The sequence below is a fragment of the Pseudomonas zeae genome, from assembly GCF_014268485.2.
GTDB lineage: Bacteria > Pseudomonadota > Gammaproteobacteria > Pseudomonadales > Pseudomonadaceae > Aquipseudomonas > Aquipseudomonas neuropathica.
In genome coordinates, this window is the sequence record NZ_CP077090.1 from 4,167,833 (window position 1) to 4,225,503 (window position 57,671).

The 57,671-nt window shown below is 59.5% G+C and carries 51 protein-coding genes (2 of these 51 running past the window's edge); 30 read left to right on the top strand and 21 right to left on the bottom strand.

Annotated features, from left to right (window positions below):
- Both HU754_RS18240 and HU754_RS18245 read left to right on the top strand, forming a co-directional pair.
- On the top strand, positions 1 to 334 hold the 3' end of the coding sequence (locus HU754_RS18240) for a GMC family oxidoreductase (protein WP_186623498.1). The gene continues 1,319 nt to the left of window position 1, outside the view; 334 of the gene's 1,653 nt are visible here — the last part of the coding sequence; the start codon falls outside the window, past its left edge; its stop codon occupies positions 332 to 334.
- 139 nt (positions 335 to 473) lie between these two features.
- Positions 474 to 2,096: an MFS transporter gene (locus tag HU754_RS18245; RefSeq protein WP_016982967.1), complete on the top strand. Its 1,623-nt coding sequence runs from the start codon at positions 474 to 476 to the stop codon at positions 2,094 to 2,096.
- A gap of 54 nt (positions 2,097 to 2,150) precedes the next feature.
- Here HU754_RS18245 and HU754_RS18250 read toward each other — a convergent pair whose 3' ends face one another.
- Complete coding sequence (locus HU754_RS18250; protein WP_116255400.1) at positions 2,151 to 2,519, bottom strand: DUF427 domain-containing protein; 369 nt, start codon at positions 2,517 to 2,519, stop codon at positions 2,151 to 2,153.
- Positions 2,520 to 2,823: 304 nt separating this feature from the next.
- Positions 2,824 to 4,230 carry a serralysin family metalloprotease gene (locus tag HU754_RS18255; RefSeq protein WP_186623497.1) on the bottom strand — a complete coding sequence of 469 codons (1,407 nt, stop codon included), beginning with the start codon at positions 4,228 to 4,230 and terminating at the stop codon, positions 2,824 to 2,826.
- 277 nt (positions 4,231 to 4,507) lie between these two features.
- On the opposite strand from HU754_RS18255, the gene HU754_RS18260 reads away from it, so the two are divergent.
- The 3 genes from HU754_RS18260 (at position 4,508) to HU754_RS18270 (ending at position 7,843) form a co-directional block, all read left to right on the top strand.
- Positions 4,508 to 6,451 carry a DNA topoisomerase III gene (locus tag HU754_RS18260; RefSeq protein ID WP_186623496.1) on the top strand — a complete coding sequence of 648 codons (1,944 nt, stop codon included), beginning with the start codon at positions 4,508 to 4,510 and terminating at the stop codon, positions 6,449 to 6,451.
- Positions 6,452 to 6,499: 48 nt separating this feature from the next.
- A complete protein-coding gene (locus tag HU754_RS18265) occupies positions 6,500 to 7,003 on the top strand; it encodes a GNAT family N-acetyltransferase (RefSeq protein WP_186623494.1) in 504 nt (167 codons plus the stop codon).
- A gap of 510 nt (positions 7,004 to 7,513) precedes the next feature.
- Positions 7,514 to 7,843 (top strand): hypothetical protein, encoded by a 330-nt coding sequence (locus HU754_RS18270; RefSeq protein WP_093437124.1) that lies wholly within the window; start codon positions 7,514 to 7,516, stop codon positions 7,841 to 7,843.
- Between the two features lie 257 nt (positions 7,844 to 8,100).
- Here HU754_RS18270 and cynR read toward each other — a convergent pair whose 3' ends face one another.
- Complete coding sequence (gene cynR / locus HU754_RS18275) at positions 8,101 to 8,988, bottom strand: transcriptional regulator CynR (protein WP_186623493.1); 888 nt, start codon at positions 8,986 to 8,988, stop codon at positions 8,101 to 8,103.
- A 120-nt stretch (positions 8,989 to 9,108) separates the two neighbouring features.
- Between cynR and cynS the strand changes: the two genes are divergently transcribed.
- The 3 genes from cynS (at position 9,109) to HU754_RS18290 (ending at position 10,566) form a co-directional block, all read left to right on the top strand.
- On the top strand, positions 9,109 to 9,576 hold the full coding sequence (cynS, locus tag HU754_RS18280; protein ID WP_093437115.1) for a cyanase: 468 nt from the start codon (positions 9,109 to 9,111) through the stop codon (positions 9,574 to 9,576).
- Between the two features lie 81 nt (positions 9,577 to 9,657).
- The gene (locus tag HU754_RS18285; protein ID WP_116255396.1) at positions 9,658 to 9,894 is read left to right on the top strand and encodes a DUF2790 domain-containing protein; all 237 of its coding nucleotides are present in this window, start codon (positions 9,658 to 9,660) and stop codon (positions 9,892 to 9,894) included.
- Between the two features lie 12 nt (positions 9,895 to 9,906).
- The gene (locus HU754_RS18290) at positions 9,907 to 10,566 is read left to right on the top strand and encodes a carbonic anhydrase (RefSeq protein WP_186623491.1); all 660 of its coding nucleotides are present in this window, start codon (positions 9,907 to 9,909) and stop codon (positions 10,564 to 10,566) included.
- Positions 10,567 to 10,617: 51 nt separating this feature from the next.
- On the opposite strand, the gene HU754_RS18295 is transcribed toward HU754_RS18290, so the two are convergent.
- Together HU754_RS18295 and glsB are read right to left on the bottom strand one after the other, a co-directional pair.
- Complete coding sequence (locus HU754_RS18295) at positions 10,618 to 12,120, bottom strand: aldehyde dehydrogenase family protein (protein WP_186623489.1); 1,503 nt, start codon at positions 12,118 to 12,120, stop codon at positions 10,618 to 10,620.
- 208 nt (positions 12,121 to 12,328) lie between these two features.
- On the bottom strand, positions 12,329 to 13,237 hold the full coding sequence (gene glsB, locus HU754_RS18300) for a glutaminase B (RefSeq protein ID WP_186623487.1): 909 nt from the start codon (positions 13,235 to 13,237) through the stop codon (positions 12,329 to 12,331).
- 138 nt (positions 13,238 to 13,375) lie between these two features.
- Between glsB and HU754_RS18305 the strand changes: the two genes are divergently transcribed.
- Positions 13,376 to 13,855 carry a GFA family protein gene (locus HU754_RS18305; protein ID WP_186623485.1) on the top strand — a complete coding sequence of 160 codons (480 nt, stop codon included), beginning with the start codon at positions 13,376 to 13,378 and terminating at the stop codon, positions 13,853 to 13,855.
- Between the two features lie 190 nt (positions 13,856 to 14,045).
- Here the strand turns inward: HU754_RS18305 and HU754_RS18310 are convergent, their stop codons facing one another.
- The 3 genes from HU754_RS18310 to HU754_RS18320 form a co-directional block, all read right to left on the bottom strand.
- Entirely contained in the window at positions 14,046 to 15,332 is a 1,287-nt protein-coding gene (locus HU754_RS18310) for an ATP-binding protein (RefSeq protein WP_093437094.1), read from the bottom strand.
- Positions 15,333 to 16,040, bottom strand: a complete 708-nt coding sequence (locus tag HU754_RS18315) for a winged helix-turn-helix domain-containing protein (RefSeq protein ID WP_093437091.1) — start codon at positions 16,038 to 16,040, stop codon at positions 15,333 to 15,335. It lies immediately after the preceding gene.
- Positions 16,041 to 16,172: 132 nt separating this feature from the next.
- Positions 16,173 to 16,784, bottom strand: a complete 612-nt coding sequence (locus HU754_RS18320; RefSeq protein WP_186623483.1) for a MiaE family protein — start codon at positions 16,782 to 16,784, stop codon at positions 16,173 to 16,175.
- 159 nt (positions 16,785 to 16,943) lie between these two features.
- Between HU754_RS18320 and HU754_RS18325 the strand changes: the two genes are divergently transcribed.
- The gene (locus HU754_RS18325) at positions 16,944 to 17,807 is read left to right on the top strand and encodes a universal stress protein (RefSeq protein WP_093437084.1); all 864 of its coding nucleotides are present in this window, start codon (positions 16,944 to 16,946) and stop codon (positions 17,805 to 17,807) included.
- 160 nt (positions 17,808 to 17,967) lie between these two features.
- On the opposite strand, the gene HU754_RS18330 is transcribed toward HU754_RS18325, so the two are convergent.
- Positions 17,968 to 18,438, bottom strand: coding sequence for a DUF1289 domain-containing protein (locus HU754_RS18330; protein ID WP_064117650.1), 471 nt, complete (start codon positions 18,436 to 18,438; stop codon positions 17,968 to 17,970).
- 468 nt (positions 18,439 to 18,906) lie between these two features.
- Here HU754_RS18330 and acnB point away from each other — a divergent pair, with 468 nt between their 5' ends.
- Positions 18,907 to 21,516, top strand: a complete 2,610-nt coding sequence (gene acnB, locus HU754_RS18335; RefSeq protein ID WP_095047459.1) for a bifunctional aconitate hydratase 2/2-methylisocitrate dehydratase — start codon at positions 18,907 to 18,909, stop codon at positions 21,514 to 21,516.
- A 205-nt stretch (positions 21,517 to 21,721) separates the two neighbouring features.
- Here acnB and HU754_RS18340 read toward each other — a convergent pair whose 3' ends face one another.
- Together HU754_RS18340 and HU754_RS18345 are read right to left on the bottom strand one after the other, a co-directional pair.
- The gene (locus HU754_RS18340) at positions 21,722 to 23,368 is read right to left on the bottom strand and encodes a SulP family inorganic anion transporter (RefSeq protein ID WP_186623481.1); all 1,647 of its coding nucleotides are present in this window, start codon (positions 23,366 to 23,368) and stop codon (positions 21,722 to 21,724) included.
- Between the two features lie 80 nt (positions 23,369 to 23,448).
- Entirely contained in the window at positions 23,449 to 24,729 is a 1,281-nt protein-coding gene (locus HU754_RS18345; RefSeq protein ID WP_186623634.1) for an HAAAP family serine/threonine permease, read from the bottom strand.
- A gap of 965 nt (positions 24,730 to 25,694) precedes the next feature.
- Between HU754_RS18345 and HU754_RS18350 the strand changes: the two genes are divergently transcribed.
- The 6 genes from HU754_RS18350 to HU754_RS18375 all read left to right on the top strand — a co-directional run bounded on the left by HU754_RS18350 (position 25,695) and on the right by HU754_RS18375 (position 30,687).
- Positions 25,695 to 26,078 (top strand): tautomerase family protein, encoded by a 384-nt coding sequence (locus tag HU754_RS18350; RefSeq protein ID WP_095047464.1) that lies wholly within the window; start codon positions 25,695 to 25,697, stop codon positions 26,076 to 26,078.
- A gap of 467 nt (positions 26,079 to 26,545) precedes the next feature.
- The gene (locus tag HU754_RS18355) at positions 26,546 to 27,025 is read left to right on the top strand and encodes a DUF4822 domain-containing protein (RefSeq protein WP_099758669.1); all 480 of its coding nucleotides are present in this window, start codon (positions 26,546 to 26,548) and stop codon (positions 27,023 to 27,025) included.
- A 15-nt stretch (positions 27,026 to 27,040) separates the two neighbouring features.
- Entirely contained in the window at positions 27,041 to 27,469 is a 429-nt protein-coding gene (locus tag HU754_RS18360; protein WP_093437066.1) for a hypothetical protein, read from the top strand.
- Positions 27,470 to 27,640: 171 nt separating this feature from the next.
- Positions 27,641 to 28,609, top strand: coding sequence for a 2-hydroxyacid dehydrogenase (locus HU754_RS18365; RefSeq protein ID WP_093437063.1), 969 nt, complete (start codon positions 27,641 to 27,643; stop codon positions 28,607 to 28,609).
- Between the two features lie 220 nt (positions 28,610 to 28,829).
- A complete protein-coding gene (locus tag HU754_RS18370; RefSeq protein WP_093437060.1) occupies positions 28,830 to 29,897 on the top strand; it encodes a phosphotransferase family protein in 1,068 nt (355 codons plus the stop codon).
- A 22-nt stretch (positions 29,898 to 29,919) separates the two neighbouring features.
- A complete protein-coding gene (locus HU754_RS18375; RefSeq protein WP_034152479.1) occupies positions 29,920 to 30,687 on the top strand; it encodes an SDR family oxidoreductase in 768 nt (255 codons plus the stop codon).
- Between the two features lie 126 nt (positions 30,688 to 30,813).
- On the opposite strand, the gene HU754_RS18380 is transcribed toward HU754_RS18375, so the two are convergent.
- The 6 genes from HU754_RS18380 to HU754_RS18405 form a co-directional block, all read right to left on the bottom strand.
- Positions 30,814 to 31,467, bottom strand: coding sequence for a trimeric intracellular cation channel family protein (locus HU754_RS18380; RefSeq protein ID WP_189661484.1), 654 nt, complete (start codon positions 31,465 to 31,467; stop codon positions 30,814 to 30,816).
- 1,261 nt (positions 31,468 to 32,728) lie between these two features.
- A complete protein-coding gene (locus HU754_RS18385) occupies positions 32,729 to 32,986 on the bottom strand; it encodes a DUF1652 domain-containing protein (RefSeq protein WP_186624872.1) in 258 nt (85 codons plus the stop codon).
- Between the two features lie 136 nt (positions 32,987 to 33,122).
- Complete coding sequence (locus HU754_RS18390; protein WP_186624871.1) at positions 33,123 to 34,619, bottom strand: helix-turn-helix transcriptional regulator; 1,497 nt, start codon at positions 34,617 to 34,619, stop codon at positions 33,123 to 33,125.
- A gap of 130 nt (positions 34,620 to 34,749) precedes the next feature.
- Positions 34,750 to 35,640, bottom strand: coding sequence for a LysR substrate-binding domain-containing protein (locus tag HU754_RS18395; protein ID WP_186624870.1), 891 nt, complete (start codon positions 35,638 to 35,640; stop codon positions 34,750 to 34,752).
- Between the two features lie 6 nt (positions 35,641 to 35,646).
- Positions 35,647 to 37,860, bottom strand: coding sequence for a xanthine dehydrogenase family protein molybdopterin-binding subunit (locus HU754_RS18400; RefSeq protein WP_186624869.1), 2,214 nt, complete (start codon positions 37,858 to 37,860; stop codon positions 35,647 to 35,649).
- Positions 37,860 to 38,324, bottom strand: a complete 465-nt coding sequence (locus HU754_RS18405; RefSeq protein ID WP_093438867.1) for a (2Fe-2S)-binding protein — start codon at positions 38,322 to 38,324, stop codon at positions 37,860 to 37,862. Before HU754_RS18405 ends, HU754_RS18400 begins: the two co-directional genes overlap by 1 nt.
- 118 nt (positions 38,325 to 38,442) lie before the next feature.
- Between HU754_RS18405 and HU754_RS18410 the strand changes: the two genes are divergently transcribed.
- The 9 genes from HU754_RS18410 to HU754_RS18450 all read left to right on the top strand — a co-directional run bounded on the left by HU754_RS18410 (position 38,443) and on the right by HU754_RS18450 (position 48,461).
- Positions 38,443 to 39,348, top strand: a complete 906-nt coding sequence (locus tag HU754_RS18410; RefSeq protein ID WP_186624868.1) for a LysR substrate-binding domain-containing protein — start codon at positions 38,443 to 38,445, stop codon at positions 39,346 to 39,348.
- A gap of 474 nt (positions 39,349 to 39,822) precedes the next feature.
- Complete coding sequence (locus tag HU754_RS18415) at positions 39,823 to 40,752, top strand: amidohydrolase family protein (protein ID WP_186624867.1); 930 nt, start codon at positions 39,823 to 39,825, stop codon at positions 40,750 to 40,752.
- A gap of 4 nt (positions 40,753 to 40,756) precedes the next feature.
- Positions 40,757 to 41,662: an amidohydrolase family protein gene (locus HU754_RS18420; RefSeq protein ID WP_003224037.1), complete on the top strand. Its 906-nt coding sequence runs from the start codon at positions 40,757 to 40,759 to the stop codon at positions 41,660 to 41,662.
- 246 nt (positions 41,663 to 41,908) lie between these two features.
- On the top strand, positions 41,909 to 43,294 hold the full coding sequence (locus tag HU754_RS18425) for a UbiD family decarboxylase (protein ID WP_186624866.1): 1,386 nt from the start codon (positions 41,909 to 41,911) through the stop codon (positions 43,292 to 43,294).
- Positions 43,291 to 43,908, top strand: coding sequence for a UbiX family flavin prenyltransferase (locus HU754_RS18430; RefSeq protein WP_186624865.1), 618 nt, complete (start codon positions 43,291 to 43,293; stop codon positions 43,906 to 43,908). Before HU754_RS18425 ends, HU754_RS18430 begins: the two co-directional genes overlap by 4 nt.
- Positions 43,909 to 44,007: 99 nt before the next feature.
- The gene (locus HU754_RS18435) at positions 44,008 to 45,051 is read left to right on the top strand and encodes a CobW family GTP-binding protein (protein ID WP_186624864.1); all 1,044 of its coding nucleotides are present in this window, start codon (positions 44,008 to 44,010) and stop codon (positions 45,049 to 45,051) included.
- 234 nt (positions 45,052 to 45,285) lie between these two features.
- Complete coding sequence (locus HU754_RS18440) at positions 45,286 to 46,653, top strand: nucleobase:cation symporter-2 family protein (RefSeq protein ID WP_093438891.1); 1,368 nt, start codon at positions 45,286 to 45,288, stop codon at positions 46,651 to 46,653.
- Between the two features lie 13 nt (positions 46,654 to 46,666).
- The gene (locus tag HU754_RS18445) at positions 46,667 to 48,055 is read left to right on the top strand and encodes an amidohydrolase family protein (protein WP_186624863.1); all 1,389 of its coding nucleotides are present in this window, start codon (positions 46,667 to 46,669) and stop codon (positions 48,053 to 48,055) included.
- 214 nt (positions 48,056 to 48,269) lie between these two features.
- Positions 48,270 to 48,461: a hypothetical protein gene (locus HU754_RS18450; protein ID WP_186624862.1), complete on the top strand. Its 192-nt coding sequence runs from the start codon at positions 48,270 to 48,272 to the stop codon at positions 48,459 to 48,461.
- 118 nt (positions 48,462 to 48,579) lie between these two features.
- Here the strand turns inward: HU754_RS18450 and HU754_RS18455 are convergent, their stop codons facing one another.
- The gene (locus tag HU754_RS18455) at positions 48,580 to 49,215 is read right to left on the bottom strand and encodes a Vgb family protein (RefSeq protein ID WP_186624861.1); all 636 of its coding nucleotides are present in this window, start codon (positions 49,213 to 49,215) and stop codon (positions 48,580 to 48,582) included.
- 31 nt (positions 49,216 to 49,246) lie between these two features.
- Positions 49,247 to 50,458, bottom strand: coding sequence for a helix-turn-helix domain-containing protein (locus HU754_RS18460; RefSeq protein ID WP_186624860.1), 1,212 nt, complete (start codon positions 50,456 to 50,458; stop codon positions 49,247 to 49,249).
- 130 nt (positions 50,459 to 50,588) lie between these two features.
- Here HU754_RS18460 and HU754_RS18465 point away from each other — a divergent pair, with 130 nt between their 5' ends.
- The 3 genes from HU754_RS18465 to HU754_RS18475 are packed head-to-tail and all read left to right on the top strand — an operon-like array spanning position 50,589 to position 55,261.
- A complete protein-coding gene (locus tag HU754_RS18465; protein ID WP_225919924.1) occupies positions 50,589 to 52,832 on the top strand; it encodes a type VI secretion system Vgr family protein in 2,244 nt (747 codons plus the stop codon).
- Between the two features lie 3 nt (positions 52,833 to 52,835).
- Positions 52,836 to 54,122, top strand: coding sequence for a VRR-NUC domain-containing protein (locus tag HU754_RS18470; protein WP_099758654.1), 1,287 nt, complete (start codon positions 52,836 to 52,838; stop codon positions 54,120 to 54,122).
- A gap of 14 nt (positions 54,123 to 54,136) precedes the next feature.
- Positions 54,137 to 55,261, top strand: a complete 1,125-nt coding sequence (locus HU754_RS18475; protein ID WP_186624859.1) for a type VI immunity family protein — start codon at positions 54,137 to 54,139, stop codon at positions 55,259 to 55,261.
- Between the two features lie 6 nt (positions 55,262 to 55,267).
- Here the strand turns inward: HU754_RS18475 and HU754_RS18480 are convergent, their stop codons facing one another.
- Positions 55,268 to 55,714, bottom strand: coding sequence for an NUDIX hydrolase (locus tag HU754_RS18480; protein ID WP_099758652.1), 447 nt, complete (start codon positions 55,712 to 55,714; stop codon positions 55,268 to 55,270).
- A gap of 438 nt (positions 55,715 to 56,152) precedes the next feature.
- Between HU754_RS18480 and HU754_RS18490 the strand changes: the two genes are divergently transcribed.
- On the top strand, positions 56,153 to 56,584 hold the full coding sequence (locus HU754_RS18490; RefSeq protein ID WP_186624858.1) for a nuclear transport factor 2 family protein: 432 nt from the start codon (positions 56,153 to 56,155) through the stop codon (positions 56,582 to 56,584).
- Between the two features lie 164 nt (positions 56,585 to 56,748).
- On the opposite strand, the gene mqo is transcribed toward HU754_RS18490, so the two are convergent.
- Positions 56,749 to 57,671: the 3' portion of a malate dehydrogenase (quinone) gene (gene mqo, locus HU754_RS18495; protein ID WP_116255377.1), read on the bottom strand. 724 nt of this gene lie beyond the right edge of the window; 923 of the gene's 1,647 nt are visible here — the last part of the coding sequence; its start codon lies beyond the right edge, outside the window — the gene reads right to left on this strand; the stop codon is at positions 56,749 to 56,751.

Below are 57,671 nucleotides of genomic sequence, written 5' to 3' on the forward strand. Positions count from 1 at the left end.
CGCATTCAAACCGGTGGAATATCTGCCCGGCGCCAGCCTGCAAAGTGACGAAGAATTGCAGCAAGCGGCGGCGAAGATCGGCACGACGATTTTCCATCCGGTTGGCACCTGCCGCATGGGCAATGACGGCGATGCGGTGGTCGACGCGCAGCTGCGCGTGCACGGTGTGCCCGGTTTGCGCATCGCTGATGCCTCGATCATGCCGCGCATCACCTCGGGCAATACGTGTTCGCCTACGCTGATGATTGCGGAAAAGGCTGCTCAACTGATCCTCAACCCTAATGCTGTGAACACAACCCCTGTAGGAGTGAGCCTGCTCGCGATGACGGAATAACATTCGACATCTGTGTTGGCTGATACACCGCCATCGCGAGCAGGCTCACTCCTACAAGGAACCGCGTTTGATTCAAGGCATCACCCGGACACGCAACACCAGTGGAACAACAAAAACAATCACTGTGAGGGATACCGATATGTCAGAACACGTTCAGCCGCTGGACGCCGTGCGCAGCGCGGAGACCAGCCCGGATACACGCAAAGTCATCTTCGCTTCCTCACTGGGGACGGTGTTCGAGTGGTATGACTTTTTCCTCTACGGCGCCCTCGCGGCGGTGATCAGCAAACAGTTTTTCGCCGGGGTCAACGACACCACGGCGTTCATCTTTGCGCTGATGGCCTTCGCCGCCGGCTTTATCGTGCGGCCGTTCGGGGCGCTGGTGTTCGGTCGGTTGGGGGACATGATCGGGCGCAAATACACCTTTCTGGCGACGATCATTCTGATGGGCGTGGCGACCTTCTGCGTCGGCCTGCTGCCGACCTACGCCAGCATCGGCATCGCCGCGCCGATCATTCTGGTGCTACTGCGCATGCTCCAGGGTCTAGCGCTCGGCGGTGAATACGGTGGCGCAGCAACTTACGTTGCCGAACACGCGCCAATCGGCAAGCGCGGTTTCCACACCAGCTGGATTCAGTCCACCGCCACTCTCGGCCTGTTGCTGTCGCTGCTGGTGGTGCTCGGTTGCCGCTACTTCACCGGCGATCAGTTTGAAGTCTGGGGCTGGCGGATTCCCTTCCTGCTGTCGATCGTGCTGCTGGGCATTTCCACCTGGATCCGCCTGAGTCTGCATGAGTCCCCGGCCTATCTGAAAATGAAAGAGGAAGGCAAAACCTCGAAAGCGCCGATCCGCGAATCCTTCGGCAAATGGGAAAACCTCAAGGTCGTGTTGATCGCCCTGTTCAGCATCAACGCCGGGCAAGCGGTGACCTTCTACGCGGCGCAGTTCTACGTACTGTTCTTCCTCACCCAGTTCCTGAAAATGGACCCGGCGGTGGCCAACACCTTGCTGATCATCAGCGTGGTCATCGGCGCGCCGTTCTTCATCTTTTTCGGCTGGCTGTCGGACAAGGTCGGCCGTAAACCGGTGCTGATGCTCGGCTTGCTGCTGGCCACAGCGCTGTATTTCCCGATCTTCAAATCCCTCGCGCACTACGCCAACCCGGCGATCGATCAGGCCAGCCGTCAGGCACCGATCACCGTGCTGGCGGATCCGGCGACCTGCACCTTCCAGTTCGATCCGGTGGGCAAAGCCAAATTCGACAGCCCGTGCGACAAGGTCAAAACCTTCCTGGTCAAGCAAGGCCTGCCCTACTCCAGCGCCGCTGCGCCTGCTGGCAGCGCCGTACAAGTGAGCGTCGGCGACGTCAAACTCGATGGCTTCGACGAGGCCGCACTGCGCGGCGCGATCACCTTGGCCGGCTACCCGCAACAGGCCGATTTGCAGCAGATCAACAAGCCGATGATCGTCGCCCTGATCGTGGCGCTGATCATCATCTCGGCCATGTGCTACGGCCCGCTCGCGGCGCTGATGGTCGAACTGTTCCCGACGCGTATTCGCTACACCTCGATGTCGCTGCCGTACCACATTGGCAACGGCTGGTTTGGTGGATTTCTGCCAACGGTGTCGTTTGCGCTGGTGGTGTACACCGGGGACATTTTTTATGGGCTGTGGTATCCGGTGTTGATTACCGGGGTGAGCCTGGTGGTGGGGATGATCTGTTTGCGTGAGACGAAGAATATCGATCTCGACAAGAACTGAAACTCAACCAGGCAACTCAATCGGCGAGGGCTTTGACCCTCGCCGTTTTTTTGCTCAGGCATCAGCCTTGATCACCTCAAACTTCACCTGATCCGGATAAAACGCCACGTAGTCCTTGATCGGCCCGACCGAGATTTTCGGCTTCTCATAAGTCCACACCGCGTTCGCCCCTTCATGCCCCGGCACTTGCAGACTGAAGTAATTGGCGTCGCCCTTGTAAGGGCAATAACTGGTGTGGTCGGTGCGGGCGAAGTACTTTTCGTCGATGTCTTCGCGGGGGATGTAGTAGACCGGCGGGTAGTTGGCTTCGTTGAGGATCAGTACGTGGGACGAGGCGGCGACCTGAATGCCGTGGAATTTAACTATCAGGCAGCCGGGAAGTTGTTCGAGGGCAATGACGGGACTAGGGCCGGAGCTTTTCATGGGGTTCTCCTGAATACGGCGAAGAGACCGGTTCAGGTATAGCTCATTGGTTCTGGTTGGGGTGGGTTTGCAGCCGAACGGCCCCTCAACATCAAAAGCCCCTCACCCTAGCCCTCTCCCGGAGGGAGAGGGGACCGATTGGGGGATATTGACGAGATTCACCGACATGAACGATTGGATTTGAATCCATAATCGACTCGGTTTTTCAGGTCGATGTATTTCGCCAGACAACTCGGTCAGTCCCCTCTACCTCTGGGCGGTCCGACGTTTCGGGAGGGTTAGGGTGAGGGCCGCTCTTCAGGCATCAAGCAACGATATCAGCCGCCACCGCCTGCCCAACCACACCCACAGCAAAGTCCACCGCCCCCTGCCCCGTCAGGTCAACCATCAGGCTGGTCTGATTGGTCTGCGCGAAGTAAGTCAGAATCGCATCGCCCGCATGCCCAGTGAAACCGCTGACAAAGTTCAACGACGCCGCACCCGTGGCGAAACCGGCGATCCCCGACAAGTCGATCTTGTCCAGGCCGCTGGTGAAATCCATGATCCAGTCGGGTGCGGTCATGGTCGAATCGCTGGCAGCACCAAACACGAAAGTATCCTCACCTGCACCGCCCCACAAGGTGTCTGCACCGCCACCACCGTAGAGGATGTCGTTGCCGGCACCGCCGACCAGTTCGTTGCCAACGGCGTTGCCGATCAGCAGGTCATTGCCTGAACCGCCGATGGCATTCTCCACGGTCACACCGTAAGCAACGGAAACGTTGCCGACCAAGCCACCCACATCGGAGAACGAACCTTCATTGAGGTTGATCTTCTGGTTCTGACTGAAGCCGGAGAAGTCCAGCGTATCGTTGCCGCCGCCGTCCCACACCGAGAACACCACTTTGGAGGACGCCGAAGTAGCGCTGTAAAAATCGCGCTCGGCATTGGAATTGAAACCGTACGTGGTGTCATCGGCACGGGTAGCGTAGTTGGCTCCATACAATTTTTGCACCGCGACAATATCGTCGAGCAACGGCGCCGAGGCGTACGCGCCGCTGCCGTCTTTGCTGAAATTCTGATCGGTGTTGGCTTCGCTCCAGTAGCTCATCAGGCTGTAGCCGCGAGTGTCTTCGGCGTATTTCGCGTCGTTGTAGGTCGGGTTGCCGTTGCCGGCGTTGTAGGCGCCAGGGTGCGACAGGCCGAGGGTGTGACCGATCTCGTGGGTCAGGGTCTGGCGCCCGTAGTTGTTAGTGTCCGGGGTCTTGTTGACCTGATATTGATCGTTGATCAGGTACCACGACTGGCCGTCATAGCCACCGCCGCTGGGCAGGTAAGCGAATGCCGCACCACCGGTGCTGACGTCGTAGTTGCCGAACGTCATGTGGCCATCGCCGCCCTTGCCTTCAGTGAAGGTGACATTGGCGACATCAGCCCAGGATTGCATGGCCAGCACAGCCTGCGCTTTTTGCTGGGCGCTGAACTCGCTGAAGTTGCCCAGCTTGACGTTGTAATTCGCCGGTTTGTCGGTCAGAAAGCTGTAGCTGAGGTCGATCTTGCCATCAGCATTCTTGTCGCCCCACGACAGGCCTTTGCGCAGGATTTCATCAGCGGCCTGATCGGCAGTGAATGAGGGTTTGCCGTTGACCAGCCCGACGCCACGGTCATACAAGTGGCTGAAAGCATCGATCTGGTCGAAAGCGCTGGTGGTTTTGGATTTGGCTTGAGCCATGGTGGACTTCCTTGTTTCTGAGTAGTCAGTGTCGACAGACCACGGCGATCTTCTGGCGAGATCGTCCTGTCACTCGCGTGTTTGCATCGGCGAAAAACCTGACACAGGCGCAAACCGGGCGCTAATCAATTTCTCGATAGCCCGGGCTGCGTCCCTGTATTACCCGTCATGTGCTGCAATGCTTTTTATCTGTATATCCATACAGATAAAAGTTGCCGCTGACGCCAAGTCCGGCCATTCTGTGCACCTGTGCGGACCTTGATCGACGTGGGTGGTTATGCGGTTGTACCTCTGTGAAAAACCTTCTCAGGCCAAAGACATTGCGGCCGTGCTCGGCGCCAGGCGTCGGGGCGACGGCTGCTGGCTGGGAACAGACGTCACGGTAACCTGGTGCATCGGCCACTTGCTCGAAACCGCCCCGCCGGATGCCTATGACGCCCGCTACAAGCGCTGGGTCCTGGCCGATCTGCCGATCATTCCGGACAAGTGGAAAATGACCGTCAAGCCGCGCACCGCCAGCCAGTACAAAGCGGTCAAACGCCTGCTCGGCGAGGCCAGCGAGCTGATCATCGCCACCGACGCCGACCGTGAGGGCGAGATGATCGCCCGCGAACTGGTCGAGCACTGTCGCTATCGCGGGCCGATCCGGCGTTTGTGGCTGTCGGCGCTGGACGAAGCTTCGATCCGCAAAGCCTTGGCGGCACTGAAGCCGGGGGCCGAAACCTTCAGCCTGTATCACTCGGCGCTGGGCCGCTCGCGGGCGGATTGGCTGATTGGCATGAACATGAGTCGACTGTTTACGCTGCTCGGTCGGCAATCGGGTTATCAAGGCGTGTTGCCGGTAGGCCGGGTGCAGACGCCGACCTTGCGCCTGGTGGTGGATCGCGACCGCAGCATCGCCGATTTCGTGCCAGTGCCGTTCTGGGCGATTGATGTCGGTCTGCTGCATAACGGCATACCGTTTACTGCGCAGTGGCGTGCGCCGTCGGATGCCTGTGACGATCAGGATCGCTGCCTGAATCAGGCGTTGGCCCAGCAAGCGGCTGCGGCGATCAGCAGCGCTGCCAGTGCCCGGGTGGTCAAGCTGAAAACCGAGCGCATGCGCGAGGTGGCGCCCCTGCCCTTCGATCTCGGCACCTTGCAGGAAGTCTGCTCGAAGAAACTCGGCCTCGGCGCGCAGGAAACCCTCGACATCGCCCAGGCTCTCTACGAAACCTACAAAGTCGTCACGTATCCACGCAGTGATTGCGGTTATTTGCCGCTGAGCCAGCACAGCGAGGCGCCGGGGATTCTCGCCGCGTTGCGGCAGGCCGATCCGGGTCTTGAGGCGCTCAACGGGTTTCTGGAGCCGCAACGCAAATCCCGCGCGTGGAACGACGCCAAGGTCAGCGCGCACCACGGCATCATTCCCACCGCTGCAGCGAAGAACCTTGAACGCCTGACCGGCAAACACCGCGCGGTCTACACGCTGATCCGCGCGCGCTATCTGGCGCAGTTCCTGCCCAATCACGAATACGATCGCACCCAGGCCGATTTCGATTGCGCTGGTGAAGCATTGCGTGCGGTCGGCAAGCAGATCATCGAACCGGGCTGGAAACGCGCACTGCCCGAGGCGCTGGCAGCGGCCAAGGGCCGCGAAGCACCGGTACCGCAAACCTTGCCGGCACTGACGCAAGGCGTTGAGTGCGCGGTGGCTGACGTCAAGTTCAAGGATCTGTGGACGCAACCGCCCAAACCCTACACCGAAGGCGATCTGATCAAGGCGATGAAAAACGTTGCCAAACTGGTGGAAGATCCGCTGCTCAAACAGAAGCTCAAGGACACCACCGGGATCGGCACTGAAGCGACCCGCGCCTCGATCATTCAGGGCTTGCTTGACCGTGGTTATCTGGTGAAAAACGGCAAAGCCCTCGCCGCTACCCCGGCGGCGTTCAGCCTGATCGACGCGGTGCCCCGCGCAATTGCCGACCCCGGCACCACAGCCATCTGGGAGCAGGCGCTGGACATGGTGCAAAGTGGCGAAATGAGTCTGGAAGAGTTCGTCACCAAACAGGCGGCGTGGATGAGCAAACAGGTGACGCGCTGTTCCAGTCTCAGCCTGACCATCAGCGGCCCGCCACCAGCCGGCAAAGCGGCGGCCCCGTGGAAGAAAAAACGCAAATCGACCCGTAGCAAAACCACGGGTACGACAAAACGCACAGCGAAACCGTCAGGCAAATAAAACCCGCTAGTGTTTCTGCAAGGCTCAGCACTTTCAGGAACCCGGCGCATGGCCAATATCGAACTGCACCCCGCCCAGCGCGATGAGCTGGACATCATCGAAAACCTCATGCAGTTCTACATGTACGACTTCAGCGAGTGGCTGCCACTGAAGCTCGCCGAGCACGGCTTTTTCTCGATCCAGCCGAAAAACGGCTATTGGCGTCACCCGGCCACCCAACCGTTCCTGATTCGCGTCAATGGCGAACTCGCCGGCTTCGTGACCGTCGATAACGAAATCCACATCGCCGGGGCCGAACACAACATCGGCTATTTCTTCATCGCCCGACGCTTTCGTGGCCAAGGCGTCGCGCAGTTTGTCGTCTCTGCCCTCTTGAGCCGCATCCCCGGTCAATGGCAGATTTTCCATATCGACGCCAACCTGCCGGCACAGCGCTTCTGGGCCAGGCTGATTCCTTTATTGAGCGACGGCCACTTCACCCTGCAGCAGCGTGAAGTGGACGGCTATCCGTGCACCTTCTACGTGCTGCGAACGCCTTTTTCCGTTGCCTGAACGGATTCTTTCTCATTCCAAAACAGCTTTGTCCGACAATATGTAGTGAGCAAAAATAATCACTACAAAACCGTTGACGGCATCGTTTTGCTTTTGCATGATGAAGACGTTCCCCGATCGGGAACACCAGTAACACGCTTGAGCAAACTCGTCTGACCGCCGAGTTGTTTTTTCCGGATACACGCTGCCCACAAGGCAGATTGAAGAAGCTGACCTGGCCTGAACGTCCAGTACAAGGACGAGAAGCGCTGGCGAAAATTCTCAAGACGCTTGTGGTCGACACGGTAAATGTCGTCAAGGAGCCTCCCGGTTTTCGCTGCTTCTCCTCGTTGTGACGCTATTGCGTAGCAGTTATTCAACACGACTACATGCAACAGATGCACGACCCCGTACTTCACACGGGCGAGCGCTGACGTCCTGGTTTCGGTGCCAGGGATCAACTAACCGATGGGCTACCTGTATTAGCGAATCAACTTTGAAAGATCACCAGACTGGTCAAGGGGCAATATCATGAATCTGAACAATCAACCTACTATCGAAGAACTGGCTCGTATGTTCGCTGCGCAGAAAGACAGCCATGACAGCCATATTCTCTGGATCAGCAAGTCAGGTCAGGTGCATATCGACTGCCTGGCGACCCATGCTGACGAAGACGAGTTCGACCGCAACCATCAGAACCTGCTGGCCCGCCTGAAGATGTACCGCCGTGGCCACGGTTATGTTGGCAAGAAAGCCGCGGCCGACAAGGACTTCATCGGAAATGTTCTGCAAACGCTGAAACAGGCGTGGGATTCGATGCAGAATAAGAATGAAGTTCGGGTGATTGATCGGTTCTGCTGAGCTAGTCATTAAGTAATTGAAAGGCCTGCTTCCTTAAAGGAAGCAGGCCTTTTTTTGTTCGCTTGCATTGATTTGGCGTGACTGGAATTGTGGCCCCTCACCCCAGCCCTCTCCCGAGGGAGAGGGAGCCGATCGAGTTGTATAAAATCATCCGTCAACCGGACACACCGAGTTGATTATGGATTCAGCAAAACACTTTCAGGTCGGCGTATTACTCCAACATCTCTCGGTCAGTCCCCTCTCCCCTTGGGAGAGGGTTAGGGTGAGGGCATCCCCCAGCCCAACACCATTTCAGCAAACGCCACCGCCGCCGCACTGTGATAATTATTGCGCCGCCGCAACAACGCCGCTCCACGCTGAGGCGCCTCGCTCTCCACGCGCAACCGGCGCAACGCCCGATCCTCGGTCGCAATCGCCTGCGGCAACATCGTCGCCAGCGGCGAATGACGCACCACTTCCAGCAACGTACTCACCGAATTCACCTCGATCCGCACCTGCGGCGTAATCCCATGCTGACGAAAATACTCATCCACCGATAACCGCGTGATGAAGTCCGGCGCCAGCAAGGCAAAATCCAGTGAAGCGATATCCTCCGGTGTCAGCACCGCCACACTGTCATACAGCGGATGCTCCCGCCCGACCATGATCCCCAGCGTTTCGGTAAACGCCGGAATGCATTCGATATCAGCATTGCGCACCGGCGTAAACGCAATCGCAATATCCAGCGAGTCATCTGCCAGCCCCGCCTCGATGTCGTCCATCGACAGCTCGAAAATCTGCAAATGAATCCCCGGATAGCGCGCGGCAAAATCGCGCACCAATGGCCCGACCAGGTAAGCCATGAACGTCGGTGTCATCGCCAGACGCAACGTCCCGCGAGACAAATCCTTCACGTCATGCAACGCGCGCTTGCCCGCCTCCAGCTCCACCAACACACGTCGCGCGCATTCGATGTAAGCCTCGCCAGCATCGGTGGGTTTGACCGTCCGCGAGGTGCGATCAAACAGATTGACCCCCAGTGTCTCTTCCAGTTGGCGAATCTGCTGCGACAGGGTCGGCTGTGAAACATGCAACGCCTCGGCGGCACGGGTAAAGCCGCCGTGATCGGCAACGGCCAGCAGGTAACGCAAATGTCGCAGCAGCATGGGAACACCATCTATAGGCAGGACTTATGCCAAGCATTGTATATCGGTCTTGGACGCTATGGATGAATCGGCAGAAGATCAATCCCACACAGCAAGCCAACCCCTGAAAGGAGTGACACCATGCAACAGTCCCACGCCTACAACGACACCAGCCTGGCCCTGACCACCCGCATTCTCGACGCCAAGGCACGCAAAGATCTGTCGTGGCAGGATCTCGCCGATGACACCGGCCTGAGCCTGGCGTACGTCACCGCTGCCCTGCTCGGTCAGCACCCGCTGCCGGAAAACGCCGCCCAAGTGGTCGGTGACAAGCTGGAACTGAGCGCTGAAGACGTCGCGGCGATGCAGATCATCCCGCTGCGTGGCAGCCTCAGCGGTGTGCCGACCGACCCGACCATCTACCGCTTCCACGAGATGATCCAGATCTACGGCACCACCCTCAAAGCCCTGGTTCACGAGCAGTTCGGCGACGGCATCATCAGCGCGATCAACTTCAAGCTCGACATCAAGAAAGTCGAAGACCCGGAAGGCGGCTCCCGCGCGGTGGTCACCCTCGACGGCAAGTTCCTGCCCCTGCGTCCGTTCTGATCCGCACCGGCCCGCACCCTGCGTGCGGGCCAACCCACCCCCAAATGGTTACCCGTCACCACTGCATCTGGAGGCTGCCCCATGCAAAAAATTCTACTGATCCTGGCCCTGCTCGGCGGCTTTTCCGTCCAGGCATCTGCCGCTGACGAAGCCGTCGCCTATCGCTACGGCATGCAACTGGATATCGCCCAAGTGCTGAGCATTACTCCGGTCGCCGATGTGTGTGGCGTGGTGCCGGTGGAGATGACGTATCTGGACAGCCACGGCGGCAAACACATTCTTCAATACAGCGAATTCGGCAGCGGTTGCTCGAACTGAGAGGACAACACCATGAAAAACCTGATTGATGGCTTCCTGAAATTCCAGAACGAAGCGTTTCCGCAACGCACCGAACTGTTCAAACACCTGGCGACCACGCAACAGCCCGGCACGTTGTTCATCACCTGTTCCGACAGCCGTGTCGTGCCGGAACTGCTGACCCAACAAGAGCCCGGCGAGCTGTTCGTGATCCGTAATGCCGGCAATATTGTGCCGTCCTACAGCCCGCATCCGGGCGGGGTTTCGGCGACGGTGGAATACGCGGTGGCGGTGCTCGGCGTTACCGACATTGTGATCTGCGGCCATTCGGACTGCGGTGCGATGACGGCGATCGCCCAGTGCAAATGCATGGATCACCTGCCCGCCGTCAGCGGCTGGCTGCAGCATGCCGAGTCGGCGAAAGTGGTTAACGAATCACGACCGCATGCCAATGACGCGGCGAAATTGAGTTCGATGGTGCGCGAAAACGTGATCGCGCAACTGGCGAATATCCAGACCCACCCAAGTGTGCGTCTGGCCCAGGAAAAAGGCCTGCTGAATCTGCATGGCTGGGTGTATGACATCGAGACCGGCTCGATCGATGCGCTGTCCGCCGACCGCCGCACGTTTGTGCCGCTGGCCGAGCAACCAGCGACTTGCGCGATCCATGCACAACCCACCCACGCCGCCTGAGCAACTGATCGCTCCCACGCTGGAGCGTGGGAACGATCATTGTCCGCCAGATCAACGTTTTACCGTGAGATCGATCTGGGTCATGCGGCTACGCACGGTGAACACGCCATCCCCGGAAAGAATCGCACTGCGCGCAAACAAGCGCCCACTCTCCCAGTTCGAAAGCCCCAACTCTGGTTTGTTGAGCGCGTACTGCCCATCGACCCAACGGGTAATGCCGTTGCCCACGAACGGCGCATTCACCGCGTTGTAAAAACGCTCCTGAACCTGCGCATCCTCACTGATCAACGACACAGTGAACTGCGGGCTGTAGCGGTTGAACAGCGCAATCGCCTGATCCAGATCGTCAACGATCATCAGGCTGACTTCCGGGGTTTCTTCCCACTCCCACTCGCGGCCCAATGCGGATTCCGCCAAGGGCTCAGCCAGTGCTTCAGTCTGATAACCCTCTGCGCGATAGACCTCGACCGTCGCGTTCTGCCACTCGCTCGGCAAGCAACTTTCGCTGCCTTCGACGATGTGCAATTTGCAGCTCTGGCCACGCGCGGTGCCGGCCTGTTGCAATGCCTCAAGAAACAACGGCACCAGTTCCGACGCGCGATCACGCTGGATCAGGCAGACGTTCAACGTATTGCAGACTTTGCGATCCAGCGAGTTGCGCACCACGGCGGCGAAACGTGTGGCATCGGCATCACGATCAGCGATCAACCACGCGCCCCCCGTGCCGTGCAGGCTGACAGCGGTGCCAGCCTGCTGGGCGATACTGCCCAACTGACTGACCGCACGACCCGAACCGCGCGCCACCGCCAGCGACAAACGCCGGTCAGCGAACATCGCCCAACCGGCGGCATGATTGACGCTTTCCACCAACGACACCGCGCCGGCCGGCAGACCGGCATCGGCCAGCGCCGGGTTCAACGCATGAGTGACAATGGCCTGCGCGGTGCCCAACGCATCGCTGCCAATGCGCAAAACGGCGGTGTTGCCAGTGCGCAAGACACCCGCCGCGTCGGCGAACACGTTCGGCCGGCCTTCAAAGACAAACGCGACGATGCCCAACGGCGAAACCACTTGCTCGACCTTCCATCCGTCGTGTTCAACGCTGCTGATGACTTTGCCGCGCGTGGCTGCGGCATCCCGCCAGGCGCGCAGACCGGCGATCATGTCGCCACGCATGCGCTCATCGGCGAGCAATCGGGTGGTGGAACGACCGCGCGCCTTGGCCCGTTCGATGTCCGCGCGGTTGGCGGTTTCGATGTGAGCCCAGCACGCAGGGGTTTCCAGACGTTGCGCAAACAGGTCGAAAAACTGGCTGATGGCCTCATCGGACACCGCCGACAACGCCGTGAATGCCGCTGCCGCGCGCTCGATCGCTACCGACGCCGCTTGCTGATCCGCCACGGGAATCAACAGCAACTCGCCACTGACCTGCTCCACCAGCAGATGGTCTCCGGGCTGAAAGCGCGCGGCCAGTTCGGGGCTGACCACGGTGACGCGGTTACCAGCGAAAGGGATCGGCGTGCCAGCGACTAGACGTTCGAGCGCAAGAGACATGAAGCGGATTCACCATGCAGGGAGCGGCCGGAAAATGTATAGGAACACCCTACCCCCAGGCAACACAAAACCCTTGTGGACAACAACATCCTGTGGGAGCGAGCCTGCTCGCGAAAGCGGTGGATCTGATACATCAATGTTGGCTGACCCTGACGCCTTCGCGAGCAAGCTCGCTCCCACAGGGTTTTGTGGTGTTTGTGTGATCGGATCAGAAGACTGACCAGCCAATCCGCGCGCTAAGCATCTCCAGCGCCGCCATGCCCGCCAGCGAGTTCCCCGCGGCATTCAACTCCGGCGACCACACGCACACCGTGAACTGCCCCGGCACCACCGCGACAATCCCGCCGCCGACACCGCTCTTGCCCGGCAAGCCAACGCGATAAGCGAAGTTGCCCGCTTCGTCATACAGCCCGCTGGTGGCCATGATCGAGTTGACCTGCTGGGTTTGCCGACGCGTGAGGATCTGTTCGCCGCTGTGTTTGCAGAAACCGTCGTTGGCCAGAAAGCAGAACGCCCGCGCCAGATCAATGCAGTTCATCCGCAACGCGCAGTGGCTGAAATAGCTGCGCAGCACCGCTTCGACGTCGTTGTGAAAGTTGCCGAACGACTGCATCAGATACGCCATCGCCGCATTGCGCGCACGGTGTTGATATTCGGAGTCGGCGACTTTGCCGTCGATCATGATCTGCGGATTGCCTGACAGTCGGCGGACGAAATCGCGCATCGACAGGGTTGGTGCGGCGAAGCGTGACTGGTTGATGTCGCAGATCACCAGCGCACCGGCATTGATGAACGGATTGCGCGGCCGGCCGCGCTCGAATTCCAGCTGCACCAGCGAGTTGAACGGCTGCCCGGACGGCTCGTGTCCGAGGCGTTCCCAGATCGCTTCGCCGGAATGATCGATCGCCTGCACCAGGCTGAACACCTTGGAAATGCTCTGCACCGAGAACGGCGTATCGGCGTCACCGGCGCAATACATCTCGCCGTCGTTGCCGTACACGGCGATGCCCAGCTGATTGGCCGGCACGGTGCCGAGGGCAGGAATGTAATCAGCCACCTTGCCCTGCCCGATCAACGGGCGGACAGCGTCAAGAATCTCGTTCAACAGCGCTTGCATGCCGGGTTCCGAAGTCTCGCCCCATGGGATTGCGGGGACACTGGGGCTAGACGCTGCGCCCGCCCGTCGAATCACACCGGCCGCCATCGTGGTGAATGTTCTAGGCTCAACCGCACATCCAAAAACGGGAGAGCAACCATGCAACTCGAAGGCTCCTGCCATTGTGGCGAGGTCACGTTCAGTCTCACCAGCGCCCATCCCTACCCTTATCAACGCTGCTATTGCTCGATCTGTCGCAAGACTCAGGGCGGCGGCGGTTATGCGATCAACCTTGGCGGCGACGCGACCAGCCTCAAGGTGCGCGGGCGCAAACACATCAGCATTTACCACGCGAAGATGAAAGACGAAGGCGACAAACGCGCCCATCGCAGCACGGCCGAGCGGCATTTCTGTTCATTGTGCGGCAGCGGCCTATGGCTGTTCAGCCCGGAGTGGCCGGAGCTGATCCACCCGTTTGCCTCGGCCATCGACACGCCGTTGCCGGTGCCGCCGGAGCACACGCATTTGATGCTCGGCTCGAAAGCACCGTGGGTAGAAGTCGACGTTAAAGCGAATGACAAACAGTTTGACGTCTACCCCGAAGAATCCATTGCCCAATGGCATGAACGCCTCGGTTGACCCGCTGAACGCGTAACTCCAGGCTCCCCCCTGGAGTGAGCCTGCTCGCGATAGCGGTGGGGCAGTAGCAAAAATGCCGATTGGACTGACCCCTTCGCGAGCAAGCTCGCTCCCACAATGATCTCTGGCGTTCACAAATCCAATGTGGGAGCGAGCCTGCTCGCGAAGGGGCCGGCACAGGACAGCGCATTCAATCCAGATGCGCCCAGGTCATCCGGAACGACGCCCCACCCCAAGGCGAATCACCCACCTCAACCTGTCCGCCATGGGACTGCGAGACCCGCCGCACCAGCGCCAGGCCCAAACCAAATCCGCCGGTACGGCGATCGCGGCTGGCATCCAGCCGCGAAAACGGTTCAAAGATTTTCTCGCGCCCATCCACCGGCACGCCCGGCCCGTCGTCGTTGACCCGCACCTGGTAATAATCGCCCGTGCGTTCCAGCGTCACTTCCACCCGCTGTTCGGCATAACGAATCGCGTTGCGCAGCAGATTGATCACCGCCCGCGCCATGAATCGCGGTTCGATGCGCACGGTGTCGATCCGGCAATCCGCGATCAGCAACTGCACCCCCGCCGCCTCGGCCTCCAGCGCCACACTGCCAACCACACTGTCGAGCCAATTAGCGGCCTGGATGTTTTCGCGCTTGATCACCGTCGCGCCGCGCTCAAGGCTGGCGTAGGTCAGCAGCTCGGACACCATTTCCTCCAGTTCACCAAGGTCGGCGTACATGTCGGCGATCAGCTCGCGGTTCTGACTGGCGTCCGGCTGTTGCTTGAGCTGGTCGAGTTCAAACGACAGCCGTGCGATCGGCGTGCGCAGTTCGTGAGACACGGCATTGGTCAGCTCACGCTGATTGGCGATCAGCCCTTCGATGCGCGCCGCCATCAGATTGAAGTGTTCGGCCAGATCGCGAATGTTCGAGCGTTTCGACAATTGAATGCGCACCGACAGGTCGTTATCGCCGAAACGCTCGGCGGCCAGGCGCAGTTTCTCCAGATCGCGCCAGTGCGGGCGCACCCAGAAAAACAGGACGATGCCGATCAACACGGCAATCATCAGGTAGGCGGCGGCAATATAAAACGGCATCAGGCTCGGCTCGGCCGGCAAGCGGATGCTGAGCAACTGCGGCCCCTCGTCAATCGCAGAAATGTACTGGGTGTACTTGTCGCGGATCACCAACAGCCCTTTGGCCAGCTCGGCTTTTTCCTCGTCGCTCAGGGCCAGTTCAGAGGCGTCGACCAGCGTCAGCCCCAAACCGTAATGCGGGCGGATCGTTTCCAGCTGTTGTTCCCGGGCCGGGCCGTCGAGGTCGCGCAACTGCTGGCCCAACGCCCAGGCCTGGCCGCGCACGGCCTCACGGTTGTAGTCCTGCATCTGATAATCGAGCAAGGCATCAAAAGTGCGCTCGACCGTCTGCAAGGCCAGCACCAGACCCAACGTCATGACCAGAAACAGCCCGAGAAATAACCGCAGCATCTACAGCTCCCACGCGAACGGATTGAACAGATAACCCTTGCCCCACACAGTCTTGATACACATCGGCTCGCGGGGATTGTCTTTGAGCTTGTTGCGCAATTTGCTGATGTACACATCGACGCTGCGATTGAGCCCGTCGAATGCAATCCCGCGCATGCGATTGAGAATGTCATCCCGCGACAGCACTTTGCCGGCCGCGCTGGCCAGCAACCACAGCAGCTCGAATTCCATGGTGGTCATTTCAATGACCTCACCCGCCAGCCGCACTTCACGGCAACTGCGGTCGACGCTCAACTGACCGAACTCCATAAAACTCACCACGTTGCTGTCCGGCACCTGCCGTCGTTGCAGCGCTCGCAGCCGGGCCAGCAATACCGGTGGCTTGATCGGTTTGATCACGTAGTCATCGGCACCGGACTCCAGACCGAGGATATGGTCGAGGTCATCTTCCTTGGCCGTCAGAATCACGATCGGCGTGTCCGACACACTGCGAATCTCCCGGCACACGTGCAGACCGCTCTGCCCCGGTAACATCAGGTCGAGCACCACGACTTTCGGTTTGAATTCGAGAAAGGCAGCCACGGCCAGATCACCGCGATGCACCGTGCGCACCTCGTAGCCGTGTTGTTCGAGAAAGTGGGCGATCAGCGCGGCGAGGCGCTCATCGTCTTCCACCAGCAGGAGTTTGCCAAAACCCAGGTTATCCATAACGACCGTGTGCCGCCCTTGTGTGAAGTGGTCGGCATTATGGCGGCAATCGCGCTGAAGGCGTTTGCTTCAGGCAGCAAAAACCGGCCACAGGGGCCGGTTTTCGGTGATGTTTCATACTCTTAAGAGTTTTTAACAATCTTGTGCAGGCACACCGCTGTGGAAGCGGAATTCTTCGTCCGGCGACTCGATCAGTTCCTGCTCGGCGGCGCGGACCTTGTCGATGACCTGAGCAATATCCTTCGCATCGCCGGACTGATAGGCCAGTTTCAGATAACCCTGAAAATGCCGCGCCTCGCTTTTCAGCAGGCCAAAGTAGAACTTGCCGAGTTCTTCGTCCAGATGCGGCACCAGTGCTTCGAAACGCTCGCAACTGCGTGCTTCGATAAACGCGCCGACCACCAGCGTATCCACCAGTTTCACCGGCTCATGGCTGCGCACCACCTTGCGCAAGCCCGAGGCATAGCGGCCGGCATGAAGCTGGCGCAGTTCGATCTTGCGCCGTTTCATGATGCGCATGACCTGCTCGTGGTGCACCAGTTCTTCCCGGGCCAGACGCGACATCATATTGATCAGGTCGACGTGGGAGTGGTACTTGGCAATCAGGCTCAGGGCGGTGCTGGCAGCCTTGAACTCACAGTTCTTGTGGTCGATCAGCAGGGTTTCCTGATCGGCCAGGGCGGCCTGAACCCAGGCGTCGGGGGTGCGGCAGCCAAGGAATTCGTGGATTTCGGGAAGGATCATGGGGCTCACGGTAAAAGGTGTTCGAGCGAAGGGCGCCGATTATACCGGCCTGTCCGCAGACCACCAGCGGCTGGCGTTGATATGCATCAAGTCGCGCACGATCGGACAGCAACTATAGTTGTGCAACGCCGTGCCTTTTCTTTGCTGGAGACTCCGCTCATGCAAGCCATTCGCAGCATTCTGGTGGTCATTGAACCCGAACATTCGGAAAGCCTGGCGCTCAAGCGCGCCAAATTGATCGCCGGCGTGACCCAGGCCCATCTGCACTTGCTGGTGTGCGACAAGAAGCACGACCACGCCGGCATGCTTGGCGTACTCAAAGCCGCGCTGATCGCCGACGGCTACAGCGTGACCACCGAACAGGCGTGGAACGAGAGCCTGCATGAAACCATCATCGAGGTGCAGCAGGCCGAGGGCTGCGGTTTGGTGATCAAGCAGCATTTCCCCGACAGCTCACTGAAAAAGGCCCTGCTGACCCCGGCAGACTGGAAGCTCCTGCGCCACTGCCCTACCCCGGTGCTGCTGGTGAAAACCGCCGGTTCGTGGAAGGACAAGGTGATTCTGGCAGCCGTGGACGTGGGCAATGCCGATGGTGAACATCGGCATTTGCACACGACGATCATTGATCATGGCTACGACATCGCCAGCCTGGCCAAGGCGCATCTGCATGTGATCGCTGCGCATCCATCACCGATGCTGTCGGCTGCAGACCCGACGCTGCAACTGAGCGAAACCATCGAGGCGCGTTACCGCGAGCAATGTCGAGCGTTTCAGGCGGAATTCGATGTCGATGATGAGCATTTGCACATCGAGGAAGGCCCAGCGGACGTGTTGATTCCGTTCATGGCGCACAAGCTGCAAGCGGCGGTGACCGTGATTGGCACGGTGGCGCGGACCGGGTTGTCAGGTGCTCTGATTGGCAATACGGCTGAAGTGGTTTTGGATGAACTGGAGAGTGATGTGCTGGTGCTCAAGCCGCAGGAGGTTGAGGATCACCTGGTGGAGTTGGCGGTGAAGCACTAAACAGCTCAAATTGAAATGCGATCCCTGTAGGAGTGAGCCTGCTCGCGATGGCGGTGTGTCATACGACAACAGTGTTGACTGATAGACCGCTATCGCGAGCAGGCTCACTCCTACAGGAAAACGCATTCCAAGTGTGGGAGCGAGCCTGCTCGCGAAGCTTTCAGGCGCCAAAGGCGTCTTTCAAAAAGCCCGGGGCGATATAGCGCTGATAATGCGCTTCCGACAGCAGGAAGAATTCCCGATCAATGGCATCGCGCAATTCCGGCAGGTTCCAGTCGCGAAACTCCGGCAGCAACACCATCCCGTACGCTTCCAGATTAATGATCACCCGCGCCCCACGGGCAATCAGCTGATACGCCCAGCAATATTCCGACTGATGCGGCACGAAGCGGATCTTGCGCTGTTCCAGTTGCTCGCGCAGGCGCGCCGAATCGAAAATCTCGACCTTGGCCGCCATCACTTGTGACAGCAATTGCTCCAGACGCAACCACACCGCACGTTTTTCTTCCTCGTTGTAGCCATTCCAGTGGATCACTTCGTGGTGGAAACGCTTGCAGCCACGGCACACCAGATCACCGTAAACAGTGGAGCAGAGGCCGACGCAGGGGGTCTTGATGGTCTGATTGGGCATAAGGTAGGTAAAACACTGAAACGCGGAACAGGTCGGCATGTTAGCCCTTTGTCGGGCATTGATCACCCCTCAAACTTCAGGGTCACAGCCACGCGCAGCGTTTGCACTGGCCACGCGCATTGCCACGAAAGTCCAATAGAGCCCGACTTACCTTTAAATTTTTTTTGCCGTAGAATCAGCCAGCCTTTTAAGGCGCCAATGTCCGTTAGAAGCTGTTTTCAAAGCGTCACGAGCACAGTCGTTCCTTCAGAGCGGTGTTGGCGAGGGATTTTTCCAGCGGGGAAAAATCCAGCGCCAACCCTCATCAGCTCCCCGTTCTGCAGGCGTAAAACTTTGAAAGCAGCTTCTGTAAGGAATTGCCGGTAATTCTGGCCGAACGACCCACAACGTCGTGAGGAGCATGAGTACGGCAATTTCGGGATGAGCGTCCCGGACACCCATTTGGGACCACTGATGAGGGTAATAACTGTGCTTGAAGCCTACCGCAAACATATCGAAGAGCGTGCAGCCCTGGGTATCGTTCCCCAGCCGCTTAACGCCGAACAAACAGCAGGCCTGGTCGAGCTGCTGAAAAACCCTCCGGCTGGCGAAGAAGAATTTCTCGTTGACCTGATCACCAATCGCATTCCACCAGGCGTGGACGAAGCGGCCTATGTCAAAGCCGGCTTCCTGTCTGCACTGGCCAAGGGCGAAGTTTCCTCCCCTCTGCTGGACAAAAAACGCGCTGTAGAACTGCTCGGCACCATGCAGGGCGGCTACAACATCGTCACTCTGGTTGACCTGCTGGACGACGCCGAGCTGGCGCCAGTCGCTGCCGCGCAACTCAAGCACACCCTGCTGATGTTCGATGCGTTCCACGACGTCGCGGAAAAAGCCAAGAACGGTAACGCTCACGCTAAAGCCGTGCTGCAATCCTGGGCTGACGGCGAGTGGTTCAAAAACCGTCCGACCCTGGCCGACAAGATTAGCCTGCGCGTGTTCAAGGTAACCGGCGAAACCAACACCGACGACCTCTCCCCTGCTCCTGATGCCTGGTCGCGTCCAGACATCCCGCTGCACGCCCTGGCCATGCTGAAAATGGCCCGCGACGGCATCGTTCCTGATCAGCAGGGCGCTATTGGCCCGATGAAGCAGATCGAAGAAATGCGCGGTCAAGGCTTCCCCATCGCCTACGTCGGTGACGTGGTCGGTACCGGTTCGTCGCGTAAATCGGCCACCAACTCGGTGCTGTGGTTCTTCGGCGACGACGTTCCTTACGTGCCGAACAAGCGTGCTGGCGGTTTCTGCTTCGGCAGCAAAATCGCTCCGATCTTCTACAACACCATGGAAGATGCCGGCGCACTGCCAATCGAGTTCGACGTTTCCAACATGAACATGGGCGACGTGATCGACCTGTACCCGCATGCTGGCAAAGTCTGCAAACACGGCACCGACGAAGTCCTGACCACCTTCGAAATGAAGACTCCGGTGCTGTTGGACGAAGTCCGTGCCGGCGGCCGTATCCCGCTGATCATCGGCCGTGGCCTGACCGAGAAGGCTCGCGCCGAACTGGGTCTGCCACCGTTCGATCTGTTCAAGAAGCCAGAAGCCCCAGCTGAAAGCACCAAGGGTTTCACCCTGGCGCAGAAGATGGTCGGCAAGGCTTGCGGTCTGGCAGAAGGCCAAGGCGTTCGTCCTGGCACCTACTGCGAACCGAAGATGACCACCGTGGGTTCTCAGGACACCACCGGTCCAATGACCCGTGACGAACTGAAAGACCTGGCGTGCCTGGGCTTCTCCGCTGATCTGGTGATGCAGTCCTTCTGCCACACCGCAGCGTATCCAAAGCCGATCGACGTGACCACCCACCACACCCTGCCTGACTTCATCATGACCCGCGGCGGCGTTTCCCTGCGTCCGGGCGACGGCATCATCCACTCGTGGCTGAACCGCATGCTGCTGCCAGACACCGTGGGTACCGGTGGTGACTCGCACACCCGTTTCCCGATGGGCATCTCGTTCCCGGCCGGTTCCGGTCTGGTTGCGTTTGCTGCGGCCACCGGCGTTATGCCGCTGGACATGCCGGAATCGATCCTGGTGCGCTTCAAAGGCAAAATGAAACCTGGCATCACCCTGCGTGACCTGGTTCATGCCATTCCTTACTTCGCTATCCAGAACGGTCTGCTGACCGTCGAGAAGAAAGGCAAGAAAAACGCCTTCTCCGGCCGCATCCTGGAAATCGAAGGCCTGGAAGGTCTGACCCTGGAGCAGGCGTTCGAACTGTCCGACGCCTCGGCCGAACGTTCGGCTGCCGGTTGCACCATCAAGCTGTCGAAAGAGTCGATCACCGAGTACCTGAACTCCAACATCACCCTGCTGCGCTGGATGATCGGCGAAGGCTACGGCGATGCACGTACCCTGGAACGTCGTGCTCAAGCGATGGAAGCCTGGGTTGCCAACCCGGAACTGATGGAAGCCGATGCCGACGCCGAATACGCCGAAGTCATCGAAATCGATCTGGCCGACATCAACGAGCCGGTACTGTGCGCGCCGAACGATCCGGATGACGCCCGTCTGCTGTCCAGCGTTGCTGGCGAGAAGATCGACGAAGTGTTCATCGGTTCGTGCATGACCAACATCGGTCACTTCCGCGCTGCCGGTAAACTGCTGGATCAGGTCAAGGGTCAGCTGCCAACCCGTCTGTGGCTGTCGCCGCCGACCAAAATGGACGCTCACCAACTGACCGAAGAAGGCTACTACGGCATCTACGGCAAGGCTGGCGCACGCATGGAAATGCCAGGCTGCTCGCTGTGCATGGGTAACCAGGCACGCGTTGAGCCGAACAGCACCGTGGTCTCGACTTCGACCCGTAACTTCCCGAACCGTCTGGGCGACGGCGCGAACGTCTACCTGGCTTCGGCCGAGCTGGCGTCCGTGGCTTCGATCCTGGGTCGCCTGCCGACCGTCGAGGAGTACATGGAATACGCTGGCAAGATCGACAGCATGGCGGCCGATATCTACCGCTACCTGTCCTTCGACCAGATCGCCGAGTTCCGTGAAGCTGCTGCGAACGCCAATATTCCGGTCGTTCAAGCCTAACGTTACAACGCACTGAAAAACGCCGCCCATCGTGAGATGAGCGGCGTTTTTTTATGCCTCACACATAGACCCTGTGGGAGCGAGCCTGCTCGCGAAAGCGGTGTGTCAGTCGATGTAACTATTGGATGATGAATCGCTTTCGCGAGCAGGCTCGCTCCCACATTTGATTCTTACCAGACAAGAGACCTGCATTTCCCCGATAGGGTTACGGGTTTAGTGTGAGGGCTTTCTGCACGGCGCCATCGACGCTCAGACCGCTGAGGATCACCGCGTTGGCTTGCACTTCGGGCAACGCCTCCAGCACCGCCAGCGCCTCATGCTTGAGCCGCGCCAGAATCAAACGCTTGCCTTCCTGATGCACCCGCACAAAGAACTCCTGCATCGCCTCAATGCTGGTGCCATCCAGGTCCGGCGTCTCCTCGAGACTCAGAATCACCGTATGCACCGGCATTTCTGCATGGCGGATCAACCGTAACGCCGCGCCCAGAATCCGTTCAACGTTGGCAAAGAACAACGCCTCACTGGGCCGAATGATCAGTACGCCACGCTCCGTTTGCGCAACGGGATGACGCTGCACATCGACAAAATCGTGCCCACCATCAATCCGCCCGAGCACTTGAATGTCCGCGGCCGACATCTGCTTGAGCATCAGCAGCACACTGATCGCCACCGAAACCAGCAGACCGTCCAGCACGCCCAATACCAACACGGCCGAAACCGCGCAGATCACCAGCACACGATCCCGGCGCCAAATGAAGTAGCGGCCCAGTGGCTGCAGACTCAAACCGCGACCCAGCGCATGCATCACAATCGCGGCGAGGATCGGCTCCGGGGTCAGGGCAATCCACGGCAACACCGTCAGCACGATGATCAGCACCACCAACGCCGCCACACCGCCGGCCCAGCGTGACGTCGCACCTGCTGCTTCATTCGCCGAGGTCGCCGAGTACCCTGCCCCGGCCGGCATACCATGAAACAACCCGGAGAGCAGATTCGATGCGCCTAGCGCCAACAGATCACGGTTTGAGGTGACGCGGTCGCCATGCTTGAGCGCATACGCACTGATCGACCCGTAAGACTCCGCATACAGAATCATCACCAGCGCAAAACCCACCTCCCCCAGCCGTAGCCAGTCGGCGAATGGCAGCACCGGCAGGTTGGGTACTTCCAGGCTCAGGTCGATAATGCCGATCATCTGCACGCCGTACGCCGACAGATTCAACCATTGCCCGGCGGCGATGCCGATCACTACTACCAGCAAGCCACCGGGCACCCGCGGGAATCGTGAAAACACTGCGAGCAACACCAGCGCGAGAGCCGCAACAGCCGCGGCCGGCCAGTTCCATTGCGGCAGCTGTTCAAGCAATTGCGGGGCGAAGCGCACCAGATTGGCGTCGGTCAGATGCACGCCGACCACGCTGGCGACCTGTTTGAGAATGATGGTCAGCGCCAGGCCGAAGGCGAATCCGCGCAAAACCGGTTTGGCGATGAAGGAGGTGACACTGCCCAGACGAAAGAGCCCAGCCAATAGAAACAACCCGCCCGTGACCAACACCAGGCCGACTGCCAGGGTCGAGCGCAATTGCGGGTCACCATTGGCCAGCGTCGCCGTCGCGGCCGCCAGCACTGCGGCCGACGAGGACGTTGCCGACACAATCGCAAAACGACTGGTACCGAACACCCCATAACACAGCAACCCGGCAAACAGGGCGATCACCCCGGCCTGTGGCGCCAGCGCGGCAATGGTCGAATACGCCACCGCTTCGGGCAGCAAGAGACCGGCTATCGATAGACCGGCGAGTACATCCCGCCAGCGATTGGGTTGTTCTACAGGTTGCGGGGCGCTCGACAATCCACTGTCTCCAGACGAAAAAAAGCCGCTGCATACATCGTATGCAGCGGCCACTGTAGCTGAGTATCTGGAGTTGTAGCTTACGCGGTCAGCGAATAAATCAACGCCGAAATCGCTACCAGGCCGACAGCCGTTACAAACACGTTCGACGCCTGGCCGCGATAGCGGGCCATCGCTGGCACTTTACGGATTGCGTACATCGGCATCAGGAACAGAATCGCCGCGATCACCGGGCCACCGATGGTTTCGATCATGCCCAGAATGCTCGGGTTCAGGGTTGCCACGATCCAGCACACCACCAGCATGAAGGCCGCCACGATGCGATCCAGCGCCTTGGCGCCCGGGCGTTTGCCGCTCTTGATAATCAGGCCTTTGAGACCTTCGCTGGCACCGATGTAGTGACCGAGGAACGATTTGGAGATCGCCACAAACGCAATCAACGGCGCTGCGAAAGCGATGGTCGGATTGCTGAAGTGGTTGGCCAGGTACGACAGGATCGACAGATTCTGCGCCTTGGCCTCGGCCAGTTGTTCCGGCGACAGGGTCAGCACGCAGCTGAAGACGAAGAACAACACCATCGCCACCATCAACAGGTGTGCGCGGGACAGGATCTGCGAGCTGCGCTCTTCAGCGTGAACACCGTAACGACGCTTTTGATCGACTGCAAACGCCGAGATGATCGGCGAGTGGTTGAAGGAGAACACCATCACCGGAATCGCCAGCCACAGCGTGTGCAGCAACGCAGACGGTGCCGGCACGTGCGAAGCCGTGGCGAGAATGCCGCCGTTCCAGTGTGGAATCAGGTAAACGGCGAGGAACAGCAGCGCGACGATAAACGGATACACCATCAGGCTCATCGCCTTGACGATCGCCTGCTCACCGCAACGCACCACGGCCAGCAGACCGAGGATCAGCACGAACGACAGCAGAGCGCGCGGTGGCGGCGTGATGCGCAGTTGATGTTCGAGAAAACTGGCGACCGTGTTGGTCAGACCGACGCTATAGATCAGCAGGATCGGGAAGATCGCGAAGAAGTACAGCAAGGTGATCAGCGCGCCGGCCTTGATGCCGAAATGCTGCTCGACCACTTCAGTGATATCGGCGCCTTCACGACCGGAAAGCACAAAGCGGGTCAGGCCACGGTGCGCGTAGAACGTCATCGGGAAGGCCAGCAGCGCAAGGACCACCAGCGGCCAGAAGCCACCCAGTCCTGCGTTGATCGGCAAAAACAGGGTACCGGCGCCGATGGCCGTCCCAAACAGTCCCAACATCCAGGTGGTGTCCTGGCGATTCCAGCTCGAAAGTTCAGCGGGTGCTGCTGCATCAAAGCGTTCTTCGACGCTATTGGCCTGATCATTCATCCGGTCGGATCTCCGCATTCCGGTCACTTGCCACTCGGTCAGGACGCGTCGGAAAAAACCGACAGACATGCTCCGGCCGAAACAGGGGCGCGATTCTCCGCGATAAATGAGCAGAAGCAAAGACTTAGCTGAGGAATGGTTATACGGAGCAGATCAGTCGGGTGTCGTTTTCGGAAAAATGGCTGTCGCACAAAGACACGTCGAATGTCGTTTTTAGTATGACCGTGCGAGTTCAAGAACACATTTCAGACCGAACGAAGAACCAGGGTTCCGATTGTGATGACGACCAGCGCAAATATTGCCCCCATGGCGAACCTGAATAATTCAGAGCGAATCTCCGCGGGGGACAGTCCTTTCGCCTCTTCAGCGAACTCGGCGTCCTCTCGTCGAAGTCGTTCGACTCTGGCCTTGGGATCTTCTGTGTACATGTTTATTGTCCTTTGCGAAGTCACGAGATCAATCTGCTATGCAAATCGTTGTTGAGCATCCGATACGCCTGATCGCAAACCATGATGCTTGCAGCGTTTCATTCAAAGCTTGGTCAATATCCCGAATACAGCCGTAATCGCAGTTAGCAGTCCCGTGCCTACGGCCACCGGGTACCAGAACCTTTCTCGCTTGAGTTTGTTTTCCTCAGCCATGAGCTTGCGCCTCTCGACAATGAGCTTGCGGGATTCGTTTGTAGTCTTTCGAGTTCCAGGTTTTCTCGATCATTCTGAAGCATGTGCCTTCCTTGGCGTTTAGCACTGAGTGCCCGGACTGCTTTGTGCCCTCATGATTTCGCATTCATCAACTGCCCGATAGCGGACGGATCTGTCGAATTCGTAGGCAAAATCCGCGAGTCAGGTAGGCCGCCTCATACAGAGACCTTTCAGAAAACACCTCGCGATCAAGTACCCGTGCCTTTCAATTTGGCCCACATGATCTAGCGTGAAATGAGTCCCCCTGCCCTGCGGAGCCTTCCCATGCCATTGGTTCGCGTCGACATCAGACAAAACCCCGACCCCAACTTCGCCAAACGCATCGGCGAGCAGATCTACGCCGCCCTGCGCAGTTGTATAGATGTGCCCGAGCACGACAACTTTCAGATCCTGACCGAGCACGATGGCCAGCACCTGGTCTACGATCCGCAATATTTGGGGATCCAGCGCAGCGACGGCGTGGTATTCATTCAGATCACCATCAGCGAAGGGCGCACAGTGGAGAAAAAACAGTTGCTGTTCAAAACCATCGCCGAGCGCCTGCACGCGCAGTTGGCGGTGCGCCTGGAAGACGTGTTCATCAATCTGGTCGAGGTGAAAAAAGAGAACTGGTCATTCGGCAATGGCATTGCCCAGTACGTCACCTGACCCCGCAATTGACAGCCAACTACCGGCCGAAGCGATCATCAAACATCACAAGGCAACCCTCGGCGCTGCCTTCGCACGAGTAATCGACAGTGCGGATGTCAGGTTTTAAAAGAAACGCTCCTTGAAATTGACGCAACTTCGCCGGCTGCGGTTGCGTCAATCACGAATTTGTAACCTTATCCTCCGTCCTACAACTGCGTGTACTTCTCTAATGTCACCTGCGCTATGAATTACAGAAAACACCAATAAAAAGCCCTTCGCCTATCGATACTTCAGAATACTCCTACAACCAAAAACACCTAATAAAACCACGACGAAATATTACCGAAATCCGAATAACAGTCATTTGTTACAAGCAACTACGCAGCCATTGAACAATCCTCTTTTTCAGGCCTATATTTTTCACGTCCTGAATGACGAAAGACCAATCGCAAACGACCTTCGAAGTTTGATAAAGAGGAAAAAGCATGCAAAAGCGCACGATCACCGGCCTGCTGTTGACCGGACTGCTTTTCACCCCGCTTGCCAGCGCTGATGTCCGCGAGCTGGCTTCTTCGCCGCGATGGCTGACTACCAAGGTCTACATCGATGGCGCTCCTGAAACAGACGTCAAGGCGAAGTATCCCGGCGTCGTAGGTATATCGACCTGGGATCCCGAGAGTAATCGATACGAGTTCTTTTACACCGACACAGGCGAGTCAAAGTACAACAAAGGCGGAGGCGGTTATTTCTTTGTCACCGGCAACCAGAAACAGCACATTCTGGTACCCGATATCGGTCCGACCAAAACAATTGTCAGGCGTCTGGAAACACTGAACAACAGTGAATTCACTTACTCTCGGGAAGTCCCCCGCGACATGATCGACAACAATCCACTTGTACGTATTCATGTCGTTCACGCGCCGTATACCGGCACCGTAGAAACCAAATCCGCCATCAAACAATAAAACCAGGAGTTCAACATGCAAAAGACAGTTAAAACCCTGCTGATGTCGACGTTGTTGGCCTCCACGGTGTATTGCGCCGGAGTCAGTGCGCAAGCCGCCACCCAACCCGCCACAAATACTGTTGCCACCGCCGACAATGCAATGATGCTGACCGTGTTTCTGAAACATGATCAAACCCGCCCGCTGAGCGAACTCAAGGCCCAGCTCACACAACAAGGCTTCTACAAGACCTTCCCCCCCGCCGGGGTCGAAGTGGTGAGCTGGAACATCATGATGGGCATTGGCCAAGTGGTGACCGTACGCTTCCCCGCCTCACGGCTGGCAGAAGTGAACCTCGCCCTGGAAAACACCGCATGGGGCAGTTACCGAACCGAGTTTTATCCAACCTATGATTTCAAGCCGATTGCCCTCGCAGAACAAACCAAAGCCCAAGCAGCCCAATGATGCCGACAGCACACCGGATCACCGGTGTGCTGCCTACCCTTGCTTCTTGCCCGAAGCCGTCCAGAATCAAAGCACCACTGCGTGAATGACAACGATTGCCAAGCCGCTGCGGATTCAGCACTCTGAAACGACTTTCGCGACCGACCCGCCGACGTTCACAGGAGCCGCGCAATGCCCGCAACCGTTCTGGTACTGGTTGAAACCATTAATGACTATTTGCCGATCCTCGAACATCAGGGTTTTCACCTGATCCTCGCCCCCACGCCGGCCGAGCGTGCGCAAGCCATCGCCACTCACGGCAGCCGCATCGACGCGGTGCTGACCCGCGGCCCGCTGGGCCTGACCGCCGATGAAATCACCGCCCTGCCCGCGCTGAAAATCATCACGGTAATCGGCGCCGGTTACGAGCAGGTCGACCTGCAAGCCGCCAGTAACCGTGGCATTACCGTCACCAACGGCGCCGGGGTCAATGCCTCGTCGGTGGCCGACCATGCGATGGCGATGCTGCTGGCGCTGGTCCGGGATATCCCTCGTTGTGACGCTGCGGTACGCCGCGGTGAATGGCCGAAGATCATGCGCCCGTCGCTGGCCGGCAAACGCCTGGGGATTCTCGGGCTGGGCGCCGTGGGCATGGCGATAGCCAAACGCGCCCACTTTGGCTTCGACATGGAGATCAGCTATCACAGCCGCCAGGTGCGCAGCGATGTGCCTTACACGTTCTGCTCGACGCCGACCGAACTGGCACGGGCCTCGGATTTCCTGATCATCGCCACGCCTGGCGGCATCGGTACACAGCATCTGGTGACTCGCCCGGTGCTCGATGCGCTGGGGCCGAAAGGCTTTGTCGTCAATATCGCCCGCGCCAGTGTGATCGCCACTGCGGACCTGATCACGGCGCTTGAGCAACGCAAAATTGCCGGCGCCGCACTGGATGTGTTCGACCACGAGCCGCAAGTGCCGGATGCGCTGAAAACCCTAAGCAACGTGCTACTGACGCCACACGTCGCCGGTCTGTCACCGGAAGCCACTCAAGGCACGGTGGAGTTGGTGGGCAAAAATCTCGTGGCGTTTTTTTCGGGCGAACCGGTACTGACGCCCATTGCCTTGCCTCCGAAACTCAACAATCAGCGCGTGCACTGAAGCACGCCGGACGACGTGTCGAGCGCTCGTCCCAGCCCTCCTTTTCGGCCATGGCATATCCGCAAAACCCTGGTTCAACGCGACTTTTCGCGCACATTCCCAAAGGTGATTATCGGGCAACACGCTAGCCTATAAGACCGACTCGCGCTTGTGGCGCCCCGAGCGCGCCATTAGATTAGCCAATGATGTCTGGCCTCCAAAATAAGCAGAAGGGATAAGCATGGCGCTTACTGACCAGTCCACCCGTATCCGCTCTGGCGAAGAACTCGATGCCAGCCTGATCGATCCGTACCTCAAGGCGCACATTCCCGGCCTGAGCGGCACACCTGCGATCAGCCAGTTTCCTGGCGGTGCGTCGAACCTGACCTACCTGCTGGAATACCCGGAACAGGAATTCGTCCTGCGCCGTCCGCCGTTCGGCCACAAGGCCAAGTCCGCCCACGACATGGGCCGTGAATTCCGCATCCTCAATCAATTGCGCGACGGTTTTCCGTATTGCCCGAAGGCCTACGTGCACTGCACCGACGAATCGGTGATCGGCGCCGAGTTCTACGTCATGGAGCGGGTCAAAGGGATCATCCTGCGCTCGGAGCTGCCGCCGGAGCTGGGCCTTGATTCGGCAAAGACCGAAGCCCTGTGCAAAAGCTTTATCGACCGCTTCGTCGAACTGCACCGCGTCGACTACAACGCCTGCGGCCTGGGCGATCTGGGCAAACCGGAAGGCTACGTCGCCCGTCAGATCAAAGGCTGGAGCGAGCGCTACGAAAAAGCCCTGACCCCGGATGCGCCGCATTGGGAAGCAGTGAAAGCCTGGCTCAACGACAAGATGCCGGCCGACCACCCGACCTCAAGTATCGTCCACAACGACTACCGCTTCGACAACGTCATCCTCGACCCGCACAACCCGATGCAGATCATCGGCGTACTCGACTGGGAACTGACCACCCTCGGCGACCCGTTAATGGATCTGGGCAACACCCTCGCCTATTGGATTCAGGCGGACGATCCGGCGCCGGTGCAACTGATGCGCCGCCAGCCAAGCCACGCGCCGGGCATGCTCACCCGCCGCGAGTTCGTCGATTACTACGCCGAACGTTCGGGCATCCAGATCGACAATTTCGACTTTTACTACACCTACGGCCTGTTCCGTCTGGCCGGCATCGTGCAGCAGATCTACTACCGCTTCTACCACGGCCAGACCCAGGACAAACGCTTCGCGCAGTTCATTCACATGAACAAACTGCTGGAGCAGATGAGCTTGCAGGTCATTGCGAAATCGAGCCTCTGACGGCCCACACCCAGGAACCCTTATGTCCAAGACTCAGTTGTTCGACCTCGACGGTAAAATTGCTTTCGTTTCCGGCGCCAGCCGTGGCATCGGTGAAGCCATCGCCAAACTGCTGGCCCAGCAAGGCGCCCATGTGATCGTGTCGAGCCGCAAGCTCGACGGCTGCCAGCATGTCGCCGACGCGATCATCGCCGCCGGCGGCAAAGCCACGGCCGTGGCCTGCCACATCGGTGAAATGGAACAGATCAGCCAGGTGTTCGCCGGGATCAAGGAACAGTTCGGCCGCCTCGATATTCTGGTCAACAACGCCGCGACCAACCCGCAATTCTGCAATGTGCTGGACACCGATCTGAGTGCGTTCCAGAAAACCGTTGACGTGAACATCCGTGGCTACTTCTTCATGTCGGTCGAAGCCGGCAAGCTGATGCGCGAAAACGGTGGCGGCAGCATCATCAACGTCGCGTCGATCAACGGCATTTCGCCGGGGATCTTCCAGGGCATCTACTCGGTGACCAAAGCGGCGGTGATCAACATGACCAAGGTCTTCGCCAAGGAGTGCGCGCAGTTCGGCATCCGCTGCAACGCGCTGCTGCCGGGTTTGACCGACACCAAATTTGCCTCGGCGCTGGTGAAGAATGATGCGATTCTCAAGCAAGCGCTGACGCAGATCCCGCTCAAGCGTGTGGCTGATCCGAGCGAAATGGCCGGCGCGGTGCTGTACCTGGCGAGCGATGCGTCGAGCTACACCACCGGGGTTGCGCTGAATGTGGACGGTGGATTTCTGTCCTGATTTAAACGGCAAATGATTAACCCTGTGGGAGCGAGCTTGCTCGCGAAGGCGTAGTGTCAATCGACAATGATCTGGTTGACACACCGCATTCGCGAGCAAGCTCGCTCCCACAGGTCACTGCTTGAATCAGGCATCGAGGACTTTCGGTAACTGCCAGCCGAAATGCACCGACAGCAAACGCAACAGCAAACACGCCGCCCCCGCCAGCAACGCCGCCGCTACCGGCGAAACGCCCAGCCTGCGGCCGATGATCAACACCGCCGCACCGACAAACGCTGAACTGGCATAGAGATCCGCCTGCAACACCACCGGTATCCGCGCCAGCACAATGTCGCGTATCACCCCGCCACCGACGCCGGTGATGGTGCCCATCAGCATCGCCACAAACGGTGTGATCCCGAAATTCAACGCTTTCTGCGCACCGGCCACGGCAAACAGCGCCAAGCCTGCTGCATCCAGCACAATCAGGGTTGAACCGGACCAGCCCAGCACCTGCTCATGAAAGGCAAACGCCAGCCCGCCCATGAAAAACGCGAGTGCCGGGTAGCGCCAATCGGCCACGGCATTGGGTGGCGTCGCACCGATCAACAAGTCACGAGTCACCCCGCCACCGAGGGCGACGATAAACGCAATCACCATCACACCGAGCAAGTCGAGCTGACTGCGCATCGCCGCAATAGCGCCTTCCACGGCAAACATCGCAGTGCCGGCCAGGTCGGCTACCAGCACAATCCGCTCAACCCGGGACTGCCGCCCCGCCGGCGCTATTGCGTGACGCAACGGGTGGTCGTGATGTGTCGAGTAACCTGCCCGTCGGCGTATACGTCACCGGCGACCTCAGTGTTTTCGAGCACCTGACACGTGCGCTCCGGCGGTGGCGGCGGCGCTGCCGGTGGAGGGGGTGGAGGACTGGCGCAACCCGCCAACAACACTGTAAAGAAAGCCAACGGCAACACGCGTTTCCCAAGATTGTTCATAGGACGACCCGCGACAAATGGAAGAGCAACTCCCGCGACCGAACCGACCACGGAAGACCTGACCACTCATTCTTTATAGCCGAGCCCCCCGCAAGCGCCAGTGAATCGGCCGGATCGGAAGGAAGTGGCTGTCGATTTTGCGTTCGGATTCGAGAGGATTGGCAAATTGAAATGTGCTTTGCCTGATAGAGCCTCATCGCGAGCAGGCTCACTCCTACAATTGAACAGAGTACATCTGGCAGAGATTGGTCGGCTGTCAGGCCGCCTTCGCGAGCAAGCTCGCCCCCACAGTTGAAAAGAGTACATCTGGCAGAGTTTGGTCGGCTGGCAGGCCGCCTTCGCGAGCAGGCTCGCTCCCACAGTTGAAAAGAGTACATCTGGCAGAGATTGGTCGGCTGTCAGGCCGCCTTCGCGAGCAGGCTCGCTCCCACAGTTGAAAAGAGTACATCTGGCAGAGATTGGTCGGCTGTCAGGCCGCCTTCGCGAGCAGGCTCACTCCTACAATTGAACAGAGTACATCTGGCAGAGATTGGTCGGCTGTCAGGCCGCCTTCGCGAGCAGGCTCGCTCTCACAGTTGAACAGAGTACATCTGGCAGAGATTGGTCGGCTGGCAGGCCGCCTTCGCGAGCAAGCTCGCTCCCACAGAACAGCCAAAGCAAAACAGCACAAATCGCGCATCGCTTGTGCTTCTCACCACTCAACAGGATGAGCGTTAGCTCGGCTGCAGCTCTTGATCTTGCCGTGCTGGCCCCTTCGGCAGGCTGAGTGGAGGGATTGATCCGGGGGTGGGAGCGCAGCGACCGTTTGGCGAAGCCAAACACAGCGAGAGGAGGTGCAGCGAAGCAAACCGTAGGCGCTGCGCCCGGATCGATCCCGGAGCGAAGGAACCCCGAGCCCCAGCGAGCGGGCCGAACGCCGGGGCCCAGCCTTTTGCTTACTTTTCGGCGTCTGGAAAAGTGAGTCGCTGTAAGAGCGAAACCGCCAGCCGCAGCACCCAAAGAAACGGATATACACCCAACCCCCAAGAGCATGGTCGGCCCAAAGGCCGCCAAGCCTAAAAGCCCTAAGCCAAATCAGGATCCCGAAAAGAACGCAAAGTGTTGCTCTCCAACTCATACCGCAATTCTTCAATCAAAGCCTCAACCGACTCCGGCGTCCGCAACGCATCAAGCTTCAACCCACTGATCACCAGATCCACCTGCCCCGACACCGGGTGATAAAGCTTCACCGTCAGCGAATGATCGCCGTCCACCAGACACTCACACGCCAGCGGCGAAAAACTGTGTTCAAGCTGCGTGCGCAACTGCGCAAGATTCATCATCAGACTGTTCCTATAACGACTGCGAAGGGCCGCGATCCCGAGCCAGAAAAAACTCGTATCGCACCCCGCCAGACTAAGAACAGCCGTCGACCGCCAACACCTCAATATGCACCTGATGAACTAGTGCATTTGCACCTCAGCGCTGGCCCTTGGCGCCCCACTCCCCGGAAAACAATCCACGCTCGCGCGCCCAGACAATCGCCTCACTGCGACTATGCACATCGAGCTTGGAATACACCGTGGCGACATGATTACGCACCGTGTTCGGCGCCAGTTTCAGCCGCGCGGCGATCTCCTTGTCCGCCAGCCCTTCACAGATCAACCCCAGCACATCACGCTCACGCGCCGTCAGATCGGTAAACGAAATGCTAGGCAGTTGCGGCGAGTTGACCTTCTTCACATTGGCCAGTTTCTCGATCAACGTACGGCTAAACCAGGAAGCGTCTTTCATCACCTCCTCAATCGCCGCCACCAACTCAAGCTCGGTACGCTTGCGCTCGGTAATGTCCATCAGCACCAGCAAATAGCACGGTGTGTCCTGAATATTCACAGTGTCGGCGGACAGCGCGCACTCGAGCAGATCCGCATCCTTCTTGCGCACCCGCACATCCACCCGATCCACCCGCCCGTTTTTCGCCAGCGCCGCCAGCAACCGCGTGCGCGCGCCGCTGTCATCGATAAAGTCCAGCTGCGGCACGGTTTTGCCGAGCACGTCGTCGCTGTCATAGGCCAGGGTTTCGAGGAACGCCTGATTGACGTCAATCACCTGCTGTTCGTCGGCACTGCAAATCAGGATCGGCACCGGCGTCAGGCGAAACGCCTTGGCAAAACGCTCCTCACTCTGCCGCAACGCCACCTCGGCCTTGTGCCGCAGCTCCATGTCGACAAAGGAGAACAGCATGCAATCCTCATCGTTGAGCGTCAGCGGCTGGCCGGCCACGATCACCTGCTTGCTGCTGCCATCGGGCAGGCGCAGCTCGGCTTGCATCTGCGGGATGGTCGCGACGTCGCGCAGGCGCTGAATAGCCAGGTCCCGGTGTTCGGCCTGCTCGAAAATGTCGATTTCATAAGAGGACGTGCCAATCACCTGCTCGCGGGTGTACCCGGTCATTTCCAGAAACCCCGGATTGACCTTGATGTAACGTAGATCACTGAGCCGGCAGATCACCGCCGGTGCCGGGTTGGCATTAAACGTCCTTTCGAAGCGCTGCTCGGCATTGGCCCAATCGGTGACATCGCTCATGATCAGCACCAGCGACTCGGGCTGCCCTTCGCGGTCCGTAAGAATCATGCTGCGTACGCTGTGCACCCAGATTCGCTCCGGGTCGTCGCTCGGCGACACTTCGATCAGCACGTCATTGAAACTCTCACAGCGCGCTACTCGGCTGATCGGGTAGTTTTCGGCAGTGATCGAGTGATTATTGCGATAGCGCAGGTTGAATTTCTTGGCGTATTCGTCGGCATTGTGGCCCAGATCGGTGATCCGCTTGACACCGTGCATGGCCAGCGCGGCTTCGTTGGCCCAGAGAATGCTCTGATCCAGCTCCAACAGGATCACCCCGTCGGACAGCCCGGCGATGATCTGCTGCAACTGGCGGCGGTTGGTTTCGGTGGTCAGGACTTCCTGGCTCATTGGATCTCCACAAGTGATACGGCCATGTGAAGAGTACGACCGCGGCGGCCCGAGATCGTGCCGACGGCTTCAACCCGATCACCATTCCCTTGTGGGAGCGAGCCTGCTCGCTCCCACAGGGATTAAGTGATCAACCGCAGGATTGGGTTTTCAACTCACGCAACGTGTCGAGAAACAGCTTGAGCACCGGCGAAGCATCGTCCGCCCGATAAGTGGCATACAACGGCACCTCCGGCAACGCCGGGGTCAAGCGCCGGAACACCAACCCCGCCGGGGCCAGTTGCTCAATGGACGCCGGCAACAGCGCCACGCCAAACCCGGCGCGCACCAGACTCAGCAAGGTCTGCACCTCGATCACTTGTTGACGAATCTGCGGCGTGAACCCGGCCTGAATGCAGCATTGAAACAGAAAATGGGCGAACCGCGACTGCTTCAATTCCAGCGCCACAAATGGCTCCTGCGCCAGATCCGCCGGGGCCAGCACCGCGCGGCCAGCCAGCGGATGATCCGCCGGCATCACCACATTGATCGGCTCGTAAATCAGCAGTTCATTGCGCAACTGCGGATCGTCATAGCCGACGCGAAACACACAAGCGTCGATGCGTTTCTCCTTCAACGCCTTGACCTGCGCCGCCGGGGTCATTTCATGCAAACGCCAGTTGACCTGCGGATAACGCTGGCGAAACAGGTGCAAGGCCTTGGGCAGCACGCCGACCATCACCGAACTGATCATGCCGATTTCCAGCTCACCGAGTTGTCCGCGCCCGGTCTGCCGCGTCAGGTCCAGCGCCCGCTCAAGCTGTTCGAACACCAGCGGCGCCTGCTCCTTAAGCATCTGCCCCGCCGCCGTGAGTTCGACCCGATGATGGCTGCGCTCGAACAACGGCGTGCCGAGTTCTTCCTCCAGCAAACGAATCTGCTGGCTCAGCGGCGGCTGGCAGATATGCAGGCGCTCGGCGGCGCGACCGAAGTGCAGCTCATCGGCCAACGCCATGAAGTAACGCAACAGGCGCAAGTCCATGGCGGCTTACCCCAGACTCAGCGGCGTCGAACGCTGGCGTACGCCGGTCAGCGCGAACAAGGCATTGGCGATGGCCGGCACTACCGAAGGGCTGCCCAACTCGCCGACGCCACCGGGTTTACTCGGCTCGCCATTCAACACGACGATGTCGGTGGCCGGCATGTCGGACATGCGCATCACCCGGTAATCGTGGAAATTGCTCTGCACCACCCGGCCCTGTTTGATGTCGAGCCGATCGAACAACGCATGGCCAAGTCCCCACATCAGACCGCCGTAGATCTGTTCCTCGACACCGCCCGGCGAAACCGCCAGACCGCAATCGACCACACAGGTGAGCTTCTCGACCTGGGCCTTGCCATCAACCGTTGCCAGTCGCGCGACCACCGCAATAAAACTGGTGTAACCCTGGTTGGTGGCGATCCCCAGCGCCATGCCCGGCGGCAACGGTTTGCCCCAACCGGCGCGCTCGGCAGCCTGCTTGAGCACGGCCACATGTCGTGGCCGCTCCTGCATATTGGCCAGCCGGAACGCCAATGGATCTTCGCCAGCGGCGTGGGCCAGCTCATCCATGAAGCTTTCCACGGCGAACACGTTGGGGATGAAGCTCACCGAGCGATACCAACCGCTGGGCACGTGGCTTTCATGCTTGACCCAGTTCAGTTCCAGGTGCGGCGGTCGATAGGCGAAGTCCCACGCGGTGATCGCCTCGGTGGTGCTGTAATCCATATGATCCGGCCGTTCGAAGTAACCCGGCTCCCACTGCTCCGGCGAGGCCGGCGACACCGCGTGCAGTTGCAGCGCGGTGAGTTTGCCCTGGGCGTCGAGCGCGCCTTTGACTCGATGCAAGGTCGCGGGGTGATTGAACAGCGCGTGCATTTCGTCCTCGCGACTGTTGAGCAGTTTCACCGGCACACCGGTTTTCTGCGCCAGATACGCGACTTCGAACAACCAGTATTTAGCCTCCCGCGCGCCGAAGCTGCCGCCAGAGACCAATTCATGAATGGTCACGTTGGCCTTGTCGATGCCGCATACGGTTTGCGCCGCTTCCAGTGCCGAGGACGGCACCTGCACACCGCCCCAGTAAGTGATCGCTTTGTCCTTGACGTGGGCGGTGATGCAGATCGGTTCCAGCGGGTTTTGCACCTTGTAGGGCATGGTGTAATCGGCTTCGATCAGCTTCGCCGCGCCTGACCATTGCCCGGCGACATCACCCTGGGCCATGGCTTTGACGGTTTGTACTTGCGGATCGCCGATGGCCTTGACCTGCGCGCTGGACAGTTGCTCGCTGTCGAACCCGGCCAAGGGCGAATCGCTCCATTTGATCGCCAGCAGATTGCGCCCCTGCTGCGCGGCCCAGAACGTATCCGCCAACACAGCGACGCCTTCCTGATTGCCGCCGAGCACATCAGGGCGCCCCGCAATCACCAGCACTTTGCGCACGCCCGGCACCTGCAACGCGGCCGCTGAGTCGACGCTGAGCACCGTCGATCCAACCACCGGCGCGCGCTGAATCACAGCGACCAGCATGTCCGGTAGTTGCACGTCGATGCTGTACTTGAATTGTCCGCAGACCTTGGCCGCCGCATCACGTTTGTGGCGCAGTTTGCCGATGTATTTGAACTGCGCCGGATCCTTCAGCTTGACGTTTGTCGGGGCTGGCAGATTCGCCGCGACGCCGACCAGTTCGCCGTAACCGAGGCTGCGTTTGTTCGCAATGTGAACGACCCGACCGTCTTCGGTGGTGCAACTGTCAGGGCTGACTTTCCACTGCTTGGCGGCTGCCGTGATCAGTAGCGCCCGCGCCATGGCTCCGGCCATGCGCAGGCGCTCGTATTCCAGGGAAACACTGGTGCTGCCGCCAGTGGAAAAAACCTTCCAGACCGGATGAATGTAAGTCTCGAAAAACGGATCTTCCGGGGTGATGACCTGCACGGTCATCGGGTTGACGTCCAGTTCTTCCGCCACGCACGCGGCCAGCGCTGTTTGCGTGCCGGTGCCGGAGTCGTGCTTGTGCACCACCAGTTTCACCGTGCCGTCGGGAAAGATGCGCACCCAGGCATTGGGTTCGAATTCACTCGCCGGGGCCGGCGCTTTTGGGTCGGTCGCCGCCATGCCACCCGGCAGATAAAGGGCAATCGCCAGGCCCGAAGCAACCGTCGCCGCTTGCTTGAGAAACACTCGGCGCGGCAATTCTATGCGGCTGTCGTCGATAAGGCTCATCACGCCTCCTTCGGCGCATTCGCCGCACGTTTGATCGCTTTGTTGATGCGTCCGTAAGTGCCGCAGCGGCAGATATTCCCGGACATCGCGTTGCGGATCGAATCGTCGGTCACCGCCGCACCGGTGTTGAGCAACGCGGCGGCGGACATGATCTGCCCGGATTGACAGTAACCGCATTGCGGCACATCTTCGGCGATCCAGGCCAATTGCAACGGGTGGTTTTGCGTCGGTGACAAGCCTTCGATGGTGGTGATGCGGTGGCCCGCGACGGCCGCCGCCGGCAATTGGCAGGAACGTACCGCGACGCCGTCCAGGTGCACGGTGCAGGCACCGCACAGGCCCATGCCGCAACCGAACTTGGTGCCGGTGAGTTTCAGTTGATCACGCAGTACCCATAACAAGGGCTTGGAGGAGGATGCTTCATCCAGCTCGCGTCGTTCGCCGTTAACCGTGAATGCAATCATTGTCAGGCTCCAAAAGAGCGGCCCGTCTTTGTGCGGGCCTGGTGACCGATTATTGGAACCCCGGGCAAAACGCGGCCAGCGACGATTTCTGCCAACCGCTGTAAGCAGGACTAACAACATGTACAAGCGATACCCGTCGGTGCAGTCCATGAGCGCGTTTATCCACGCGGCGCGCAGCGGCAGTTTCTCCAGTGCTGCGCGTAAGCTCGACCTCACGCACAGTGCGATCAGTCAGCAGATCCGCGCGCTGGAAGATTTCATCGGCCAGCCGCTGTTCGTGCGTGAAGGTGGCGGCAGCAATCTGACCGACGCCGGGCAGCTGTTTGCCAGTGTGCTGTCGGACGGTCTGGCGCAGATTGATCGCGCCTTGTCCTCGGTGAAAAACCGCAGCGTGGCGCAACGCCTGACCCTCGACGTCGACAGTGAACTGGCGCAGAGCTGGCTCAATCCGCGCCTGCCGCAGCTGCTCGATGAACTGCCGGATTACGAGGTGACGCTGCTGTCGATGCCGCGTAGTGATCGCAGTACGTTTGAGCGGGTCGATCTGGCGTTGCGTTATGGCTATGGCGATTGGGACGACTGCGAGATGACGCAGATTTGTGGCGATCGGGTATTGGCGGTGGCTTCGCCAGAGTTGCTTGAACGCTATGGTTTGCAAGTGCCGCTTAGCCCGGCGCAGATCCTGCAGTTGCCGCTATTGGGGTATACGCGGCGGTCGTGGATTCCATGGCTGGATGCGGCCGGGATGACACCAAACGAACCGTCAGCGCGGGTGATTTTTGATAATGCGGCGAATCTGATTGCGGCGGCTGAGGCCGGCGTTGGCGCAGGGTTGGTGCGTGGATTACTGGCGGCTGATGCGTTGCGCAGTGGGCGATTGGTGGCGTTGAACGAGGCGCAGATTGCGGCGCATTACAACCTTTACGCGGTGTGGCCGCATGGGCAGGCTGAGCGTGTGGCGCCGGTGGTTGAAATCATCAAACAGTTGGCTTTGTGTACGCTTGAAATCCAGCCCTCACCCTAGCCCTCTCCCAGTGGTAGAGGGGACCGATTGGGGGATATTGCAGAGTTACACTGACGTGCACCTCCTGCTGTGAATCCATAATCGATTCCATCTGACAGGGGAATGCTTCAGAAAATCGTCGACCTGAACCAGCCTCGCCGAATCCATAATCGCCTCGGTTTCTCAGGTCGATGCATCGCGAAAGACACCTCGGTCGGCCCCCTCTCCCTCCGGGCGGTCCGACGTTTCGGGAGGGCTGGGGTGAGGGTCGCTTTTGACCTGTCCATATCGAACGCATATCACCACCGCGCCCAATTAATATTGTACGAACCCAACCCCGCCTTCCAATACTCGCCCTCAGCAACCACCCACCCGGGCCGGATGCGAACAGGCGAGGGAATGCGCATGTCTTGCGCATAGCAATGGCCGATTGCCCGGGACGTGGATGCCGAGAGCCGCAAGGCTCCCTTCCCCGCTATCAGGAGATCGACTGCAATGATCATCGATATCAGCTGCTATCCCACGGATCTCGTGGACCTCGCCTGGAGGCATGACGGTGACCCGTTCACCGGCGAGCGTCTGCTGGAGATGATGGATGGCCCTTACATGGTCAACGGCAAGCCGCGCCGTATCGACAAAGCCTTCATCCAGCCACCGCAGGGCAACACGATTTACACCTGGACCGACGGCGAACTCTCGGGCCGCGAATCCATCGACGCCTACATGGCCTACACCCTGAAAATGGTCCAGACCTACCCGGACCGCTTCATCGGCTGCTTCGTCTACAACCCGCGCTGCGGTGTGGAAAACGGCGTCGAGGCCATCGAGCGCTACGTCAAGGAACACGGTTTCGGCATGGTGCAGATGCAGGCCAACATGCACGCCTACCGGCCTGACCGTGCCCTCGACTGGGTTCGCCCGTGCTTCGAGAAATGCGCCGAGCTGGGCATTCCGGTCAAGCTGCACACCGGCGACGGGCCGTACAGCATCCCGTCGGAATGGGTGCCGATGATCAAGGAGTTTCCCAACGTCAATTTCATCATGGCCCACTTCGGCGTGCAGACCGGCGGCGTCTATGTGTTCGAACCGATGCAATGGGCGATGGAATTGCCCAACGTCTACTGCGAATCCGGCTGGTGCCTGCAATCGCGGATCGTCGAATTCGCCAAGGTCTTGCCGACGCACAAGATCCTCTTCGGCACCGACACGCCTCCGAACGAACCGGGCATGTGGCTGCGCCTGCTCGAAGTGCTCTGCCACGAGCCGCCGCAAGGCCTGAACCTCGACGAGGACACCCTCGAAGAATACCTGGGCAACAACACCGCGCGGATGATCGGCCTCGAACCGACCCCGCCACCGCGTTCCGTTTCCGAAGCAGAGGCGCAACTCAAGCGTCCCGTCACTACTCAACTGGCCAGGAGCTGAACCGATGATCATCGACACCCATCTGCACCCCACCAATCTGGTCGACGAGGCCTGGCGCCACACCGGCGAACCGTTCACCGGCGAGCGCATGCTCAAGTTGATGGACGGCCCGTACATGATCAACGGCAAACCGCGCCGCATCGACATGGGTTTCATCCAGCCGCCACCGGGCAACACCGGTTATCGCGACGGCAACCGCCGGGGCCGCGAGGGCGTGCGCGACTACATGTCCTACGTCGCCGAACTCTGTGTGAAGTACCCGGACCGCTTCATCGGCAACTTCAACTTCAACCCGCGCTGGGGACCGGAAAACGGTGCGGCGGAGCTGGAATTCCACATCAAGGAATACGGCTTCAAGATGCTCAAGCTGCACGCCAACATGCACGGCTATCGCCCGGATCGCGCACTCGACTGGCTGCGCCCGGCGATGAAGGTCTGCGCCAAGTACAACATCGTTGTGCTGATCCACACCGGCGACGGCCCGTACACGATTCCGACGATGTTCTACCCGATCATCCGCGAGTTCCCGATGGTCAATTTCATCATCGGCCACTTCGGTATCCAGACTGGTGGCAACTACTCATTCGAAGCGTTCTGGATGGCCATGGACACGCCGAACGTTTACTGCGAATCGGGCTGGTGCTTCCAGTCGCGGATCGTCGAATTCGCCAAGGAGCTGCCGCGCAACAAGATCGTGTTCGGCACCGATTCGCCGCCGAACGAACCGGGCATGTGGCTGCGCGAACTTGAGGTGTTGTGCTCACCGGCGCCGCAAGGTCTGGGTATCGATGAGGATCATCTCGAAGACTACCTGGGCAACAACATCGCCCGGTTGTGCGGGATCGAACCGACGCCACCGCCCAAGGATCTGGTCGAGGCCGACATACGCCTGACCACCACATACCTGTAGCCATACACATACCCCACTGTAGGAGTGAGCCTGCTCGCGATAGCGGTGTGTCATTTAGCGGTGATAGTGACTGATACACCGCTATCGCGAGCAGGCTCACTCCTACAGGGGATCAGTGTTCAACCCAGGTACACAGCGACTTTACAGGCACGAAGATGACCCGGCGTTCGCTCGACCGGCAGGCCAACGGCTGGCCGCGCGATCGCCCTCTCAACCCTGCGTGCCTGCTTTTTACGAGGTGACACCATGACCCGTTCGACGCTCGGCGATTCTCAGGACTTTCACGTGTTCATCGACGCCTATCGCCGTGAGTACCCGGACGATGTGCTGACTGTCACCCCAGCGATTTCCGCCGATCAGGACGTCACCGCCCTGGTCGATGCCCTCGCCGCCCAAGGTCGCGATCCACTGCTGATCTGCGAACACGTCGGCAACCTCGGTGTGCCGGTGGCGACCAATCTGTTTGCCTCCCGAACCCGCATTGCCCGGCTGTTCGGCGTCACTGCGGCGCAACTGCACGAAACCTTCCAGACCCGCGCCAACCAGCCCATCGCACCACGCTATGTGGAGAGCGGTCCGATCCTCGATGAGGTCTTCGAAGGCGAAGCGCTGGACCTGGCGCTGCTGCCGATGCTCAAGCATTTCGCCAGCGATCGCGGCCCATACATCACTAACGCCATCATCATTGCCGAGGACCCGCTGACCGGCATCGCCAACATGAGCTATCACCGCTCGATGCGCCACGCCCGGCAAGCACTTGCGACCAGCCTGCATTCCCGTGGGCACTTGTGGCGGATGTTGCAGACCGCTCGCGAGCGTGGCGAAGAACTGCGCGTGGCGATGGTCGTCGGTGCGCATCCGTTGTTCATGCTCGCCGCTGCTGCGCGCTTGCCTTATGGCGCCGATGAACGTGCCGTCGCTGGCGGGCTGTTCGGCGCGCCGCTGGAACTGGTGAAAACCCCACGCTACGGCATCGGTGTGCCGGCGTATGCCGAGTTCGTGCTGGAAGGCGCGATTGACCCGGCGGCCTACGCCGAGGAAGGCCCGTTCGGTGAGTTCAGCGGTTACTCCTCGGATCGTTCGACCAACAACGTGCTGCGCGTGGATACGCTGTTAAAGCGCAAAGACGCCTGGCTGGTCGACGTCATGGGCGGCCGCTACGCCGAACACCTGACCCTCGCCCGCCTGCCGCGCGAAGCGGAAATGAGCGAGAAACTAAAAGCGCGTTTCCCCGCCGTCACCGCCGTGCATTACCCCAATTCCGGCACGCACTTTCACTGTTACGTGGCACTGGATCAGAGCCGCGACGGCGAGGCGCGGCAGATCATGCTGGCGCTGCTCGGCTGGGATCCGTACCTGAAAACCGTGATCGCGGTGGACAGCGACATCGACATCAGCGATGACAACCAGGTGTTGTGGGCGCTGGCCACGCATTTCCAGCCGCATCTGGATATTTTTACCATTGATGGCTTGCCGGGCAGTCCGCTCGATCCATCGTCCTCGGTGAATGGCACCACCTCGCGGATGGGCCTCGATGCCACACGCGGTTCGGGCTTTGACGGGATCAAGGCGCAGCTCGATCAAGAGGTACTCGAACGCGCGCGGGTTCTGCTCAAAGGACTTGAATCATGAACCGCCAGCGGATGGTGGTCGGTATCAGCGGCGCGTCCGGGTTTATCTATGGCGTGCGACTCCTGCAATTGCTCGCCGAGCTGAACATCGAAAGCCACCTGATCATCAGCCGCGCCGCGCTGCTGACCATGGCCCACGAAACCGACTACAAATTGGCCGACGTGACCGCGCTGGCCAGCCATTATCACCGCGCCGATGACGTCGCTGCCGGAATTGCCAGTGGCTCGTTTCGTTGCCTGGGCATGGTCGTCGCGCCGTGTTCGATGCGTACCTTGGCGGAAATCGCCACCGGCACGTCATCAGGACTGATCGGCCGCGCCGCCGACGTCACGCTCAAGGAACGTCGCACGCTGGTGTTGATGGCCCGCGAAACGCCGCTGACCCTCGCCCACCTGCGCAACATGACTGCCGTTACCGAGATGGGCGGGATCATCGCCCCGCCGGTGCCCGCCTTCTATGCCCGCCCGGAGAACCTCGCGCAAATGGTCGACCACAGCCTCGGTCGCGTGCTCGATCTGTTCGGCCTCGATGCCGGCGTCGCCACCCGCTGGCGAGAACACACAACCCCCTGTAGGAGTGAGCCTGCTCGCGATGACGTTGTATCAATCACATAAATGTCGGCTGATATACCGCCATCGCGAGCAGGCTCACTCCTACAGAAAAGCAGCATCACCCGAATTCAGTGTGCACCGGTCAATCAAAGGAGCCTCACCATGAACACCCCATTCAACGCCCCAACCCGCAACACCAAAATCCCCGTGACCATCCTCACCGGCTTCCTCGGCGCGGGTAAAACCACCCTGCTCAATTACATCCTCAAGGAAAACCACGGCCGCAAAATCGCCGTGATCGAAAACGAGTTCGGCGAAGTCGGTATCGACGGCGACCTCGTCCTCAGTTCCGAGACCGAAGAAATCTACGAGATGGTCAACGGCTGCGTGTGCTGCACTGCCGAGGTTCGCGAGGACCTGGTGCGCATCGTCCGCGAACTGGTGGCGCGGCCGGTGCGCCTCGATCACATCCTCATCGAAACCAGTGGCCTGGCCGATCCGTATCCAGTGGCGCAGAGCTTCTTCATCAATGACCCGATCGCCGAAGAAGTAGAACTCGACGCGATCGTAACCATGGTCGACGCCAAACACATCGCTCAGCATCTGGAGGATCTGCAACTCGATGGCGTCGACAATCAGGCGGTGGACCAGATTGTCTGCGCCGACCGGATCGTCATCAACAAGGTCGATCTGGTCAGCACTGAGGAAGTGGAAACCCTGCGCGGCAAGATCCGTGGCTTGAACGCCACAGCGGATCTGGTGACCTCGACCCATGCGCAAATCGACCTGACAAAAATCCTCGGCATCGGCGCTTTCGAATGCACGCAGAAGCTCATGGAAATCGGTGCTGAACCTGAGCACCACGACCACCACGATCATCATCACGAAGCGCCCGATCACGAACACGATCCAAGCGTGTCATCAGTGGGCATCGCCGTGGACGGCGCAGTCAACCTGATGGCCTTCCACCGCTGGATCAGCGAACTACGTTCCTCCCAGGCCGACAATCTGTACCGCATGAAAGGCGTGCTGGCGGTAGCCAACGAGGACCAGCGCTACGTGCTGCAAGGCGTGCACAGTCTGGTGGAATTCCGCGCCTCGACCGCGTGGGGCACGGAGCCCCGCTCAAGCAAGATCGTATTCATCGGCCGCGACCTCGACCACGCGGCGCTGAACCAGGGCTTCGCCGCCTGCCTGGCAGGCTGAAACAAGGCATCGGAGCCGGTGGATGGCGGCTTCGCAGCACGAATGACTGATGCCACAAAACCTGTAGGAGTGAGCCTGCTCGCGATAGCGGTGAGTCAGTCACATCACCGCTCAATGAGACACCGCTATCGCGAGCAGGCTCACTCCTACAAGGGATCTTCAGTGTTTCCGGATCCAAAGGCATCAGACGAATACCCCTCTCTACCGCATAAAAACAGCCAGAGGTGTTTCCCCATGTCGTCAGCCCCATCTCCAACGCAATCCGCCGCCACCGTGCATCCCGTCGACCGCATTTTACCGGTACGACAGATGCTCACCCTCGGCCTGCAGCACATGGCCGTCTCGTACATCGGCGCCATCGCCGTGCCGTTGATTGTCGCCAGTGCCTTGAAAATGTCTCATGCCGACACGGTGGTGCTGATCAGCACCACGCTGTTCTGCTCGGGCATCGCCACCCTGTTGCAAACCGTTGGTTTCTGGAAATTCGGCGTGCGCCTGCCAATTCTGCAAGGCGTGGCGTTCAGTAGCGTCGGCCCGGTGATCGCCATCGGCAGCAACCCGGAGGTGGGCTTTGCCGGAGTCTGCGGGGCGGTGATCGGAGCCGGGTTATTCACCATGCTGATGGCGCCGTTCGTGGGTCGATTGCGGCGATTTTTTCCGCCGGTGGTGACCGGTTGCATCGTCACCGTGATCGGCTTGCAGCTGTTCCCGATTGCCTATGAATGGGTCGGCGGCGGGCGCAACGCGAGCAACTTCGGCGCCCCGGCGTTTCTCGGTGTGGCGGTGGTGGTGTTGCTGACGATTCTGCTGGTCAACCGCTACGGCAGCCCGCTACTGCGCAACATGGCGGTGCTGATCGGCATGCTGATCGGTGCAGGCCTCGCGTATGGCCTCGGCATGGGCAGTTTTCACAGCGTCGAAGAAGCGCCGTGGCTGACCGTACCCTACCCGTTCTATTTCGGCCTGCCGACTTTCAGCCTGATCCCGATCGCGACCATGGTGGTGGTGATGATCGTGCAGATGGTCGAGTCGATGGGGCTGTTCGTGGCCATCGGCGACATCGTTGAAAAACCGGTGGAAGACAAACAAGTCATCAATGGCCTGCGCGCCAACGGTCTGGCCAGCACCATCGCCGGCATGTTCGCCGCGTTTCCGTTTATCGCCTTCATGGAAAACGTCGGCCTGGTGATCCTCACCGGCGTGCGCAGCCGTTGGGTGGTCGCGGTCAGCGGTTTGCTGATGTGCTCGATTGCCTTGGTGCCAAAGGCCGGCGCGATCATCGCCTCGATGCCGACCGCTGCCCTCGGTGGCGCCGGCATCGCCATGTTCGGCGTGGTCGCAGCGGCAGGCATTCAGACCCTCGCCAAAGTCGACTACGAGCGCAATCGCTACAACGTGTTGATCGTCGGTTTCACCATCGCCGCCGCGCTGGTACCGGTGCTCGCGCCAACCCTGTTCAAACAACTTCCCGAGTGGTCGCAGCCGTTCCTGCACAGCAGCGTGGTGATCGCCTGCCTGGTGTCGGTGCTGCTCAACGCCGCGCTGAATGGCGTCAGCGTGGCGGAAACCACCGCCAGCAAATCCGCCTCGCACATCCTTTAGTTTGGAGCTGCCCATGACTCGACTTCAGAACATCCTGATCAAGAACCCGGTTGCGGTGATGACCGGCCTGCGCGGCCCCCGCGCGCGGGCCGGCGTCGTGGACATCCGCGTGGTCAACGGGCGCATCGCCGAAATGGCCGCGAACCTTGAACCACAACCCGGCGAACGGGTGATCGACGCGCGCAACTGCGTGGTCTACCCGGGCTGGATCAACACCCACCATCACCTGTTCCAGAACCTGCTCAAAGCCGTGCCCGAAGGCCTGAATCAGGATCTGCAAGGCTGGCTGGCGAGCGTGCCCTACCCGCGCCTTAACCGCTTTACCCCGCAACTGGCGCGGACTGCCGCGCGGTTGGGCATGGTCGAACTGCTGCTGTCCGGCGTCACCACCTGCGCCGATCACCATTATCTCTACCACGCCCACGGCAGCACCGAGACCGGCGACTTGCTGTTCGACATGGCCGATGAATTCGGCCTGCGCTTCGTGCTGTGCCGTGGCGGCGCCCTGGAGTCGGCGAGCGCGCATCCGGGCTTCTCGAAAACCGCGCTGCAACCGGAAAGCCTCGAGCAAATGGTTGGCGATATCGAGCGGCTGAAATCGCTGTATCACCAGGACACCCCGGACGCAATGCGCCGCGTCGTCGTCGCCCCGACTACGCCAACGTTCTCCCTGCCGCCGACGCTGCTGCGCGAACTCGCCCACACCGCTCGTGGCCTCGGCTTACGCCTGCACACGCACTTATCGGAAACGCAAAACTACGTGAATTTCTGCCGCGAAAAATACAACTGCCTGCCGGTGGAATTCGTCGCCGAACACGAGTGGCTCGGCCCGGACGTCTGGTTCGCCCACGCCGTACACCTGCAACCCGGTGAAATCCGTATGCTCGCGCAGACCGGCACCGGCGTCTCCCATTGCCCGGTGAGTAACGCTCGGCTGGGCAGCGGCGTGGCGCCTGTGCCGCAGATGTATGAGGCCGGCGTGCCGATTTCCCTGGGAGTGGATGGCGTAGCCTCGAACGAGTCCGGAAGCATGGTTGGCGAAGCCAACACTGCATGGCTGATCCACCGCGCAGAACAAGGCGCCTCGGCGACCACGGTGGAAGATGTCATTCACTGGGGCACGGCGGGCGGCGCGCAAGTGCTAGGCCTCGGCGCCGTTGGCACACTTGAAGTCGGTCAGGCGGCGGATCTGGTGATCTACAGCCTCGACCATCCACGCTTCTATGGCTTCCACGACAGCGCCGTCGCGCCGGTGGTAGCGGGTGAACCGATCACGGTGAAATACAGCCTGGTCGGCGGCCGCGTGGTCGTGGAAAACGGCGTGATTCCGGGCCTGGACATTGAACGCATGCGCGCCGAAGCATGGGAAGGTGTGCAGCAACTGATGGACGTCGACGACTGATTCCAATCCACCGCAACTTCAATGTGGGAGCGAGCCTGCTCGCGAAGGCATATTGTCAGCCACTGCAACATTGACTGATCCAACGCTTTCGCGAGCAGGCTCGCTCCCACATAAAGCCGTCGCATTCGCGACTTCCTGCTTTCTCGACTAACGTTATTACCTCATCGGACAGAGCCCCTGCCCGCAATACAGGGCTCTTTTCAAGGAGAGACTGATGACGTCGCGTCGCAACATCGAACAGACCTACCGCACCTGGTCCAGCCCGATTCTGCTGGAGCTGAAAAAACGTGAGCACCAAATGGCGCCGGTCGAGCGTCAGGCCCTTGAGAATGTTTTGCTGGAAAGAAGGTTGCTGGACATCGGCGGCCCTGAGGGTATTGAACGTCGTCGCAACAGCGGTGGCTGACACTGCGCTTTCGCGAGCAGGCTCGCTCCCACAGGGTTTGAAGTCGTTCACAACATTTGTGTTCATCCGCAATCACTGTGGGAGCGAGCCTGCTCGCGAAGAGGCCCGTGCAGCCAACCTACAACTTGGGCCGACGCACTACCCTCACCCGCCCACTGTCGCCACCACCGCAATAGAAGCGATCAGCGCCGCCCGCCTCCAGCCCCGAAACACCTTGCCCCGCCGGCATCTTCAGCGACTCAAGGACTTTGCCGTCCTGCGCATCGATATGCCGCAGCTCACTCTCATCGCCTTCCCACGTGCCATGCCACAACCCGCCATCCACCCAGGTCACCCCGGTGACGAAGCGGTTCGACTCCAGCGTGCGCAGGATCTCGCCAGTTTGCGGATCAACTTGATGAATCTTGCGCTCGCGATATTGCCCGACCCATAACGAGCCCTCCGCCCAGGCCATGCCTGAATCACCGCCATTGCCCGGGGCCGGGATGGTGTGGAGCACGCGCCCCGTGGCCGGATCGATCTTGTGGATGTGGCGATCAGCAATCTGGTACAGGTGCTGGCCGTCAAAAGCGGTGCCGCCGTCGGCGCCAACCTTGATCGTGCGCACGGTTTCGCCACTGGCCGGATCCAGAGCATTGAGCTGGCCGTCGCTGGCAAACCAGACCTGCTGGCCATCGAAGGTCACTCCGTGAACGCCTTTGATGTCATCAAAAGGACCGTACTCGCGAAGGATTTCTGCGTTTGCTTGTTTCATGGCAACTTCCTCGTTGATGTGTGGGTCCAGCCTAGCCATTGCCCAACGACACCGGGAGTAACAAGATCGTCGCGAAACCCGGCAGCGGCGGCGTCATCCAGCGCCGCGCCCGGCCCACGCCGAAGGCCTGCACCTTGTCCGCCTGCGCCAATGCCTCCAACGCCCGCTGCACTTGGCGCTGACTATTGCCCAAGGCCAGTGCCAACGCCGAACTCGACCAAGCCTCGCCGTCGGCAAGCAAGGCCAGCAACGCCGCGTATTTGTCTTCAACCGGCAACGTCAGCAACGCAACGTCCTCGGCCACCAGCGCAAAGCCCCTTGGCGTTGCGGCGATATTCGCCAGCGGCCTCAGTGCCGCACGCAAGCGGCCAATTTCGACCCGCAGGCGAGCACGGTGCGACTCATCCGTCAGGGGTAAACGAAAAGCCTTGGCGAACAGTGTTTCGCGCGCCACATCGTCCGGCCAGGCTTGCGCGAGTAATCGTGCGAGATTGAACAGCACCGACCGCGTGGCCAGCGCCACCGTCATGCCGGCACCGCGCACGCTATAGCGGCAGGCATCGACGATCAGTGTCGACGAGTTGAACAAAGCTTCAACCTGCGCCAGATTCACCCGTTGCGCCTGACCGGCAACGATCAGCCGCGCTGCCGGCGCAGCAAGCATGTGACTGGCGTGATCGACCTCGGCGCTCAGTGCGGCGATCCCGGCCTGTTGCGCCGCAGCCTGCGCCCGAGCCAGCGCCGCGCTGGCCTTGTGTGCCTGGACCCGACGCACGGCGATTCCGGCGGCGATCAACTCATGAGCAGTACGCAGCGCCGGCGGCAACGGCGCCGGGTCAGTTTCACCCAGCAACGTTTCGGCCTCATCCAGTTCGCCGATCAACAGCAACCGGCGAATCTGCAAATAGCGCGCGTGCGCCGCGTTCACGCCGTCACCGTGCTCCTGCAAGACCCGCCGCGCCGCCTCCAGCGCCTTCACCGGCCAGCCCAGATCCCGCGCTGCCAGCGCCACCTCGGCCTCGGCAACCACACAACGCGCCCGTGACAGCGGTTCATTGCTGCCGAACGCCTTTATCGCCCGTTGCAACAACGCCTTGGCGCGGGGCAGATCACCGAGCTGAGCCATGGCAATTGCGCGCAGGGCCAGCGCCGGCGGATCCTCACGCAGAGCGACGTAGTTCAACGCGCCTAGCGGGTCACCAGCAGACAGCGCGCGGCCGGCGGCGTTGATCAGCGAATCCATGGCTCGTCCGTCCCTCGGTGGCTGAATCGTGAGCTGAGTCTGATCGCTGATTATGGCGCGTTTGGACGCTTGATCGGCTGTTTCAGTTGTTGCAACATCGGCACAGCTTTTCCAATGGATGGAGTCGAGCATGCTGGATGCAAACGCTAGCCACATTACCTTCACTGTCGAAGGCGCCAACGCCGACCTGCAAGTCCTCAGCTTCACCGGTCGCGAAGCCCTCAACCAACCGTTCCGTTTCGACCTCGAACTCGTCAGCGCCCGCCCCGACCTCAAACTCGAAGAGCTGCTGCACAAGCCCGGCGTCCTGACTTTCGGTCCGACCGGCGAAGGCAAGATCCACGGTCTGGTCTATCGCATCGAGCAAGGCGACTCCGGCAAAACCCTGACCCGTTACAGCCTCAGCCTGGTGCCACAACTGGCCTACCTGCGGCATAACCACGATCAGCAGATTTTCCAGCAACTGACCGTGCCGAAGATCATCGCTCAGGTGCTGGAAGATCGCGGCATTCTTGCCGACGCCTACAGCTTCCAGCTCGGCGCCGAATACCCGGAACGCGACTACTGCGTGCAGTACGACGAATCCGACCTGCATTTCATCCAGCGCCTGTGCGAAGAAGAAGGCATTCACTTCCACTTCCAGCACAGCAGCAGCGGCCACAAACTGGTGTTCGGCGACGACCAGACGGTGTTCCGCAAACTGAAACCGGTGAGCTACCAGCAAGACTCCGGCATGGCCGCCGACAAACCGGTGATCAAGCGCTTCAACCTGCGCCTGGAAACCCGCACCACCCGCGTCAGCCGCCGCGATTACGACTTCGAGAAACCGAAGATCCTCCCCGAAGGCGCGGTCAAAACCGAGTTCGCCCCGGACCTTGAGGACTACGACTACCCCGGCCGCTTCACCACCCGCGAGCGCGGCAAATTCCTTTCCACCCGCGCGCTGGAACGCCATCGCAGCGACTACAAACTCGCCGAAGGCAAAGGTGACGAACCAACCCTCACCAGCGGCCACTTCCTCACCCTCGCCGAACACCCGCGCGCCGAATGGAACGACCTGTGGCTGCTGCTGGAAGTCTTCCACGAAGGCAAACAACCGCAAGTACTCGGCGAAAACGTCACCAGCGACGTCACCGACCACAAAAGCGATTTCCACCAGGGCTACCGCAACAGCTTCCTCGCCACCCCGTGGGACGCGCACTACCGCCCTGCCCTCGAGCACCCGAAACCGAAAGTCCTCGGCAGCCAGACCGCCGTCGTCACCGGCCCGGCAGGCGAAGAAATCCACTGCGACCAATACGGCCGCATCAAAGTGCAATTCCACTGGGACCGCGACGGCCAGTCCAACGACAAAACCACCTGCTGGATGCGCGTCGCCAGCGGCTGGGCCGGCGCCGCGTACGGCGGCATCGCCATCCCGCGCATTGGCATGGAAGTCCTCGTCACCTTCCTCGAAGGCGATCCCGACCAGCCATTGGTCACCGGTTGCCTGTACCACAAGGAAAACGTCGTCCCCTACGACCTGCCGGCCAACAAGACCCGCAGCACCTTCAAGACCCTGAGTTCACCGGGCGGCAAGGGCTACAACGAATTCCGCATCGAAGACAAGAAAGGCGTCGAGCAGATCTACATCCACGCCCAGCGCGACTGGGATGAGAACATCGAGCACGATCAGAAGATTCGCGTCGGTAACGAACGGCACGACACCGTTGAAGCCAACACGCTGAGTGAGTTCAAAGTTGAAGAACACCGGATTACGCATCTGGATCGGGTTAGCGAAATGCGTGCGGATGATCACCTGACGGTGGGTGTGACGCAGCATCTGAAGGTGGGGACTGCGCAGTTTGTTGAGGCTGGGTCAGAAATCCATTACTACGCCGGCCAGAAGGTTGTGGTCGAAGGCGCAATGGAGCTCACGGCCAAGGCTGGCGGCAATTTCGTGAAAGTCGACGCTGGTGGCGTAACCATCAGCGGCGCCGAGGTGAAGGTCAACACTGGCGGCTCGCCTGGGGTGGGCAGCGGCATCGGGATTTTGGTGCCGTTGAATCCCGGCGCAGTTGACACCGATAAATTCGGCCAATTGCCTGACAGCGCGCCGCGCAGTCACAAGGCGCGCTACCTGTTGCTGGATGAGAAAACCGGTGAACCTCTGGTGGGCACCCCATATACGTTGAAGCTCGCTGATGGCACCCGAATTGCCGGTTATACCAACGAAGAAGGAAAAACCTTTCAGGCACTCAGCAGCAGCCCGGCAGAGGTCGAACTGCTGACACCTGTTCGCAAACCCGAGCCTGAAGAACCGTTGATCAGGGCCGGGGAAAGCGCACCCAAGGAAATGACCCTGGACTTCAAAAACGCCAACTCGGAGGGCTGAATCATGCCGGTCATGCAACCACCTCAAACGCCACAAGGCTGCACGAACACCAGTATCGAAGGTACGGTCAAACAAGCACCGCTGCCCAATCCTGATAACAAACCTTATCTGATGGAAAAAGCCAATTACGCATCGCGGTTTCCCAGATTAACGATAAAAAAAGCCAAAGATGGTGACTTCACCGGCATGGAGCTTAAACAGCTGGTAATGAGTGGATTGATTCGGGCAGATGAATACCGCTGGGATTTCAAATGGGATTACAAAGCTGAAGTCTGCTTCGACATGTCGTCCCTCCCCCCCAAACCATTCCTGAGTTCCTCATGGCTGGGCGATGACGTGAAGCCAGATCCCACGCGACGCCATTCACTCTTTCCATTCCCTAAAGGTTCAGTCAAAGGATTATTACGGCGTCCCGACGTTATCATCGTCAAGACACGCAGCTTACGTTGGCCGGGACAAGCTGGAACGGATCATCAAGGTGTTGCGCACCCGGATAATCTGGAGAGGCTAGTGGAAGTGAAGTTTCCCGGGGACGTCCTCGGTATGGCACAGCGAGAGGCTTATCTGGATATAGCAGGTGGCCCAAACCGTTTTTCTGTACTCGAAATCAATGATTGTCGAGATGACGGCGAGCGTGAACGCGACCGCGAATACAACAGACAACATAAGCCGACTGGTGAGTTCAACCCACAGCAATGGCCTGTTTTGCTGCCCCCGGCCGGAGGCCCGGGGCAAGCCCCAAGACCCGCTCCGGTACCTGTTCCCGCGTACGGCCCAACAGCGACACCCAGACCGGCGCGGGTCGAAAGCTGGACGCAACTTCAAGAGGCCGTTGAAGGGCTCTTGGAGCAAGGTGCTCAGGGCATTCGAAGGCTATCGCAAGAAATGCAACAACACCTCGAAGACGCCGCTACGTGGCTCGGAATCAAGGGTCAATGGATTAGACGTGAGTCTCAAAAAGCCTGGGAATGGGTCAGTGAAACAGGTGCGAAGATCGTTCGCTGGACGGATGAGCAACTCAGGGCTGCGTGGAAGGAAATTCAGCATTTCACCGACCTGACCTTGGAAAAGCTCAAGGAAATCGACTGGATGCAAGTATTGATTGACGTAGGAACAGTCGTTGCCACCGTTGTGGTGGCTTTTGCTATTGGAGCGGCACTGGTTGCTGCCGGTGTGCCTGCTGCTATCGTCGCAGCAATTTTGGTTATCGTTCGACTGGCTCAGCTTTCATGGGCCGTGCTGGTCACCATTTTGGGCGGCGCTGCTATCACTGCTGCGGCGACAGCCTGATAAAAGAGAGCTTTATGAATACATTGGAAAAACTGAGCGAACAAGCTCCAGACCTGACGTTTGAGCTACCCGATAACACCCCCGTTGTACGACTCGGGTTGATCGCAACCCTCTACTTCAAGGAAGGCTACTCGCTGCAAAGCAAGCGCAATGTCATGCAGTGCTTCACCCGATTCAAGGAAGAGTTCGGCCAGCATCTGAAGGGACAGTTCGACGACCGCTACAAGAAACTGACAGATTCCGGATTCAGCAAAACCCAGGAAAAAATCCGCGAGTCAGGGCCGAACGAACAATACGAATGGCACATCAGCAGCGCCGCAACCGCGAACGAAGCTGCTGCGTACAGCCTGTCCGCACTGAACTCGTTCGAGGTGCATGGCGATCAAAAACGCTCATACCTGAAGATGACATTGCCCTGGAGTTTCCTGAAAGAGCCCGATGGCGTCGCGCGCTTTCAAGAATGGCTGGTTTACTTGTGCGATCAGGTTGAAGCCGAACATGGCTACGGCGGACTTTCGAGCATACTGCCCTACGACTTCGATCGTTACATGCCCATGGAATTTCAACTGGCGCAGCAATATGTCGGTCTGGAAGTTGACTCAATGGTGCACAACTTCAAACGAGAACTGCTTGATCACATCAAAGGTGTCAACTGGTACACCATTGTTAGCACTCGATTTACCGAGCAACTGGGAGGCAAAGACGGATTACGCCACGCCTTCAGCGGACGTGGCGACGTCGAGATGCTGGATTATCAGGGCGGAGTGATCATTCGCGCCGGCGCTTTACCCGAACTGGGCGCTATCCATGAACCTCTACCCGTCACCTATGTAGCGGTGAACCGTGTTTTGAAACAGCTTCGTAATCCAAAACCCGATCAACTGCACACTTATTCACCCTACGGTAACTGCTTCGAACAAGACAGTACCGCGCGCTGGTACGCGCGATTCGACCAAGACGATGCGCATTCGAAAACTCCAGCACGAATAGAGGCCGGTCAGCCTTGTAGCGCCGCGGGTTATTGGTTCAGCCCTGCACAGGCAAACTCCCGACGTTACTTCGACTTGGGGGAAACCATGCCTGGGTTCAGTGGCTCGAATTGGGGCGATACGCTTTGGTATTGGTCGGGGGAAGCGTGAGTGAATTCATCCGAGCAATCCGGCGCTTTTCAGCAGCTCCTGCAAGCCATTCGGCACCAAAGGCGCCTGCTCGCTGAAGCTTGAGCTGTCATGCCAGCGTGCAGTGAAGGGCGCGCCGTCGCTTTCATGGCCATCGATCTGTGCGTTGTCGTAGACGCCCTGATCGACGAACGTCGCGTCGTATACCTGGACAATTTCGTGACCCGGTTCGCCGTTGTAGACGAAGAGGCTTTCCAGTGTGCCGAGCAGACGCACGTCACTCATGGACAGGCCCAACTCCTCCTGCACTTCGCGCACGATTGCTTCGGCGCTGGTCTCGCCAAATTCAATACCGCCGCCAATAGGCCGAAAGCAGGTTTGCTGGCTGCCCGGGTCGCGAAATTCGTTAACCAGAATTTTGCCGTTGTGATGAAAAACGCAAAGTGCGAGCGCGCGAATGCGGTGTTCGGCCATGACTGAAGTCCATTTACAGGTGTGGGGGCGCGGCATTTAAACATGCTTTGCGCGACACACCCGTGGACGTCACTGGAAAAGGGTCGCTTCAGACCGGAGAAATCGTTGCGAGCAGGCCGATCAGAATGGTCAGTGTCAGAAAGCCACCCAGAAAAAACGCCATCTTGTTCATGTTGCTCTCCTCAATGCTGAGCTTGCGGTGCACTGGGCGCTTCGGGATGAAGGACTACCGCGAGTGCCGAACCGTGGGGCTATTTTGAGCGGATGACTGAACTGGTAACAGAGGCAGATCCGGCGAAAAAATACGGATCAGATGCGCATCTGATCCGCATGGGCCATGGACTGATATTCAGATCGCGGCACAAGGGTTCAATTTCGGCATGGTTGATCTAGAGTCATTGCCGTCGCGACAACAACAAGAAAAATCCTGGAGTGAACATGACCGACCTGAACCTGCAACCCAACGTCGCCGCATCGCTGGGCAAATGGCACGAAATGATCCGCACCGGCGACCTCAGCGCCCTGCCCGGCCTGCTCGACCCGCAAGCCGTGTTCCGCTCGCCGATGGCCCACACGCCTTATCCGGGCGCGCCGGTGGTGTCGATGATCCTCAATACCGTGTTCGAGGTGTTTGAAGACTTCACCTATCACCGTGAGCTGGCGACTGCCGATGGCTTGAATGTGATTCTGGAGTTCAGCGCCAAGGTGGGTTCGAAGGAGCTGAAAGGCATCGATATGATTCGCTTTGATGAGGGCGGGAAGATTGTCGAGTTCGAGGTGATGGTTCGCCCGTTGAGCGGATTGCAGGCGTTGGGTGAGGAGATGGGACGGCGACTGGGTGCTTATCTGGCGTCGGCCAAAGCCATGTAAGAGCTGCCGTAGGCTGCGATCTGTTGATCTTGATCTTTCAAAAGCAAGATCAAGATCAACAGATCGCAGCCTCGTTTCACTCGACAGCTCCTACAAAACTATTTGCGATAAAAAAGCCCACTGACCGTCGCCGGTTCAGTGGGCTTTGTGTGTCAGGCGTTTAGTTACAGCGCCATGTCACGTGCAGCGTTTTCCTTCGGAGCTTCAGCCTTTTCAGTTGCAGGTGCGGCCGGGGCAGCAGCCTGACCGATCACTGGAGGTGTCGGCAGTTCGAGGATCTTGGCGGTGTAAGCCCACTCTGCAGCCACTTTGGCTGGATCGTTGTTCAGCTGAGTGCCGTAGCTTGGAACGATCTGGTGCAGCTTGGTTTGCCACTCTGGGGTCGCGACTTTGTCTTTGAAGACTTTCTGCAGCACGCTCAGCATGATCGGTGCAGCGGTCGACGCGCCTGGCGATGCGCCTAGCAGGCCGGCGATGGAGCCGTCTTGTGCAGCAACGATTTCGGTGCCCAGTTTCAGCACGCCGCCAGCGGCTTCATCACGCTTGATGATTTGCACGCGTTGGCCGGCTTGCCACAGGCGCCAGTCTTCGGCTTTGGCGTTCGGGAAGTATTCCTTCAGCGCGTTCAGACGGTCTTCATCCGACAGCATCAGTTGGCCAGCCAGGTACTCGACCAGCGGGTATTCCTTGATGCCGACCTTGGTCATAGGCCAGATGTTGTGGGTGGTGGTGCTGGTCAGCAGGTCCAGGTACGAGCCTTCCTTGAGGAACTTGGTGCTGAAGGTCGCGAACGGGCCAAACAGGATGACGCGCTTGCCGTCCAGGACACGGGTGTCCAGGTGCGGAACGGACATCGGTGGTGCACCAACCGACGCTTTACCGTAGGCCTTGGCCAAGTGCTGTTCAGCGATGGCCGGGTTATCGGTCACCAGGAACGAACCGCCAACCGGGAAGCCAGCGTATTCCTTGGCTTCAGGAATGCCCGACTTCTGCAGCAGGTGCAGTGCACCGCCGCCAGCGCCGATGAAGACGAACTTGGCATCGGTTTCGGTTTTAGTGCCGTCTTTCAGGTTTTTGTAGCTGACGC

Bases quoted from the DNA above. Each gene is read 5' to 3' on its own strand.
- HU754_RS18245 (WP_016982967.1), top strand. From the start codon at position 474: ATGTCAGAACACGTTCAGCCGCTGGACGCCGTGCGCAGCGCGGAGACC.
- HU754_RS18250 (WP_116255400.1), bottom strand. From the start codon at position 2,519: ATGAAAAGCTCCGGCCCTAGTCCCGTCATTGCCCTCGAACAACTTCCC.
- HU754_RS18255 (WP_186623497.1), bottom strand. From the start codon at position 4,230: ATGGCTCAAGCCAAATCCAAAACCACCAGCGCTTTCGACCAGATCGAT.
- HU754_RS18260 (WP_186623496.1), top strand. From the start codon at position 4,508: ATGCGGTTGTACCTCTGTGAAAAACCTTCTCAGGCCAAAGACATTGCG.
- HU754_RS18265 (WP_186623494.1), top strand. From the start codon at position 6,500: ATGGCCAATATCGAACTGCACCCCGCCCAGCGCGATGAGCTGGACATC.
- HU754_RS18270 (WP_093437124.1), top strand. From the start codon at position 7,514: ATGAATCTGAACAATCAACCTACTATCGAAGAACTGGCTCGTATGTTC.
- cynR (WP_186623493.1), bottom strand. From the start codon at position 8,988: ATGCTGCTGCGACATTTGCGTTACCTGCTGGCCGTTGCCGATCACGGC.
- cynS (WP_093437115.1), top strand. From the start codon at position 9,109: ATGCAACAGTCCCACGCCTACAACGACACCAGCCTGGCCCTGACCACC.
- HU754_RS18285 (WP_116255396.1), top strand. From the start codon at position 9,658: ATGCAAAAAATTCTACTGATCCTGGCCCTGCTCGGCGGCTTTTCCGTC.
- HU754_RS18290 (WP_186623491.1), top strand. From the start codon at position 9,907: ATGAAAAACCTGATTGATGGCTTCCTGAAATTCCAGAACGAAGCGTTT.
- HU754_RS18295 (WP_186623489.1), bottom strand. From the start codon at position 12,120: ATGTCTCTTGCGCTCGAACGTCTAGTCGCTGGCACGCCGATCCCTTTC.
- glsB (WP_186623487.1), bottom strand. From the start codon at position 13,237: ATGCAAGCGCTGTTGAACGAGATTCTTGACGCTGTCCGCCCGTTGATC.
- HU754_RS18305 (WP_186623485.1), top strand. From the start codon at position 13,376: ATGCAACTCGAAGGCTCCTGCCATTGTGGCGAGGTCACGTTCAGTCTC.
- HU754_RS18310 (WP_093437094.1), bottom strand. From the start codon at position 15,332: ATGCTGCGGTTATTTCTCGGGCTGTTTCTGGTCATGACGTTGGGTCTG.
- HU754_RS18315 (WP_093437091.1), bottom strand. From the start codon at position 16,040: ATGGATAACCTGGGTTTTGGCAAACTCCTGCTGGTGGAAGACGATGAG.
- HU754_RS18320 (WP_186623483.1), bottom strand. From the start codon at position 16,784: ATGATCCTTCCCGAAATCCACGAATTCCTTGGCTGCCGCACCCCCGAC.
- HU754_RS18325 (WP_093437084.1), top strand. From the start codon at position 16,944: ATGCAAGCCATTCGCAGCATTCTGGTGGTCATTGAACCCGAACATTCG.
- HU754_RS18330 (WP_064117650.1), bottom strand. From the start codon at position 18,438: ATGCCCAATCAGACCATCAAGACCCCCTGCGTCGGCCTCTGCTCCACT.
- HU754_RS18345 (WP_186623634.1), bottom strand. From the start codon at position 24,729: ATGAATGATCAGGCCAATAGCGTCGAAGAACGCTTTGATGCAGCAGCA.
- HU754_RS18350 (WP_095047464.1), top strand. From the start codon at position 25,695: ATGCCATTGGTTCGCGTCGACATCAGACAAAACCCCGACCCCAACTTC.
- HU754_RS18355 (WP_099758669.1), top strand. From the start codon at position 26,546: ATGCAAAAGCGCACGATCACCGGCCTGCTGTTGACCGGACTGCTTTTC.
- HU754_RS18360 (WP_093437066.1), top strand. From the start codon at position 27,041: ATGCAAAAGACAGTTAAAACCCTGCTGATGTCGACGTTGTTGGCCTCC.
- HU754_RS18365 (WP_093437063.1), top strand. From the start codon at position 27,641: ATGCCCGCAACCGTTCTGGTACTGGTTGAAACCATTAATGACTATTTG.
- HU754_RS18370 (WP_093437060.1), top strand. From the start codon at position 28,830: ATGGCGCTTACTGACCAGTCCACCCGTATCCGCTCTGGCGAAGAACTC.
- HU754_RS18375 (WP_034152479.1), top strand. From the start codon at position 29,920: ATGTCCAAGACTCAGTTGTTCGACCTCGACGGTAAAATTGCTTTCGTT.
- HU754_RS18385 (WP_186624872.1), bottom strand. From the start codon at position 32,986: ATGATGAATCTTGCGCAGTTGCGCACGCAGCTTGAACACAGTTTTTCG.
- HU754_RS18390 (WP_186624871.1), bottom strand. From the start codon at position 34,619: ATGAGCCAGGAAGTCCTGACCACCGAAACCAACCGCCGCCAGTTGCAG.
- HU754_RS18395 (WP_186624870.1), bottom strand. From the start codon at position 35,640: ATGGACTTGCGCCTGTTGCGTTACTTCATGGCGTTGGCCGATGAGCTG.
- HU754_RS18400 (WP_186624869.1), bottom strand. From the start codon at position 37,860: ATGAGCCTTATCGACGACAGCCGCATAGAATTGCCGCGCCGAGTGTTT.
- HU754_RS18405 (WP_093438867.1), bottom strand. From the start codon at position 38,324: ATGATTGCATTCACGGTTAACGGCGAACGACGCGAGCTGGATGAAGCA.
- HU754_RS18410 (WP_186624868.1), top strand. From the start codon at position 38,443: ATGTACAAGCGATACCCGTCGGTGCAGTCCATGAGCGCGTTTATCCAC.
- HU754_RS18415 (WP_186624867.1), top strand. From the start codon at position 39,823: ATGATCATCGATATCAGCTGCTATCCCACGGATCTCGTGGACCTCGCC.
- HU754_RS18420 (WP_003224037.1), top strand. From the start codon at position 40,757: ATGATCATCGACACCCATCTGCACCCCACCAATCTGGTCGACGAGGCC.
- HU754_RS18425 (WP_186624866.1), top strand. From the start codon at position 41,909: ATGACCCGTTCGACGCTCGGCGATTCTCAGGACTTTCACGTGTTCATC.
- HU754_RS18430 (WP_186624865.1), top strand. From the start codon at position 43,291: ATGAACCGCCAGCGGATGGTGGTCGGTATCAGCGGCGCGTCCGGGTTT.
- HU754_RS18435 (WP_186624864.1), top strand. From the start codon at position 44,008: ATGAACACCCCATTCAACGCCCCAACCCGCAACACCAAAATCCCCGTG.
- HU754_RS18440 (WP_093438891.1), top strand. From the start codon at position 45,286: ATGTCGTCAGCCCCATCTCCAACGCAATCCGCCGCCACCGTGCATCCC.
- HU754_RS18445 (WP_186624863.1), top strand. From the start codon at position 46,667: ATGACTCGACTTCAGAACATCCTGATCAAGAACCCGGTTGCGGTGATG.
- HU754_RS18450 (WP_186624862.1), top strand. From the start codon at position 48,270: ATGACGTCGCGTCGCAACATCGAACAGACCTACCGCACCTGGTCCAGC.
- HU754_RS18455 (WP_186624861.1), bottom strand. From the start codon at position 49,215: ATGAAACAAGCAAACGCAGAAATCCTTCGCGAGTACGGTCCTTTTGAT.
- HU754_RS18460 (WP_186624860.1), bottom strand. From the start codon at position 50,458: ATGGATTCGCTGATCAACGCCGCCGGCCGCGCGCTGTCTGCTGGTGAC.
- HU754_RS18465 (WP_225919924.1), top strand. From the start codon at position 50,589: ATGCTGGATGCAAACGCTAGCCACATTACCTTCACTGTCGAAGGCGCC.
- HU754_RS18470 (WP_099758654.1), top strand. From the start codon at position 52,836: ATGCCGGTCATGCAACCACCTCAAACGCCACAAGGCTGCACGAACACC.
- HU754_RS18475 (WP_186624859.1), top strand. From the start codon at position 54,137: ATGAATACATTGGAAAAACTGAGCGAACAAGCTCCAGACCTGACGTTT.
- HU754_RS18480 (WP_099758652.1), bottom strand. From the start codon at position 55,714: ATGGCCGAACACCGCATTCGCGCGCTCGCACTTTGCGTTTTTCATCAC.
- HU754_RS18490 (WP_186624858.1), top strand. From the start codon at position 56,153: ATGACCGACCTGAACCTGCAACCCAACGTCGCCGCATCGCTGGGCAAA.